The sequence below is a fragment of the Aequorivita sp. Q41 genome (genome assembly GCF_039831855.1).
GTDB lineage: Bacteria > Bacteroidota > Bacteroidia > Flavobacteriales > Flavobacteriaceae > Aequorivita.
On record NZ_JBDPMS010000005.1, the window covers coordinates 1 to 42,459 of the forward strand.

Consider the following 42,459-nt stretch of genomic DNA (forward strand, 5'->3'; position numbering starts at 1 on the left):
GGGAGAGTAGGTCGCCGCCTTCCTTTAAAACCTTCATCATGTAATTGATGAAGGTTTTTTTTTGGTTTTAATTTAAAATGAAAATAAAAATTTTATTCAAATGGAATCCAAAAAGGTATATGGTAAGTAGGAAATAAATGAGAGGTACAGAAATGATATTCAGCTAAGAGGCGAATGGAAGGTCAGAATACAATGCGTATTTAATTGATAAATTAGTAGTTATATGTGAATAGTTTTTTTGATATAATACTTTCTAAAAGATGGATTTCAAAATAGTATTTATTCCTTTAAAACAAAGATAAATAGCACCAGCTGCGGCAATTATTCCGAAGAAAAGAAATACGTAAAACATAAATGTTTCTTTGTTTAGAAATGACAGGGTTAGTAGGTAGGGGGCTAAAAAAAGTAAGGGTAGCGCGAATGCCATGAACTTTATTCCTTTTTTAAGTATTTCAATATCTGTGTGTTCTTTACCCATTTTTAAAATTGTTTATAGCATTTCGTACATTTTTGTATTTCTCAATAAGTGTTTTTGCTTCTGTTTCTGAAATATTCAATTCACTCATAACCATTCGCACGCCACGATCTACTAGTTTGTTGTTGCTAAGCTGCATATCAACCATTTTATTTCCTTTAATTCTACCTAGTTGAATCATTGCTGTGGTAGAAATCATATTTAGCACCAACTTTTGTGCTGTTCCAGCTTTCATTCTAGAGCTACCAGTTACAAATTCCGAACCCACGCTTACAACTACAGGAAATTTTGCCGTGATAGCCAATGGGCTTCCTTCATTACAACTAATACAACCTGTATAGATATTAGAATCGTTGCATTTTTTTAAAGCTTCAATCACATACGGTGTAGTGCCTGAAGCTGCAATGCCTATTACAACATCTTTTTCAGATATATTTTCTTTTTGAAGATCTTCCCAGCCTTGACTTATAGAATCTTCCGCAAATTCTACAGCTTTTCTAATTGCAATATCACCCCCAGCTATCAATCCAATAACCAAATCATGTGGAACTCCAAAAGTGGGAGGACATTCGCTAGCATCTACAATTCCTAAACGGCCACTGGTTCCCGCACCGATATAAAAAAGTCGTCCGCCGTTTTTGAGTTTTTCAACTACTTTTTCAGTTAATATTTCAATCTGAGGCAGTGCTTTTTCAACTGAAAAGGCAACTGTTTTATCTTCGTTATTAATATTTTGAAGCAATTCAGAAACGGTCATTTTCTCCAAATGATTGTATTTTGAATCCGATTCTGTAGTTTTTATAAAAGACATTGATGACGTATTAAATTCTATAAACGAATGCTATTGTACAGTATAATTTAGTGTGGATACTTCTGAAATCCTAAAATAGCCTAATGGATAATTAGAAGGGTTCGTTTTATTTACAATATTACCACGAACTGTGGCAGGTTGTGTTTCAAAAGGTCCACCACCACCTTCTCCTTGTTGTAAAAGGATATACATAAAGTTATAAAATTGTTCGTTAACACCATACAACCTAAATGATACTTCATCGCCAGCAGCTAAATCTTCGGCTAAATATAATCCGAAAATAGCATTGCCATCAAAAAAAACATCGTCATAAATGTCTAAATGGTCACCTCGTGCTGAAAATGCCTCAAAAAAATAGTAATCTCCTTCACCTAATGGATCTGTGAAAAATGCTTTAAGTTCAATATCTTCACCTGTAAAACCTCCGTCATTTCTCTGCTCTATATATTCTAACGGAACCACATTATAAAGTTGCTCTGTTGCGGTATAAATTTCGTCTTTATAGGTAATAGATAATGTATAATCTATATTTTCCTGAGGGATAAAAAAGGCGGAATATATTCCTTCATCTTGATATTCGAAGGTATAAACCATGTTGTTTTCATCAGTTATAGTTACGATTGCATCCGAGACAAAAGATATATTGTTGTTGAAAAAAGGCGCTGTCGTGGTCAATTTTATGTTTGAAGAAGCACTGCCGTCGCTACGTACGTTTATACTTGCTTCAACCACTAAACGCGGAGGAGCTTCGTTGAGTTCAACCTCTATAACATCTTCACAGGAAGTAAATATTCCGAAGAAAATCACTATTAAAAATAATTTCTTCATATTTTCTAAAATTTAAAATTATACGTTATGGAAGGGATTATACCAAAAATTGAAAGTCGAACCGCTTCATTTTGACCAATATCTGTGTTTTCTCTAAATGAAATTGACGCCGCATTTTTTTGGTTATACGCATTATAAATACTAAAAACCCATTCCCCTTTCCAACGTTTTGTACTTTCTGGTTTGGGGGTCCAGGTAGCGGATAAATCCATACGATGAAAAGGGCTGAGCCTGCTACTATTGCGAGCTTCATAAACAGGTATTATAGCACCATTATATTCATATTGTGCTTCAGGATATGTAGTTGGGCGACCCGTTTGAAAAATAAAATTTGCTCCAAACGACCATTTTTTTGAATATTCATATTGCCCTGTAATTGAAAGATCGTGTGTTTTATCCCAAGCTGAATTATACCAATCACCATTATTAATACCACTTTCAGTTGGTGTTCTCCCAGGAGTTCGTTGTTCACTTTTTGAAAGTGTATATGCAATCCAGCCCTGAAATTTCCCTTTATTTTTTCTAAGCAGCACTTCCAAGCCATATGCGCGAGCTTCGCCTTTTAAAAGTATTTGCTCCAACGCATCATTTGCAATTAAATCTGCGTCGTCCACATAATCTAATCTGTTTTTTACTTCTTTATAAAAAGTTTCTACTTCTAATGAATAGTTTTTAAAATTTCTAAAATATCCCATCGCCACTTGATCTGCTAATTGCGGTTCTATGTATTTTCCGCTAGGGGCATAAATATCGAAAGGGGTGGGCGAAGTAGTATTGCTGATTAAGTGAACATACTGCGTCATTCGATTATAACTTGCCTTTATTGAAGAATCATCATTCAATAGATAAGAAATTGCAAGTCTTGGTTCTAAATTGGCAAAAGATTTTATAGTTTCACTTCTATCAAATGAAATAGTATCTATAGGGTTTACTTTTTGGTAAATATCTAATTCTTGATTGTAAAATATTGGGTTGTCGTTTTCATATAAATACAATTCATCTTGTCCCAAACGATTAAAAGTTGAGAGCCTTAAGCCCGCTTGTACTGTAATTTTATCGGAAACTTCAATGTCAGCATCTAAATACGCAGCGTTTTCCCAAGCGTATTTATCAGTTAGTTTGAATGGATTTATACCTGAATCTTCTGAAGTGGGGTTTACATCTCCAGGGTTAAATTTGTAATAAATACTATTAACTCCATAGCGTAAATCTATATTATTTGAAAGAAAATGGGTGAAGTCGTATTTCAAATTTAAGTTTTGTATGCCACTGTCAAAATCGAAACCCACAAAATTAAGCGCTAATCCAAAGTAATAATCGGAATAGATAAGAGATAGATTTGAAAACAATTTATCAGAATAAAGATGATTCCATCGAAGGTTTAAAGTTGTATTTCCGAAGCTATTTGAAAAGCTATCTGAGATTTCAAAAACATCTCTTCCGAAGTAACCAGATAAATACAAACGGTTGTTATCATTAAGGTTATAGCTAAGTTTTGTATTCAAATCATAAAAATAAGCTACGTTATCATTATCAAATAAAGGCAGAAATAAATGGGCATAACTGCTACGACCACCTACCAAAAATGAAGCAGTATCTTTTTTAATTGGCCCTTCAAGTAACAGTCTGCTTGCAACAAGACCAATACCACCCGTGGCATGATATTCACGCTTGTTACCATCTTTCTGGTAAATGTCTAAAACTGAAGAAATACGTCCGCCATAACGCGCGGGTATTCCTCCTTTATATAGGGTTAAATCTTTTATTGCATCTGGGTTAAAAACAGAAAAGAAGCCAAACAAATGAGAGGAGTTATAAAGAGTGGCTTCATCTAGCATGATTAAATTTTGGTCTGCAGCACCGCCACGAACATTAAATCCACTTGCGCCTTCGCCAGCACTTGTTACGCCAGGAAGCATTGTAATTGCCTTTATAACGTCTACTTCACCTAAAACAACAGGAATTTTTTTGATTGTTGAACTTGAAAGTGTGTTGACGCTCATCTGCGCATTTCGAATGTTTAATTTTTCGGCATCAGCTTCAATTACTACTTCGTCAAGACTTTCTGTATCGGTGGTTAATTCTAAGTCATTTTTTACATTTTCTAGAAGTGCGACTTCAATTTTCTGTGTTGCAAAACCAATACTGCTATATATTATTTCGTAATTTCCTTTTGGGAGTGTGATGGAATAGTAGCCGTATTGATTGGTTACAGTGCCCGTTTGCAACGATGGGATAATAACATTTACTCCAAAAAGTGTTTCACCTGAAGAAACTTCTGAAATGGTACCGCTAAGCGTAAATTTTTCTTGTGAAAAAGCAGAAATGCTGCCAATGAAAAATAGAAAAAGGATGATTTTTTTCAAATGAATTTATTTTAATGTAAAAAAAAACCTTCAGTAAATACTGAAGGTTTATATAACGTTTTGAGTTTTATTTTATTTCCGAAAGGATGTTATTAAAAGTTTTGCTTGGTCGCATAGCTTCATCAACCAACTTTTCCGTTGGCTCATAATATCCACCAATATTAATAGCCTTGCCTTGAACTGAAATTAACTCATCATTTATTTTAGCTTCATTTTCTTTCAATTCTTTAGCAATAGGGCTAAATATTTTCTTTAACTCTTCATCTTTATCTTGTTTTGAAAGTGAATCAGCCCAATACGATGCTAGGTAAAAATGGCTGCCACGATTGTCAATTTCATTTACTTTTCTCGATGGTGATTTGCTGTTTTCTAGATATTTTTCAGTTGCTTCATCTAAGGCATCTGCCAAAACAAGAGCTTTTGGATTGTTGTATTTGGTTCCTAAATGTTCTAAAGAAACCGCAAGCGCTAAAAATTCTCCTAAGGAATCCCATCGCAAGTGGTTTTCTTCTAAAAGTTGTTCAACGTGTTTTGGAGCAGAACCTCCAGCCCCAGTTTCAAATAACCCACCGCCATTCATTAAAGGAACAATAGAAAGCATTTTTGCACTTGTACCTAATTCTAAAATAGGGAAGAGGTCTGTTAAATAATCACGTAACACATTTCCGGTTACTGAAATAGTATCTTTTCCAGCTTTTACACGCTCTAAAGTATAATCTGTTGCTTTTTCTGGGGAAAGTATTTTTATGTCTAAGCCATTGGTGTCGTGATTTGGAAGATATGTATTTACCTTTTTAATAAGCTCTGCATCATGCGCACGATTTTCATCTAGCCAAAAAACAGCCGGTAAACTCGTTGCACGCGCGCGTTCTACAGCCAACTTCACCCAATCTTGAATAGGTAAATCTTTAACTTGACACATGCGCCAAATATCGTTTTCTTCAACACTATGTTCAATAATAACTTCGCCAGAACCATTTAAAACCTGAACTTTTCCATTTGCAGGAATTTCAAAAGTTTTATCATGGCTACCGTATTCTTCTGCTTTTTGCGCCATTAAACCTACGTTTGGTACGGTTCCCATTGTAGTTGGGTCAAAGGCGCCGTGTTTTTTACAGAAATTAATAGTAGCTTCATAAACGCCAGCATAGCTGCTATCTGGAATTACTGCTTTTGTATCGTGGGCTTTTCCATCTGCCCCCCACATTTGTCCAGAATTACGAATCATTGCAGGCATAGATGCATCTACGATAACGTCACTTGGCACGTGAAGGTTAGTAATACCTTTGTCGCTGTTTACCATTGCCAAATCTGCTCTTGCTGCCTCTATTTTTTTAATATCCTCAAGAATAGCTTTCTTTTCAGTATCGTTTAATTCAGAAAGTTTATTTTCTAAATCGCCTAAACCATTATTTGCATCTACACCTATTTTTTTGAAAGTATCTGCATATTTTTTAAATAAGTCTTCAAAATAAACTTTCACTACATACCCAAAAATAATAGGATCGCTCACTTTCATCATGGTAGCTTTTAAATGCACAGAAAAAAGTACTTTCTTTTCTTTGGCATCTTCCACTTGATTTTCTAAAAAAGAAACCAATGCTTTTTTGCTCATCACCGTGGCATCTATGATTTCGTCTTTTAAAACTTTTAGGCTTTCTTTTAAAACAGTTTTATTTCCATTATTTTCCACTAAAACAATCCTAAGGGTGTCATCAGCGGTTAATGAAACAGATTTTTCATTGTGAAAGAAATCTCCGTGCTGCATCGTTGCTACATGGGTTTTGCTATCACTACTCCAAGCTCCCATGCTATGCGGATGCTTTTTGGCGTAATTTTTCACTGCTTTTGGTGCACGACGGTCACTGTTTCCTTCGCGAAGTACTGGGTTTACAGCACTTCCTTTAATTTTATCGTACTTCGATTTTATTTTTTTTTCTTCTGCTGTTGTTGCAGTTTCAGGGTAATCTGGGATGTTAAAACCCTTTTTTTGAAGTTCTTCAATGGCTTCCGTTAATTGCGGAATGGATGCGCTGATGTTTGGTAGTTTAATGATATTTGCTTCAGGGGTTTTGGCAAGTTCACCTAATTCTGTCAAATCATCATTTACACGTTGATTTTCTAAAAGAAATTCTGGAAAAACGGCTAAAATCCGAGCAGCAAGTGAGATATCGCGACTTTCAAGTTTAATATTTGCTGGCGCAGTAAAAGCTTGTACTATTGGTAAAAATGAATAGGTTGCCAACGCTGGAGCTTCATCAGTTTTGGTATATATAATTTTTGAAAAGTTTGTCATTGAAGTGTTTTTTGGAATGAAATATTAAAGGACGCAAATATAACGATTTGGCGGAGCTTTTAAAAGGGAAGTGAGGGCTTAATTGTTATTGAAACAACAATAATTTGTAAAAAAAAGAAAAGCCATATCACTGTATAAAATACATTGTGATATGGCTCCTTGTAAAGCAAACCGTTACCAACTATCTTAAACAACGTTAAAATCTAAGCAAGTTTATTATACCCTTGCAGTTGTGGCTTACTTCCACGGGTTCTGTATCTTTTAAAATACAGCCCCAAATGTTTTTTTATTCCTTTTTGTATAAATCCTTGAGATTATAATACCGCAAGTACTAAAAAAACGATAAAGTGTTTTCTTTTTATTTTTTTAAATCTAGAGGCTACGATTTTTTTAAATCCTTAGCTTCATCATAAATTAAAAAAAAACAATGTAAAAGAACGTTACTTTATTTTATCTAGTTTGGCTATTAACCTAAGTTCGATAGTGCTAATATATAAACGAAACTCTAAATAGCACTACTTTTTAGGGTGTTTAAAATCAACAGTTTACCAACAGGGGTTATAAACAATTGTTCATAAAAAAAGCCCTGTGAATACAGGGCTTTTAAGGGTTTTCAACAAAGAAGAACTACATACGTTTTTCTTTGATACGGGCTTTTTTACCAGTAAGACCTCTAAAGTAATAGATACGAGCTCTACGTACGCTACCTCTTTTGTTGATCTCAATTTTTTGTAGTGCTGGCATATTAAGTGGAAATATACGTTCCACACCAACTGTACCACTCATTTTACGGATTGTAAAAGTTTTGGTTATACCTGTTCCTTTAACTTGTATTACTACACCTCTAAAGAACTGGGTTCTAGTTTTTTCACCTTCACGGATTTCATAGAATACAGTAATTGTATCACCAGCTCCGAATTCAGGAAATTCTTTTTTTGTAACAAATTCGTCTTGTACAAACTTTATTAACGCTTCCATTTTGTTAATTTGATAAGGATTAAATTAAAACAACATTCGCGGTTCTCGCCAGAGGTTGAATTAAGTGGGTGCAAAAATAAGCAATTATTTTTAGCAAGCAAGTTTAATCGCTCTTTTGTTCCTTTATAGTATACGTTTGGTCTTTATTGTCTTTTGTACCTACTATTCATTTATAAAATCATATTCTAAATGCAGGATTTTCTTTATAACAAGTTTGTTATGAGCAACAAAAGCAATTAGTGGAGTGTTTTTATAGTGATAATTTAAGTATTTTATGTTGTTATTATTCCTATCTATTGCATCATTGACGCTTAAATTATTTACAATTCGTTGCGTGAAATCTGGATTCTCAGTTAATTTTAGAAGTTTATTTATGTACGTTCTTCTCTTTTCTAAATAAATATTTCCATTATTAGTCAAGCTATCACCTATAAAGAAATAATCGTTAACTTCTTTAATGCTTGAAAAAGCTTTTTGAGACTCTTTGATATTATTAAAATTTTCAATTTGAGAGTTTTTAATTAATTCAAGTTCTAAATTTTTTAATGTTCCAATATACTCTTTGGTAAGGCTATCATATTTATGAATTTTATCAAAACTATCATCCAACTTCAAATTAAGCTCTTGTTCGATTAACTTATTCAGGTGGAATGTAGTGGATTCAAATTCATTTATAAATACAGTATACATGCCAAAATCCCTGGAGAAATCAGTACTAAACTTTTCATCAATATCTGGACTTGAATTACAAGAAATAAAAGTGAAAAAGCCGATTAGAAAATATCCTTTTATCATTTTTTATAGTATCAATCAATTTCAAAAGTAACTACTCCAACAAATCAGGCCTACGCTCTTTGGTGCGCTTGTATGCTTGATCTTCGCGCCATTCTTCAATTTTTCCAGTGTTTCCACTTGTTAGTATTTCAGGAACTGCCCAGCCTTTGTATTCTGCAGGGCGTGTGTATATTGGTGGCGCCAACAGATTATCCTGAAATGAATCTGTAAGGGCGCTGGTTTCGTTTCCTAAAACCCCTGGAATAAGTCTGATTACGGCATCACAAACAATGGCCGCAGCAAGTTCGCCCCCACTTAAAACGAAATCGCCCACCGAAATTTCACGCGTTATAAAATGATCGCGCACCCGTTGGTCCACTCCTTTATAATGCCCACAGAGGATAATGATATTTTTTTTTAACGAAAGCTCGTTTGCAGTTGGCTGGTTAAACGTTTTTCCGTCGGGCGTCATATAGATTATTTCGTCGTAATCTCTTTTAGCTTTTAAGTCGGAAATACATTTGTCTATAGGCTCAATCATCATCACCATGCCTGCGCCACCACCAAATTGATAATCGTCAATCTGTTTGTAAGTGTTTAAGGAATACTCCCGGAGGTTATGCATATGTACTTCAACGAGTCCTTTTTCAATGGCGCGTTTTAGTATTGAAGCTTCAAAAGGGCTTTGAAGCAATTCAGGTAATACGGTAATAATATCAATTCGCATGAAAGAGATTTTTATGGTTTCCTATGGCTTTTAGGAAATTCACCGTAAAAGTAAGGAATTGCAATAGAAAATCAACCTTTACGAGCCTGGCGTTCTTTTTTGCGTTGCTCTCTTTCCTTTTCGCGTTCTTTTTTTCGGAGTTCCCGTTTTTGTTCGCGGGTTAGGTTTTCATCCTGAAAGGCATCTTTAAATTCAATAGCACCATCTACTTCTCCTGTAAAAGCTTTAATCCATGCGTTTTCAAAAATATTAAATACAGTGGGCCAGATTCCAGCTTCCACCTTGTTTAAATCTCCTTCAATCGGCACTTTTGTGGCCACGGTATCTGTGCCTTGGTTTTTTAGTATAAATTTGAATAAACCCACAAATCCTTCCCATAAAACTTCTAGAAAACCATCGCCTTTCCCTATTAATTTTGCATCGGTTAAAAGTGGTTTTAAGTAGCCTATTAAGTGTCCGTCTGCAATTGCAACTTCACTGAAAAGGCTAAAAGTACCTTTGTCAAAATCAAGACCGGAATAATAGTTTGTAAAATCATTTAAGGCAGTTGCATCTGCATCTTGAATGGAAAAGGAGAGGTCCATATCTGGAATTTCCTTAACAAGATTCATATAGCCTTCCAAAGCAACTTTACCATTGCCAATAGAAACACCACTGGCGCGAATAGGTGAGGGGAGAATGCGCTCTTTTTCTACAACATTCCGAAGGTTAGCAGCGGTAAGCTCTAGGTTGTCTATTTGAAGATCGATATTTGGTTCTGCGGAAAGCTGTACAAATGCTACTTTGCCGTCGTGCACTTCAAAGTGGTTTATGGCTATAGGAACAATTTCTGTAAGTGCTTTGGTCCAATCATCCACATTTGCATCGCCCGTTTCCTCTTTTTGGTCTTCAAAAACATAGATTACTTCTGGGCTGGTCATTATTATTTCGCTAACTATTTTTCCTCTGAAAAGAGATTTCCATTCCATAGAAATATCACTTTTTGGAAAGCTTAAAAAAGGAATTTGCGATGCTGCGGTTCCTTTATTTAAGTACATACCCTTTATTACATACGCGCCACGTATTAACGAAATGTCTACATCATCAATTTGCCCATAATAGCCAGGAATGTCTGCCAACACTTTGTTTATGTTGTTTTTTACGAGTGTAGGTAAGTATAAGCGGAACGCAAGTAGAAGCAGTAGTAGTATAAAGGGGATTGTATATCGTTTCTTTTTAAAACCTCTCTTTTGTTTTGATTGCGCCATTGTTTAAATAATTGGTTGTAACAAATTTGCTGGAATTTGAGGAATATTTCGGTTAATGAAGTCATAAAAATAGAAAGGGAGTTGTTGTATTTAAGGAATGCTTTTGAAAAAAGTAGGAAAACAACCACAGTAAAAATGGGGGATTTCCCTCTTGACTGCTATTGTTTTTTTTATAAACCTTGTTAGAAAGTAACCCTTAAAATTTTAACCAATGAGCAACACAAACCAAAACTTACTAAACCAGACCCTTGCAGATCTGGAAGTTACCGAAATCATGAATGCCTTAAACACTGCGGCCGCTGCTTTTCCAGACGCTACGCTTACCGATGAGCAACGCCGTAACCTAAACGCCATAAGTGTAGATAATAAAGTATTTGCTGAGGAGATGCTAGACGAGATGAACACCAACCCCAATCTAGCCGTTAATGCCACCTACAATTTGGAGTTTTTGGCAAACGACCTTCAGCTTTTTGAACAGGTAGAAACCATTATAAGCCGTATGATGGATATGCTACAGCGGCTTGAAGACGTAAAGCGCCTTGCGGGTCACGAAGCCTATGGCATGGCCACGGGAGCCTACGGCCTGCTTGAAGTTATGGCGCGCACAGGCGTACCCGGCGCACAGGCAAGTTTTGATAGGCTTAAGGTGCGTTTTGCGGGGCAAGGAGGTAGAAACCCCGCTCCACCAATGGAGGGATAGGGTTTAGGAAATACAGGTAGCAATACCTGTATTTTTTAGAATGTTAGGCAGCTGTCTAATAAAATAATATAACAGTCAAATTAAACTAACTAGTTGTCTACTAAAATTTAATAGTTGTCTCATATTATAGTGTATAGCTCTAATTTAATACTAAATTAATCTAATAAAATAGGAGCGTAGTCTCATAAAATAGCATCGTAATTAAATTTAATAGTATACCAATCTAATAAAACAGGATAATAGTCTAATTAAATATCATAGCAGTCTAATTAAATTCTATAATGATGAAAACAAAATACCTCCAAAAGAACACCTCGCCCCATTTGGGAAAATTGCTTAAAGCCCATATTATAAAGCATAGCGTTTATAGAAGTTCGCTGTCCCGGTATATGGAGCGCCAACCTTCCACCATTGAGTATTACCTAAAACAGCCCACACTGCAAACAGCCTTACTCTGGGAACTAAGCACCGCCCTAAAACACAACTTTTTTAAAGACCTCGCCGCCCAGCTGCCAGCAGATTTTACCACCAATGCCCCAGACACTACCCTGCCGTTTCAGGAGCGTATTGCTGCGCTGGAGGAGGAAGCAAAGTTAACGAATGCCAAGCTGGAAGAGCTTAGGGCAGTGGTGCGGAAATAGTTGGGTTTTTGTGTTATATTTGGATGGTTAAATAACTGAAAGACAATAATTTGAAATATTTTTTGTTTCTTGATGAAAGTGGAGACCACGGTTTAAAAACTATCGACTAAATTCGAACAATAGACAAATCAAGAATAATAAAGGAATATCCCCGACTATCTAAATCGGAAATCCAAAAATGTAAAGATATTATTCGAGAAACATTCGTGGATTAAAATTTCTAAACAAACTCGGAAAAAGTATTAATGAAAGTACCGTGTTCATACACAACCCCACTACCAATACACAACACAGAATAAAAAAAATCCCGCTATGAAAATAGCGGGATTTTGTATGTATAGGTAGTTACTACTAATAATAAGTATACCTTCTAACCTGTGCAATGTATTTTGCCAAACGAATTACTTGGTGGCTATAGCCATATTCGTTATCATACCATACATAAAGCACTACGTTTTTACCGTCTTCGGTTACAATAGTTGCATTACTGTCGTAAATAGATGGGGCAGAAGAACCAACAATATCGCTAGAAACAAGCTCGTTGCTCATAGAGTATTTAATTTGTTCTACTAAATCGCCTTCCAATGCATATTTTTTCATTGTAGCGTTAATTCCATCTACTGTAGTTGGGGTTGCAAATTCAAGATTTAAAACTACCAAAGACCCGTTTGGAACCGGAACACGAATCGCGTTGCTAGTAAGTTTGCCAGCCAAAACAGGCAATGCTTTTGCAACCGCACTTCCAGCGCCAGTTTCTGTAATTACCATATTTAATGCTGCAGCACGACCACGACGGTATTTGCTGTGCATATTATCTACCAAATTCTGGTCGTTTGTATATGCGTGAATGGTTTCCAAATGTCCACGAACCACACCGAATGAATCTTCAACAGCTTTCAGAATAGGAGTGATGGCGTTTGTAGTACACGAAGCTGCAGAAAAAATATCGACTGTATTTGGGTCGTATTCGTTTTGGTTTACACCGTGCACGATGTTTGGCACTCCTTTTCCAGGAGCAGTAAGCAATACTTTTGAAGCACCTTTGGCTTTTAAGTGTCTGCTCAATTCTTTATCATCACGGAAAGCACCGGTATTATCAATTACCAAAGCATCTTCGATACCGTATTTAGTATAATCAATTTCTTCCGGATTGTTTGCTGAAATAATATGAACCGTAGTTCCATTTATAATTAAAGCACTGTTTTCAAGGTCTGTACGAACAGTTCCTGGGAAATCTCCGTGTACAGAATCATTTTGAAGCAAGGAAGCTCTTTTGTCTAAAACGGTTTGGTCCATCTTTCCACGTACTACAATTGCACGAAGGCGAAGTTGGTTTCCTTGGCCAGTTCTAGTCATAAGTTCACGAGCCAACAAACGGCCAATACGTCCAAAACCATAAAGAACAACATCTTTTGGAACTAAGCTTTTGGCTTCTTTGGCATCTTTTAATTTGTCTGAAACAAATGCTAGTGCGTTTGAATATTTATCGTCTTCTAAGTGAAACTCATAGGTAAGCTTACCTATGTCTAGTTTTGCTGGAGGAAGATCCAGAGTTTTGATAGCCTGAGCAATTTCAACAGAATCGAAGATTGAGATAGGCTTTTGTACGAATTCGCCAGCATATTCGTGAAGGTTTAAAATTTCACTCACATTGCGGTCGATAAGTTGGTTGCGGAAAAGTACCAATTCAATGGACTTGTCGTACCAAAGGTCGCTAATGATTTTAATAAATTCTACTGAGGCTTTCCTGCGGTCAGTTTGAAAGGACAGTTCTTTTTCATAAACGTCATCAAAACTCATAAGGATGGATTTTTAAGGGTTTAAATTTCGTGCAAAAATACTTATTTCTATCGGTGTGGGGAAATAATTATTGAAAATAAAAACACCGCTGAAAGTTTTGATTTTCAGCGGTGCCTTAAACAATACGATTGTTTATTTTACCTAAAAATGAAGGAATTTAGGTTTCCAGCAGTGTCCATGAAAGTCATTTTTATTGGACTTCGCGAATTGCGTTGTGTCATAATTCGCTTTACATCACTGATGTCATTAATAGGTTCGTCATTTATTTTTGTAATGATAATTCCTTCCAGTTTGTATTGTGCCATATCGGGTGTTAATGCACGTGTTACGGTAACTCCATTGCTTAATCCACGTTCTTTTAGCTCTGCAGAAGTAATATTTTTTACTTCCAGCCCTAAATCATCGATTGAAAATGTTTCCAATTTTACAAGTGTTACAGGAATTGTTTTTTCATTGCCGTCTCGAATTAGGGTTACTTCAACCACATCATTCGGTCTTTTAGAACCTAAATACCCCGCTAAATCAGCAAATTTATTTACTGGTACGCCATCAAGCTGTTTTATAATATCACCTTGCTTTATTCCGCCTTTATCTGCTCCGCTTCCTTTTTCAATGCCACCTACATATACTCCTTGGGTTTCATTAACACCTAGTTTTTCTGCTAAATCTGAATTTAAATTTCCTACTTGAATTCCTAGAATTCCACGTTGTACGTTTCCATATTCTAGAATATCTTCAATTACTTTTCGGGCGTTATTTGAAGGTACCGCAAACGAATACCCAACATAACTTCCAGTTTCAGAAGTAATGGCAGTATTAATACCAATAAGTTCTCCACGTGTGTTTACTAATGCCCCGCCACTGTTTCCGCGGTTTACAGCAGCATCTGTTTGAATAAATGATTGTGGATTGCCGTCAAATTGATTCAAATCGCGTGCTTTCGCACTAATTATTCCAGCAGTAACTGTTGAGGTTAGGTTGAAGGGGTTTCCAACAGCCAAAACCCATTCGCCAATTTTCACATTGTTTGAATCGCCAAAAGGGATAAAAGGAAATGCATCATCGCCTTCAATTTTAATGAGCGCAATATCAGTTGCTGGGTCTGTACCAATTAATTTTGCGGTATAGGTTTTGTTATTATTTAGCGTCACACTAAGGTTTGCGGCATTGGCAATTACATGATTGTTGGTAACAATATAACCGTCTGGCGAAATAATCACGCCACTTCCGCTACCAACCGTTGCCCGTGGTTGGCCGCCACCGTGAAAAAATTCCATAATATTTGTGGGCTGTCTACTAACCGTCGTGTTTTTTACGTGAACCACCGCATGAACGCTTTTATCTGCCGCTTCAATAAAATCGGTATTCATTTCGGCTGCATTCGAAGAAAAATTTGTAGGAATAAAGCTTGAAGCTTTTTCTGGAGCAAAGGAAATTTGTTCCTTGTTTTCGAAAAATTTGTAGCCACCAAGTGTTATTGCTCCTGCAAACAGGGCTACCAGAAATAAACGGATTGTTTGTTTCATTGTGTGAAATTTTTAATTAATATTAATTTAAAATTATTCAAAAACTCTTTAGTCAAGTTTTTCATTCTTAAACTGTTTTAAGAATTTAATTCCTATGAAGGAGGGAGGAAGAAAATTCTTTTTGTAGAAACATTCTTTTAATACTTCTACAAATTTAACACTGATAGTCTGAAAAAAGTATGCCAAAAACCTGTATTTAACTTGTATTTAACGTGAAAACTTTCGGCAAACTCCTGCTGGGTTTTTATATCTTTGCGCACGTATGGATTTCACCTTTTATAAATACCAAGGCACAGGCAATGATTTTGTGCTAATCGATAATCGGGAAGCTTTTTTTCCGAAGAAAGACACGGCCCTTGTTGCTAAAATTTGCGACCGACGTTTTGGCGTAGGAGCGGATGGGTTGATTTTATTGGAAAATCATCCTTCGGCAGACTTCAAAATGGTTTATTATAATAGTGATGGCCATCTAAGCACGATGTGTGGAAATGGTGGGAGGTGTATTTCCCATTTTGCGAAATTTCTAAATATTATTTCAGAAAAGGCAACTTTTCAAGCTGTTGATGGGATGCATGAAACCATAGTAAAAGAGGATTGGGTTTCTTTAAAAATGAATGATGTAGCGACAGTAAATGTTTTTGAAAACCATATTTTTTTGAATACAGGCTCACCACATCATGTTGCGCTAGTTTCCAACCTTCAAGAATTTAATGTTTTTGATAATGGAAAAACAATTCGCAATACAACCTACGGAAAAGAAGGTTCTAATATAAATTTTGTGGAGCAGGAAGCTGCTGCTGTGTTTGCTGTAAGAACGTATGAACGTGGTGTGGAAAACGAAACTTTTTCTTGTGGCACGGGGGTAACTGCGGTTGCCATTGCCATGTTTGAAACTGGTAAAACTTCACAAAATAAAGTAACTCTTAAAACGCCAGGGGGAACATTGCAAGTACGTTTTGAAAAAGAAGCTGATTGCTATAAAAATGTCTATTTAGAGGGGCCTGCAATACAAGTTTTTAAAGGAATTTGGAAATGAGGACCTTAAAAGGAGAAAACATATTTCTACGTGCTTTGGAACCGACAGATTTGGAGTTTTTATACCAATTAGAAAACGACGAATCCCTTTGGGAAGTCAGTAATACCACAACTCCATATTCCAAATATATCTTAACACAGTATTTAGAAAATAGCCACCGCGATATTTATGATGTTAAACAGCTACGTTTGGTAATTTGCATGAGTGGGAGTGAAACTGTTGTGGGTTTGATAGATCTTTTTGATTTTGACCCAAAACACAATAGAGTAGGCGTTGGTATTGTGGTTTTTTTAGGAGCAGCTAAACGCAAAGGCTTTGCTTCGGAAGCACTAGAAATTACTTGTAATTATGCCTTTTCGCATTTAAATGTGCATAGTGTTTACGCAGCTATTTCGGAAGATAATACCCCTAGTTTAAAGCTTTTTGAAAAAGCGGGTTTTGAGCGCAGTGGTTTAAAAAAAGATTGGATTTTTTCCGAAGGAAAGTATAAAAGTGAATATTTGTATCAATTGATACGTTAGTTTTTAATTCAGAACCTAGTATTTAAAAAATGTATATAAAAAAGATATTTTTAATTGTTGTTTTGCTTGGCGCAGTTGGGATGGGTGGTTTTGCGTGGTATGTGTATAATACTGCATTTTCAGATAACACCGCTTTTAATAATAAGGAAGCACATGTTTTTATCCCAACAAATGCGACAATAAATGATGTTGTTGCTGAATTAGAACCACTTTTAAAGGATACCGAGTCATTTTACGCAATTGCAACTCAAAAAAAGTATACTTCAAATGTAAAACCAGGTCATTTTATTATTACCAAAGGAATGACGAATAACGATATTGTAAATGCATTGCGAAGCAAAAACATTCCAATTGATATAAAATTTAACAACCAAGAGCGTTTAGAAAATTTAGCGGGTCATATAGCGCAGCAAATAGAGGCTGATAGCTTATCGCTTTTAGAGGCTATGCGCGATCCCCAATTTTTGGAAACAGTAGGCTTGAATGCGGAGACAGCACTTTCGCTTTATATACCAAATACCTATGAGTTTTATTGGAATAGCTCTGCGGAAACTTTCTGTGACCGCATGAAAATTGAATACGAACGCTTTTGGAGTGAATCTAGACTACAAAAAGCAAAAAAACTTAAGCTTACTAAAGAGCAAGTAATGGCGTTGGCTGCAATTGTTCAAAAAGAGACTGCTAAAGTAGATGAACGTCCTCGAGTGGCTGGCGTTTATATAAATAGATTAAAAGTGGGGATGTTATTGCAAGCAGACCCAACAGTTATTTATGCGTTAAAACGTGAAAGCGGTGATTTCGATCAGCTAATTAAAAGGGTGCTTTATAAAGATTTGGAGTTAGACTCGCCTTATAATACCTATAAATATGCGGGTGTTCCTCCGGGGCCGATAGCAATGCCAGATATTTCATCAATTGATGCTGTTTTAAATCCGGAACAGCACGATTACTACTATTTTGTCGCCGATGTCACCAATTTTGGATATCATAAATTCGCCAAATCACTTTCTCAGCATAATGCTAATAAGGTGGAATATGTACGCTGGGTAAATAGTCAAGGCTTAAATAGATAATATTATATTTTTTTTAAAACAGCTGTAAGCACCCTGAATATAAGGGCTGCTTTTTCTTTCACAATAATTTAACACCCTGTAAATCAATTTATTAAAAAAATATGTATCTTTGCGCGCTGAAAAGAAGTTGTAGGAATACAACTAAATTTTAATACTGAATGAAAAAAAGAATATCTTTAATTGCAGTTTTACTTGTTGTTACCATAGTGGTAGGGACGGGTTTTAATACAAAAGAAGGTTATGACTTTTCTGCGTATAGCACAGAAGGGTTAGAGTTGGATTATAATGTGCCAACAGAAGCTGAGCATCTAGCTACATTTACGGCTCCTATTACGCCAAAATTTTATTTGTTTTTAGGAAAATCGTATGTAGGGTTTAAAGAAGCATTAGGTTTTAAAGAATCAAGAGGGGATTATACTATTGTGAATGATTACGGATATATGGGAAAATATCAGTTTTCAAGAGCAACCCTTAGAATGATGGGGCTTAAAAATACAGATGAATTTCTAGACAATACACTGCAACAGGAGGCAGCTTTTTTAGCATATACTTCGCTTAACAAGTGGGTTCTGAGAAAAGATATTAAGCGTTATTCTGGTAAAACAATTGCAGGTATTAAAGTTACTGAATCTGGAATTTTAGCAGCTGCACATTTGGCTGGACCAGGAAATGTGAAGAAATTTCTTAGAAGTGCTGGCGAAAATAGATTTGAAGATGCAAATGGGACTTCCATACGTTACTACTTAAGAAAATTTTCAGGCTATGATACTTCGCATATTGTGCCAAACAGAAAACCAAGGTTAATGTAATTATTACCCTTGAATGATAAATAAGGTGGGTCTTTTATGGAGGTCCACCTTTATTTTTTTCCATAATTCTACAGATGCAGTTTTTATATATTCAGAAGGCAATGTGATATCGCAGGCAACACATATTCTCGTGTTTGCGCTTAAGTTCTCGGTAAGGCTTTGTAGCATTTGATTGTTGCGGTACGGCGTTTCAATAAAAAGTTGCGATTGATCAATATCTTTTGAAATTTTTTCTAAACGCTTAAGCTCTGCTTTGCGTTGCCCTTTATCGATTGGTAAATAGCCATTAAAAGCAAAATTCTGCCCATTAAATCCACTCGCCATCATTGCAAGTAAAATAGAGGAAGGGCCAACCAATGGAACTACTTTTATCCCTTTTTCATGGGCATAATGCACTGCTCTAGCGCCAGGATCAGCAATGCCTGGGCACCCCGCATCGCTTAGAACCCCCACATCAAAACCCTCCAAACATGGGTTTAGCATTGGCGCAATTTCTTCAGGATTTGTGAATTTATTTATTTCTTGAATCTGTAAAATAGACTGCTGCTTTTCAGGAACAATGCTTTTTATAAAACGTCTCGCATTTTTTTCATGCTCTACAATATAATGATCAATGGTTTCTACTGCATTTTTTACATTTTGCGGAAGTACTGCCATTGGGTTTGTATCTCCCAATGTACAGGGAATTAGGTATAAGTTGCCTTTTTTTGTATTCATCAAATAACTATTGGATCATTACTTTTTTTACTGCAGAAAGTCCTTTTGCTGAGGTAATCTTCACAAAATATATTTCTGAATTTAAACTTGAAATTATTTTTAATTACAACTTTTTTAGGTGAACAACTAAGGTAGTCAATATGCCTGAATATCAACCTTAAAGTGATTTTATAATTTCGTCACAAGCTTCATCTAGCATTTTAAAAACCTGCTCAAAACCTAAATCTCCTCCATAATAAGGATCGGGAACATCCACATTTTCGCCAGGAAAAATTTCATCAAGAATCAGTTTTACTTTTCCCTTTTGAGCATCATTTTCAGCGAGCGCAAGAACATCTTTTTTGTTGCTAGTATCCATTGCGTATATTAAGTCGAACTCCTCAAAATCTTGTTTGCTAAACTGTCTTCCACGTTGGTTGGTAATATCAATACCGTGTTTTTTCGCAACTACAATACTGCGTTCATCGGGTTGGTTTCCTACGTGCCAATGTCCGGTTCCTGCAGAATCTACATATACTTCTGAAGTGTTTATTTTAGATTTTAATATTCCTTCGGCTAAAGGAGAGCGACAAATATTGCCAAGGCAGACCATTAAAATTTTGTGTTTTTTCAAAACAACGAGTTTAAGGGGTTTAAAAGTTTAGCAAAATCATGAAGAGATTATGTAGTGCAAGCTACTACTAAGCACTAAATTATAGCGTTAGTTTTTTATTAAGATCTTCCACGTATTTACGAAACTGTTTGTCGGTAGTTGACAGGTTGTCAACAGTTTTACAAGCGTGAAGTACCGTTGCATGATCGCGTTGTCCAATTTGCGAGCCGATAGATGCAAGGGAAGCTTTTGTGAATTTTTTCGCAAAAAACATCGCTAGCTGGCGCGCTTGAACAATATGCCTTTTTCTAGTTTTAGATTGTAAGGTGTCTACATCCATTTGGAAGTAATCGCTCACCACTTTTTGAATGTAATCTATAGAAACCTCACGCTTGGTGTGTTTCACATAATTATCCACAATCTTACGGGCAAGATCAATGGTAATTTCTTTTCTGTTGAAAGAGGAGTGTGCAATCAATGATATAATAGCACCTTCCAGTTCCCGAATGTTTGTTTTGATGTTGTTTGCTAAAAACTCAACAATATCATCAGGCATTTCTACACCATCGCGGTATAGTTTGTTTTTTATTATTGCAACACGTGTGTCATAATCTGGATGGTTCAGTTCTGCTGAAAGTCCCCATTTAAAGCGTGAAAGTAAGCGTTGCTCAATATCAATCATATCTACCGGGGCTTTATCGCTGGTAAGGATAACCTGCTTGCCGTTTTGGTGTAAATGATTAAAAATATGGAAGAAAACATCCTGAGTTCCCGCTTTACCAGAAAGTAGTTGAATATCATCGACAATTAGGACATCTATTATTTGATAAAAATGGATGAAATCGTTTCGATTGTTCTTTTTTACAGACTCGATATATTGTTGTGTGAATTTTTCAGCAGAAATATAAAGAACTGTTTTTTCTGGATATTTATCTTTTATATCAACTCCAATTGCGTGGCCTAAATGTGTTTTTCCTAGCCCCACACCACCAAAAATAAGCAGTGGGTTGAATGATGTTCCTCCGGGTTTATTAGCAACCGCTAACCCTGCCGACCGTGCTAAACGGTTAGATTCACCTTCAAGGAAATTTTCAAAATTATAATTAGGGTTGAGTTGTGATTCGATTTTAACATTGCGAATACCAGGGATTACGAACGGATTTTTAAGTTCCGGGCTTTTGTTTTTTAATGGAACGTCTACCTCTTGCGATTGTAGGTTACTTCTATTTGAGCTTGGTATTTTTTCTGTAAATGGTTGCTTATTGCCGTAGGTGTTTTCCATCTTAATGATGTAAACTAATTTGGCGGTGGTGCCTAATTCTTTTGTGAGGGCAACTTTTAGAATTTTAACATAATGCTCTTCAAGCCATTCATAGAAGAATTTGCTTGGTACCTGAATGCTAAGCGCATTGTCAGTTAGCTTAACTGCCTTAATCGGCTCGAACCAAGTTTTGTACGCTTGCGAAGTAATATTATCTTCGATGAAGGACAAACAATTGTTCCAAACTGTTTCTGCAGTTTTACCCATAGTTAAAAATTCTGTTTTTATAATTTAAAAAGTGTGGTTAAAAAATATGGGGATGGAGTGTTTCCGAGTTATTTCTTAACAGTGCAAATATGTGAACAAAAAAGTTATAAAAAAAACCACATTAGGGTTGAATTTTTAGTTTTTTTTCGCCATACTTCTCTTTCGATAAAACTACAAAAAAACTTTCTTTAATTTGAAAAAAACTTTGAAGAATACTTATACAAATATTAGAGTGCGTTATGGTGAAACAGACCAAATGGGTATTGTTTACTATGGTAACTACGCACAATTCCTTGAACAAGGAAGGACGGAATGGTTGCGAGAACTTGGTTTTTCATATAAATGGATGGAGGCCAACAACGTGCATTTGCCGGTGGTGCACTTTAGTATAGATTACAAACAACCAGCGTATTACGATGATTTACTGACAATAAAGACCAGCTTAAAAAAAATACCGTCAGTGAAAATTGAGTTTTATTATGAAATTTATAATGAAGCCAATCAACTTTTAATAACAGCAACTACCATTTTGGTATTTGTAAACAGTACAACCAAAAAATTAATGAAGGCACCAGATTATTTACTTGAAAAATTAAAAGACGAATAACTGTTATTCCGGGTTTTTTATTGAAACTTTATAGGTGTTTTTAAACAGTTCAAAGACCCGTTTTGCTTCTTTTTTTCGTACAGAAATTTCGAACTCACAAGCGAGCTCCATTTTTTGATTTATAACAGTAATAGCTTCATCTTTAATGATGCGCATTACGGTATTCATTTCTGGGTATTCAAATTTTATATGAAAGCTTTCATCAATAGTTTTTTTAACTATCCTACAACTTTCCAGGGCCATTTGTGCGCTGGTTTTGTAGGCTTGGATTAAACCGCCAACACCTAATTTTGTGCCACCAAAATAACGTACAACCACAACTAAAACATTGGTAACATCAAATGATTGTAGCTGTCCATAGATAGGCATTCCTGCACTGTTTGAAGGTTCGCCATCATCATTTGCGCGGTAGTTTTCATAGCTTTTACCCAATTGCCATGCATAGCACCAATGCCGAGCACTATGATGTTGTTTTTTTAGGGTCTCAATATGTTCTTTTATTTCTTCTTCAGAAATAACAGGAAACGCATATCCAAAAAACTTACTTCCTTTTTCTTTAAAAAGAGTTTCTTCTGAAGGTCTTAAAATAGTTTTATAGGTGTCTTTTTCCATTACCATTTTTCCATTACCATTTTTCCAAGGCTATTAGTAAAATCCCAAATACAGCCAATGCAATTCCAATCCAGTTTTTAGTTAGAATTTTTTCTTTGAAAAGTAAAATACCTAAAATTGTTGAAAACATTACAATAGCAACATTGTTTAATGTGAATATGCCAGAACTCTCTAAAATATCACTGCGTAATGCTTGGACTAAAAAATACACCGAAAAATAATTCGGTATTCCTAAAGCAATTCCGCCCAAAATATTTTTAAATTGAAACGTGAATTTCCCTTTTATCGCTTGTGCGCAAAGAATAATAACACCTAAACTAGCGGCTGTTGCGAATATAGTAGCTGAAAATATAGGGGTGTCGTTTTTAGCTACATATTCACCTTCCAAATATTTAATAGTGGTATCGATAATTCCACTTCCTAAAAATACTAAAAACGGAAGTATAAAGTTTGAAATTTTTATTTTTAACCCTTCTTTTGTTTTAATGGAGGCAAGGTAAACCGCGGTTAATGCAAATAAAATTCCTAAAAATTTTAAAATACCCAAGCTCTCCTTATAATAAACCAAGCCAAAAACAATCGGAATCACCACACTCATTTTTGTCGCAACAGAAACGACCGAAAGTCCACTGCGCTGAGTTGTTAGTGCTATTAAAATAAATACAGTAATAAACAATGCACCAAGAACCAATGCAAATGGAAACCAGCTGTATTGCGGGATTTCGGAGAGGTTTATTTCGTTATTTTGAAGGCTAACCCCACAAAAACTAGCGACCATATAATTCACTACAATTGCGTGTAGCGTATTGATTTTAAACTTTGAGTATAGTTTAAAAACCACAAAAATTAATGTGGAAGAAAGAATGCTAAGTGCAAGAGCTATCAAAATTGTTGGTTTTTAAATAGGTATAAGCAGTCATCTTTTATTTTCTTTTCAGAAACTAAAAATTTCTGAAGTATGGGGGCTTTTATACCATCACCAAAATTTTGTTTTCCACTAAAAACATAGGCTTCATCCCAAAGATTTGCATCTATAAAAGTTTGAAGTGTTTTAGCGCCGCCTTCAATAAGTATGGATTGAACTTCTTGTTTGTATAACAGCTTTGTAATCTGCAAGGCCACATTTTTGGAAAAATCAATTTTTAGATGTTGCACCTTATTAGATTTAGTTTCATTTTCGGTTAAAATAAAAGTTTTTTCAGCGCCATCAAATACGGCAAAATCCAGGGGAGTTTTTAAGTTTTTATCAATAATAAAACGGATTGGGTTTTTGCCAATCCATTCGCGGGCAGTTAACGACGGGTTGTCTTGCAAAACGGTGTTAGTTCCAACAAGAATGGCTTGCTCTTCACAACGCATCCTATGTACAAGTTGCCGTGAATATATATTAGTAATCCAAACAGGTTTTGTTTTTTTTCGAGTACTGTCTTTAGGGGCTATAAAGCCATCTGCGGTTTGTGCCCATTTCAAAAATATATAAGGTCTTTTTTTACTGTGAAACGTAAAAAATCGCTTATTGAGTTCATTACATTCGTTTTCCAAAACACCGATTATTACTTCACAGCCAGCTTCTAGTAGCTTTTTCACCCCCCGACCTGCTACTTTTGGGTTTGGGTCTGTACTGCCAATCACTACTTTTTTTATTCCGTTTTCAATAATTAAATTGGCGCAGGGTGGTGTTTTTCCAAAATGACTACAAGGCTCTAGACTTACATAAATAGTAGCATCCTTTAACAGTGATTTATCTTTTACACTCGTAATTGCATTTACTTCGGCATGTGGTAACCCCGCTTTATAATGCCAACCTTCGCCTATAATTTTATTAGCAGACACAATCACACTGCCTACCAAAGGATTTGGGTAGGTAGTTCCCAGTCCGTTTTTGGCTAGTTGAATGCAGCGCAACATATATTTTTCGTGTATCTTCACAGCGTAAAAATACAAGGATTTAATTAGATGAACACCCCAATAATTCGTCTTATTGAAAAGAAAGACAACCCCCAAATAGCCAAAGTGATACGAAGCGTTTTGGAGGATTTCAATGTTCCTAAAATTGGAACCGCTTATGCAGATGCGGCCTTAGATTGTATGTTTGAAACCTATAATAAGTCTTCTTCGGCCTATTTTATAGTCGAAGAAAACGATAGGATTATCGGTGGCGCTGGAGTGGCAAAGCTTGATAATTATAACGGTAATGTTTGCGAGCTTCAAAAAATGTATTTTCTTGCAGAAGCCCGTGGTAAAGGGATTGGTGCTCAAATGATAGGGCATTGTTTGGCAAAAGCACGCGAATTTGGTTTCGAAAAAATCTATTTAGAAACCATGGAGTATATGACGCATGCACAAAAATTATACAAACAATCGGGTTTTGAATATATTGAATGCGCCCTAGGCGATACCGGTCATTATTCCTGCCCAGTACACATGTTGAAAACCTTATAATTTTGACTTTAAAAGAATTAAAAGCACATTTTACGAATTCGTTGTCGGATTTATATCCTTCTGAAGAAATTCAATCTTTCTTTACAATACTTTCTGAAAACTACCTTCAGCTTTCCCGAATAGAAATTGCCTTGAATCCAGCTAAAGAAATTTCTTTGGAAACGAAAACGATATTTCAAAAGGCATTACTTCAATTACTAAACAATGAGCCTATTCAATACATCCTAGGTGAAACAGAATTTTATGGGTTGCCTTTTAAAGTGAATAAACATACGTTAATTCCGCGTCCAGAAACGGAGGAATTGGTAGAATGGATTCTTAGTGAAGTAAAAAATATTCAAGGTATAGAAGGGGAGTTCAACATACTGGATATTGGTACTGGTAGTGGTTGTATTGCTATTTCACTTGCAAAAAACCTTCCAACTTCAATTGTTTCAGCTATAGATTTTTCTAAAGAAGCGCTAAAAGTTGCGTGTCAAAATGCAAACGACAATCAAGTTGAGGTGCATTTTTTTCAAGCAGATATTTTGAAAACTGCGCAACTTCCGAAACAATACGACCTTATTGTATCCAACCCTCCATACGTACGTGAAATGGAAAAAAAGATGATGCAGCAAAATGTTTTAAAATACGAACCAGATTCAGCATTGTTTGTTTCTGATGCAGATCCATTGCTTTTTTATCGCGTAATTTCTCAATTAGCTAAAAAACACTTGAAACCCAATGGAAATCTATTTTTCGAGATTAATGAGTACCTTAGTGAGGAACTAAGAGTATTTCTAAAAGAAGAAGGTTTCCAGAATATTGAAGTAAAAAAAGACATTTTTAGAAAAAATAGAATGATTAAATGCAACTTACATGAACGACCTTAATAAAATATGTATTTTCTGTGGCAGCAGTGATGGTAATGATCTTGCAATTACGGATGCCGCAAAAAAGCTAGGAGAAATCTTCGCAGAACGGAATATAACCTTGGTGTATGGTGCCGCCAAAATTGGAGTAATGGGAACCATAGCCAAAAGTGTTTTGGATAATAAAGGAAAGGTGATTGGGATTATTCCGAATTTTCTTAAGAAAAAAGAAGTTGTACATCTTGGTCTTACGCAGCTTATTACCACAGAAAACATGCACGAGCGTAAAATGAAAATGCAGGAAGAAAGTGATGGTTTTATAGCCTTGCCTGGCGGAATGGGGACTTTCGAGGAGCTTTTTGAGATTTGCACTTGGTTGCAACTAGGGCTTCATCAAAAACCAATTGGGTTATTAAATGTAAATGGGTTTTATAACGATCTGATTAATATGCTTGAAACCATGGTTCGTAAAGGTTTTCTTTCGATGGAAAATTACAACCTTCTTTTAGTAGATTCAAATCCAATCATTCTTTTGAAAAAAATGGAAGAATTTAAGAAACCGAACCTGCCAAAGTGGCTAGATTCTGACAAAACATAATGAATTATTAACATTTTAGCCTTCGTTTTTAACAAATTGATTTTTTAAGTGTTCCGTTTTCATAACTTTAAAACGTCTAACCCTTTAAAAAATTTGATTATGAATTCTTCAAAAAAGTATTTTGCTGAAGCTCTCGGCACCTTTGCACTTGTTCTATTTGGCTGTGGTGCAGCTACCATTGCGAGCGTAACCGAGTCTGGTCCTGTAGGGATTGGTATCTTAGGAATTGCTTTAGCCTTTGGTTTTGCAGTAGTCGTAATGGCCTACACTATAGGTCCGATTTCTGGATGCCATATTAATCCGGCAATTTCAATCGCTATGCTTGCTGCAGGAAAGCTTTCTGCTAAAGACACTGTAGGCTATGTAATTTCGCAATGTATTGGCGCAATTGTAGCGGCAGCGCTCTTGTATATGCTTGCCACCGGCAGCGCTGGTTTTTCAATGCCTGAATGGGGGCTAGGCTCCAATGGTTGGGGTGCTGGCTATGGTGGGGAATATAATATGACCTCCGCACTTATTGCAGAATTTGTATTTACATTTCTGTTTTTAATGGTAATTTTTGGAACTACTTCCTCAAAAAATACCTCTCCAATGATGGCGGGACTTGCAATCGGTGTTTCCTTGGTGTTAATCCATATGGTTGCAATTCCAATTACAGGAACCTCTGTTAATCCTGCACGTAGTTTAGGGCCAGCACTTTTTTCTGGCGGGATGGCTTTACAGCAACTATGGCTTTTTATTGTAGCGCCAATTGCAGGTGGACTTTGCGCAGCATTGGTTCGTAATATCTTCGTTGAAGATTGATTAAAACGCCTTAAAAAGTAATTTTTTACCACGAAAACATGAATATTGCTCTAAATATTTGTGTTTTCGTGGTTCTTTTTTTCTAAAATCCATCAACGCAAAAACTGCTTTATTTCTATATTTGTTTTATGAATATTGAACAGCAAATTACAAGCCTTCGCAACGCGCTTCGCGAACATAATTATAATTATTACGTACTAGACAATCCTACTATATCTGACTTTGATTTTGATCAAAAATTAAAGCAACTGCAAGAGTTAGAAGCATTGCATCCGGAGTTTTATGATGCCAATTCACCTACAATTCGTGTTGGTGGTGAAGTAACAAAAAACTTCGAAACCGTTCCACACACCTATAGAATGTATTCGTTAGACAATTCCTATTCAAAAGAAGATTTGGAAGATTGGGAAAAACGAATAGAAAAAATGGTAGACGGTAAGGTAGAATTTACCTGTGAACTTAAATACGATGGCGCCTCAATAAGTTTAACCTATGAAGATGGAAAACTAAAAAAAGCGGTAACACGTGGTGATGGTTTTCAAGGAGATGATGTAACCGCCAATATAAAAACCATCCGTTCTGTGCCTCTGCAGTTGAAAGGAGATTATCCGCCGCTATTTGAGATTCGCGGCGAAATTGTTTTGCCTTTTGAAGGTTTCGCAAAAATGAATGCCGAAAGAGTAGAGCTTGGGGAAGAACCCTACCGAAATCCGAGAAATACAGCCTCCGGAAGCTTAAAGCTTCAAGACAGTGCAGAAGTGGCGAAACGTCCGTTAGAATGTCTTTTATATAGCATAAAAGGAGAGCGATTGCCTATAAAAACACAATATGAAAATCTTGAAAAAGCAAGAGCCTGGGGGTTTAAGGTGCCTGAGGTAGCAAAGCTTGCCAAAAATCTTGATGAGGTTTTAGAGTTTGTCAATTATTGGGATATACATCGCCACGAACTTCCCTATGAAACAGATGGGGTTGTGGTGAAAGTAAATAATTTACAGCAACAAGAGGAGCTTGGTTATACTGCCAAATCTCCGCGTTGGGCGATGGCGTACAAGTTTAAAGCCGAACAGGTTTCTACGATTTTAAAGCAGATTACCTATCAAGTAGGGAGGACCGGCGCAATAACTCCAGTTGCAAATTTGGAAGCTGTAGAACTTGCGGGGACTATAGTAAAACGAGCTTCCTTGCACAATGCAGATCAAATTGAAAAACTCGATATTCGTGAGGGTGATGCTGTATTTGTTGAAAAAGGAGGTGAAATTATTCCTAAGATAATTGGTGTAGATTTTACAAAACGAGCCCCTAATTCGCTAGCAACAAAATATATTACAGCATGTCCTGAATGCAAAACGCCTTTAGTGCGCACGGAAGGTGAAGCACAACATTATTGTCCAAATGCAGCAGGTTGCCCGCCACAGATTATTGGACGTATTCAGCATTTTATTTCCCGTAAAGCAATGGATATTGAAGGTTTGGGGGGTGAAACAGTCGCTTTACTGGTTAATAATGGTTTGATAAATAATTATGCAGATTTGTATCTTTTAAGAGCGGAACAAATTATTCCGTTGGAGCGTATGGCGCAGAAAAGTGCTGAAAACATGATAAAAGGCATTGAAGCTTCCAAACAAATTCCATTTGAAAGAGTGCTTTTTGCTTTGGGAATACGCTATGTTGGTGAAACGGTCGCAAAAAAACTAGCGAAACATTACAAAACGATTGACGCAATAAAAAATGCTTCTGAAGAAGCGCTGATTACTGTCGATGAAATTGGGGAACGGATTGCTCAAAGTGTGGTTTCATTTTTTGCTTCTAAAGAAAATATTCTTACTATAGAACGTTTAAAAGCTTATGGGGTTCAACTGGAAGTTTCTGCAGAAAAACTTGCAAATCAAACAGATACTTTAAAGGGGCAAGCCTTTGTGGTTTCAGGTGTTTTCACAAAAGTATCTCGCGATGAACTTAAAAAAATGATTGAAGATAACGGAGGAAAAGTTTCAAGCGCTATCTCGTCTAAAACTAGTTTTGTGGTTGCGGGAGACAATATGGGGCCTAGTAAAAAAACAAAGGCAGAAAATTTGGGAGTTGCTATTATTTCTGAAGATGATTTTTTACAAATGATTTTATAATTTAAGAAAAATAAAAGGCAAAAAAACTATTTTTACAAGCGAAGAGTAGCTGTTAAGATGTTGCGAAAAGTAAAACAATATTCATTAAAAAAAACTACCGAAAAAAATCTGGTAGCGCGTGATATTTCTGGTAGAAATACTTCGTTAAAAACCTTAGGATTTTTAATTGACGAAACTTTTTTTGATGATTTTGAAATGTTTTATGAGTTTGGAAACGAACTCGGGTTGCAAGGAAAAGATATAAAGGTATTCACTTTTGTAAAAACAAAAAAAAAGATACCAAGCGTACGCCATAATCAAATTACAAATAAGGAATTTAATTGGCGAGGAGAAATTACCAACCAAAATGCGCAGGATTTTCTTGAGTTTCCATTTGATGTTCTAATAGGGTTTTACAAAGGGCGGCAAGAGTATATGGCGGCAATGGTCTCTAGAAGCAGGGCTAAATTTAAAATTGGATTTAATGGTGCTGATGCACGTCTTTTTGATCTTTTGCTAGCTTCAGATATGCAAAAACCAGCGTTTTTTAAAAATGAAGTAAAAAAATATTTGAAGGCTTTTAATAAAATTTGATGCTAAAAGATAGAATTAATAAAAATTGAGACTAAAAAGATGAAAGAACTGATAGGGACAGGTGTAGCTTTAATCACTCCTTTTAAAAATGATTTTTCTGTGGATGTGGAAGGATTAAAGAAAGTAGTGAATTTTAATATTGAAAATGGAATTGATTACCTAGTTGTTTTGGGTACAACTGCGGAAAGTGCGACGCTTTCAAAAGAAGAAAAACAGCTAGTTATAGACACAATTGTTTTAGCAAATAATAAACGATTGCCATTGGTTTTGGGTATTGGAGGGAACAATACACAGGAGGTTATTAATGAAATGAAAACGCGTGATCTTTCAGCGTTTACAGCCATACTTTCTGTTTCTCCATTTTACAACAAGCCTACACAGGAAGGCATTTATCAACATTTTGCTGCAATTGCAAAAGCAAGTCCGCTACCAGTTATTCTGTATAATGTACCAGGTAGAACCGCTTCAAATATGCTTCCTGAAACAGTGATTAGATTAGCAAACGATTTTGAAAAAATTGTAGCTATAAAAGAAGCTGCAGGCGATATTGTACAAGCCATGAAATTAATAGACGGATGCCCGAAAGAGTTCTTAGTGATTTCTGGTGACGATATGATTACATTGCCGATGATTCTTGCTGGTGGAGCAGGAGTAATTTCTGTAATTGGTGAAGGTTTTCCAAAAGAATTTTCAAAAATGGTACGATTAGGCTTAGATAGAAAAGTGAATGAAGCATATCAAATTCATTATAAAATTGCGCCTGTAATCGAGTATATTTTTGCTGAAGGAAACCCAGCTGGGATAAAAACTGTTTTTAAGACTCTAGGTATTTGTGATGCTAGTGTAAGACTTCCGTTAGTAGGTGTTAGCGATGGCTTGAGAGCAAAAATAGATTCGTTTGTAAAAGAATTTTAAAACCATTTTGATTTCCTAGAACGTTAAATATTTCAAAAGGCTTGCAAATAATGGTCTTGAGCGCAATATTTTAGCCGAATAATAAGTTTGTTCAATCATGTTTAATTTCCTATTTTTGCACGATGTTTTTTAAGCCCATGCGATTACCTATTTTTACATTACTTTGCCTTACTATTTTTCTTTCATCTTGTAGTCAGTACCAAAAGGTGCTTCGGAAGGATGATATGGGTAAAAAATATGCCTTTGCTGATTCTCTTTACAAAAAGGGTAAGTATCGAAAAAGTTTGAAGTTGATGGAACAAATAGTTCCTTCGTACCGCGGAAAACCACAGGGCGAAAAACTTATGTTTATATACGCTAATACGTATTATAATTTAGAAGATTTTTACCTTTCTGGGTATCAATTTGAACGTTTTACACAAGCATATCCACAAAGTGATAGTGCTGAAGTTGCTTCCTTTAAAGCAGCGAAAAGTTTTTACCAACTTTCGCCACGATATTCACTAGACCAAAAAGATACGGGTAAAGGGCTGGAAAAGCTACAAGAGTTTATAAATAGCTATCCAAATTCAGCAAAAAGAGTGGAGGCAAATACCCTTGTGGCCGAACTGACCGCAAAATTAGAAAAGAAAGAATTTGAAACCGCAAAACAATATTTGCGTGTGGAAGATTATAAGGCTGCAATTGATGCTTTTGATAATTTTATAACAGATAATCCAGGCTCGAAGCTTAGAAAAGATGCCTTTTACGGAAGGTTTATGGCTGCATACAAATTGGCTGTAAATAGTATTCCTTCGCTTGTTCAAGAACGATTGGTTACTGCAAAAGGATATTATAACAACTTTATGAAATATTATAAGGATACAGATTTAGCACCCGAAGCGATAGAGATTTTTCAGGATATTGAAGCTAGAACTGTAACCACAGAAAAAGAACCCACAAGTTAATAAATTATATTATGGACATTAAAAATTCAGAAGCACCCATCAATACTGTTACTTTAGACAAGAACTTGATTGATGCACCAACCAACAATATTTACGAAGCTATTTCAATTATTTCGAAGAGAGCTTCACAGATAAATGGGGATATTAAAAAAGAACTTCTTGAGAAACTAGATGAGTTTGCAACTTATAACGATAGTTTAGAGGAGATTTTTGAAAACAAAGAACAAATAGAAGTTTCAAAATTCTACGAAAAGCTTCCAAAACCACACGCTTTAGCAGTACAAGAATGGTTAGAAAATAAAATCTACCATAGAAATACTGCAGACGAAGTAGTAGAGTAAGCGCATAATTTCTAAAAGGAAATATACGTAAAGTAAGTCTGAACTCTACGTGCTAGCTGTTAAATACGTAACACTGAATACCGAACCATGGCTGTTTTAAACGGGAAAAATATCTTGCTTGGCGTTACCGGCGGGATTGCCGCGTACAAAGCAGCTTTTTTAGTTAGGCTTCTAACTAAAAAAGGGGGCAACGTAAAAGTTGTGATGACCGCTGCTGCAAAAGAGTTTGTTACCCCTTTAACCCTTTCAACACTCTCTAAAAATGAGGTGTATTCATCTTTCACAAATGAAGAAACTGATTCCGACAGTTTTAAGGAACCAACATGGAATAACCATGTGGAACTTGCACTTTGGGCTGATTTAATTTTAATAGCTCCAGCCACAGCAAATACGATGTCCAAGATGGCACATGGTAGCTGCGACAATCTTTTATTGGCGATTTATCTTTCTGCAAAATGTCCTGTTTATTATGCTCCAGCAATGGATTTGGATATGTACAAGCATCCAACTACCAATGCGGTTTTTGAAAAATTAAATAGCTTCGGAAATATTCAAATTCCAGCAGCATTTGGAGAACTTGCAAGCGGATTAGTAGGGCAGGGAAGAATGACAGAACCTGAAGAAATTATTTCATTTCTTGAGAATGATATTTTGAAAAAACTTCCGCTTTATGGAAAGAAAATATTAATAACAGCTGGACCAACTTATGAAGCTATTGATCCCGTTCGTTTTATAGGTAATCATTCCAGTGGAAAAATGGGGTATGCAATTGCAGAAGCAGCTGCCAATCTAGGTGCTGAGGTTGTTTTAGTTTCGGGTCCTGTAAACCTAAAACTCGAAAATGATTTTGTGAAAATTATACGTATTACTTCAGCCGAAGAGATGTATAAAGCTGCACACGAATATTTTGAGTGTAGTGATATTGCCGTTTTAAGCGCTGCCGTAGCAGATTATCGCCCGTTAGAAATTGCTTCAGAAAAAATTAAAAAGAAAACAACAGCTCTTTCGCTTCAACTTACAAAAACCAAAGACATTCTTGCTTCCTTAGGGGAAATAAAGAAAAATCAATTCCTAGTTGGGTTTGCACTGGAAACAGAAAATGAAGAAGAAAATGCAAAATTGAAACTCAAAAAAAAGAATTTAGATTTAATTGTGTTAAATTCGCTTCGAGACAAAGGTGCTGGTTTTAAAACAGACACTAACAAAATTACTTTAATAGCGAAAGACAATAAAGTGCTTCCTTTTCCTGTTAAACCTAAAAAAGAAGTAGCAATAGATATTTTAGAATATATTATAGAACAGACAAATGCGTAAAATTTTACTTTTCATACTATGTACTGCAGCTGTGTTTTCTGCGCAAGCTCAAGAACTTAATTGTACCGTTACTATCGATGCTGAACAAACTGGACAACCAAATTTGCAGATTTTCCGAACTTTGGAAACTCAACTGCGTGAATTTATTGCCAATACAAAATGGACCAACCAGGAGTACAAAAATCAAGAGCGTATTGATTGTAATTTTTCTTTGATAATAAGTCAGTTTGATGGGGATTCATTTAGTGGTACGTTGCAAATACAATCATCACGTCCAGCATTTAACTCTACCTACGACAGTCCTGTTTATAATTATATTGACAAGCAGGTGAGTTTTAATTATAAAGAATTTGAACCCTTAAACTTTAATTTGAATTCCTTTAGCTCAAACCTTGTTTCTGTTATTGCATTTCATGTGTATACGGTAATTGGTTTAGATGCGGATACCTATACAATGAATGGCGGTGAGTCGTATTTTGAAATTGCTAAGCAAATAACAAATACTGCGGCTTCAAGTAATTTTACAGGTTGGAAAGCTACAGACGGTAATCAGTCAAGATACAGGTATAACGATGCGTTGGTTTCTTCCGTTTATAAAGAATTTCATACAGTAATGTACGAATACCACCGTGATGGAATTGATAAAATGGCGGAGGACCAGAAATTAGCAAAACAGAAATTAGCTGATGCAATTAATAAGCTAAAAGGTATAAATGACAGACGCCCAAACTCATACTTATTGCGTACTTTCTTTGATGCTAAAAGCGACGAAATTCAAGCTGTTTTTAGTGGAGGGCCACAGGTAGATATCACTAAATTAGTTGAAAATCTTAACAGAATGGCACCGACTAAACGAAGCAATTGGGCCGAAATTAAATTTTAGTTTGCTCTAAGATAACATAAGCTAATAAATAACTTTCCTCTAAATTTATAACTGCTACCCCAAGACTTGAGTTTAACTCAATTTTTGGAATTAATACTTGCGAAGCTTAAAAAATAAAGTTTAACTTTTTAATAGCCAGTACCTACACGTGATAACCACATTAGCTATAAAAAACTATGCGCTCATCGAAGATATTCGTGTGGAACTTACGGAAGGGCTAACTATTATTACAGGTGAAACAGGAGCTGGTAAGTCGATACTTTTGGGGGCTTTGGCGCTTTTGTTAGGAAAAAGAGCAGATTTAGGAAGTGTAAAAAATGCTTCTAAAAAATGTGTGGTTGAAGGCTATTTTCAAATAAAAGATTACGAATTAGAGCGTGTTTTTGAAGAAAACGATTTGGATTATGAACCTCAAACCATCATTCGTCGTGAAATTTTACCAAGCGGAAAATCCCGTGCTTTTGTAAACGATACACCTGTTACTTTGGGGCAGCTGCAAGCGCTTTCACCCTACTTAATTGATGTTCATAGCCAGCATGAAACTTTAGAAATTGTTTCAGAAAACTTCCAGATGGAGGTGATTGATGCTTTGGCTGGAAATACTTCGCTATTAAAATCGTATAAAACTCAGTTTGAAAATTTCAAAGAAATTTCAGAAAAGCTTTTGACTTTGCAACAGCAAAAAACAAGCGCCTCCAAAGAACTGGACTTTAATACTTTTTTATACAACGAACTTAAGCAAGCTGGGTTAAAAAAACTAAATCAGCAGGAACTTGAAGATACCTACGAAACGCTAAATAATGCTGAAGCCATACAAGAAGCACTTTCGGGTGTACATAAATTTTTTGATGAAGAACAGATTGGGGCTATAGAAACAGCAAAACAAGCTAGAATTCTTTTAGGAAAAATTAAAGGCTTCTCAATGAGTTTTGAAGGTCTCTGGGAGCGTTTAAACAGTGTGATACTTGAGTTGGAGGATATTTCAAGTGAAGTTAGTGATGCTTCAGAAAAAATTGCCGCAGATCCTGAAATGTTATTTCAGGTGAATGAAAAATTGCAAACACTCTATAAATTACAGCAAAAACATGCAGTCTCAACAGTTTCAGAATTAGTAGCGATAGAAGAAAAGCTAGAAGAAACGGTAACAACAACCTTAGGGCTTGATGAGCAGATTGCATATTTGGAAAAAGATAAGAATAGGTTACGGGAAGTTGCATTGCAAACTGCTATGCAACTTCACAAAAAAAGAGCAGAAGCCATTCCGTTGTTAAAAAAGAAACTTGAAGAAACACTTTATCCTTTAGGCTTGCCAAATGCTCAATTTAAATTTGATCTGTCACCTTCTGATGAATTTAAACAGAATGGGGTCGATGTACTACAGCTATTGTTTACAGCAAACAAAGGCTTGCCGTTTGGTTCGTTAAAAAAGGTTGCTTCTGGTGGCGAAATGAGTAGAATTATGCTTGCAATAAAAGCAGTTTTGGCAGAATATAAAAGACTGCCAACAATTGTTTTTGATGAAATTGATACTGGTGTTTCAGGTGAGGTTGCTAATAAAATGGCTGCTATAATGCACAAAATGAGTAAAACGATGCAGTTGTTAAGCATCACTCACTTACCACAGATTGCTGCCAAAGGCGACCACCATTTAAAAGTATATAAAGAAGATATAAACGAGGTTACTACTACGCACATAGCTGTTTTAAAGAATGAGGAACGTGTTGTAGAAATAGCACAAATGATAGGTGGAAAAAATGTTTCGGAAGCGGCAATGGCAAATGCAAAAGAATTATTGAATTAAAATGTATCTTTACTTTTTTAAATGCAACAAATAAAATAGTAAAAAAATCGAATTATCGAAACCATACTTTAGGGTTTGGTTTCCTATTTTTAAAGGGAAAAGTAATATTTCATATAAAAAATCATTCAACCATATAATACTTTAAAACATGTCTTATAATTTACTAAAAGGAAAACGTGGAATTATTTTTGGGGCGCTGGACGAAAACTCCATTGCTTGGAAAACAGCAGAACGCATACACGAAGAAGGCGGGAAGTTTGTGCTAACTAATGCTCCAATTGCTTTAAGAATGGGGCAAATAAAAGAACTTGCCGACAAAACAAATTCTGAAGTTATCCCAGCAGATGCTACGAGTTTGGAAGACTTGGGGAACCTTGTGGATAAAGCTACAGAAATATTAGGAGGCAAGTTAGACTTTGTTTTGCATTCTATCGGGATGTCTGTAAACGTTCGTAAAGGCAATCATTACACCAACCAGAATTATGATTTTACACATAAAGGCTGGGATATTTCTGCGGGATCTTTTCATAAAACCATGCAGGTGCTTTATCAAAAAGACGCTATGAACGAGTGGGGGAGCATCGTTGCGCTTACTTATATGGCGGCACAAAGAGTTTTTCCAGATTATAATGATATGGCGGATAACAAAGCGTATTTGGAGAGTATAGCGCGTAGTTTTGGCTATTTCTTCGGAAAAGATAAAAAAGTTCGTGTAAATACTATTTCTCAATCACCAACACCAACTACTGCCGGTCAAGGTGTAAAAGGATTTGATGGTTTTATTAGCTATGCGGATAAAATGTCTCCTTTGGGGAATGCAACGGCTATAGATTGTGCTAATTATACCGTGGCAATGTTTAGTGATCTTACTAAACGTGTTACCTTGCAGAATCTGTATAATGATGGTGGTTTTTCTAATATGGGCGTGAGTGATGCAGTTATGCAGGCGTTTGTAGAAGGGAACTAAAAAATTTATTTTTTAATATTTGAATCCTGTCCAATTTTTTTGGATGGGATTTTTTATTGGATAGAGGTAAAGTAGTTGTGATAAATATTTGATATTAACATTTTTTTAAATACTTTTAATGACTATTAACCCAAATCTAAATAAATTATGAAAAAAAGTACCATTATTGGGTGCTTTGTCGGCGTGCTCGCACTCACGATGAATGCCCAAGTAACTCAACCTTCTTCTTCGCGTTCCGATTCTGGCACAACGCAAGTAGAAAGTCAAAACAAACCTACAACGTCCTTACTGGATAGAGGGGATGTTATAAAAATAAAAAATAATGCTGGTTTAGTTTCCAATAAACAAAACACGGGATCCACAACGACCAACCAACGACCAGAAAGAGCTACAACAGCTATTGAAATGAACGGAGGGGTTGCAAAGCAACCCCAGCATATTCCTCTTTTTGTTCCGCGTGCTGAAAACAATAGCCTAGAAAATGGAGGCTTGTCAGCACCAAAAACTATTCAATATATTTATGAGAACCCTTATATTTATGGTTCTAGAAATGCAGGGCAAGAAAAACCAGCACCAAGAATTTCATTAGAAGAATTGTTATTAAGACTGCAATCTTACGGAAATCAAATTGGAATAGATACAGAACAACAATTTACTCCAGCTGAAAAGCAAGTTTTGTATTCCTACCTAAAGTCACAAAATTCTAACAACAAAGGACCAAATGCGACACTTCTTGATGAGGGTTTTGATGATATAACTACTTTGCCAGGCGCTGGATTTACATTTGTAAATGCAAGCGACGCTGTAGGGCTTACAGAATGGTTTCAAGGGAATGACTTAGTTTTTTCTTCGCAATCAGGAGCTGCAACATCATATATAGGTGCTAACTATAACAACACAGCTGGTAGCGTAATTAATAATTTTATGATTACTCCAATTCTTAACTTAGAAAATGGAGATGAAATTAAATTTTGGACTAGAACGACTACAGGAAGTACTTTCCCTGATAGATTAGAAGTTCGTATAGACCCAACTGGGGCTAATACAGATCCAGCAGGACCAACAGGTGTAGGTTCGTATACTGAATTGTTACTTGAAGTGAATCCTACATTGGTTGTAGGTGGGTATCCAGAGGTATGGACAGAATATACTGTTACTGTTGCTGGACTTGGAGGGGCAACAGATACAAGAGTTGCTTTTAGATACACGGTAACTGATGCTGGACCATTAGGAAACAACTCAGACTATATTGGTATTGATTCCTTGACTATCGAAGAAGGAGCCGGCGGTGGCGGTGGCGGTGCTGCATCTACTGTTTATGCTAAAGATGGTGGTTTCTGTACGAGTGGTGATTTTGGTTCTTTCCCCGTAGATGGACCGTATACCATTGCTCCGGGTAACAATATACCTTCAGCTGTATTTGCTGGAGATTTTGATGGTTCAGGAACTTTATACGGCTTACATAACGACGATCTTAATTTGTTGATAATAGATAAAACAACAGGTGCGGAAACTGTAGTAGGACCGCTTACAAATTTGGTTGCGGGTCATACGGCATCTGGATTGTCTTGGAATGAAGCAGACGGAACTATGTATATGTGTAGTACTGATACATTAACGACAACTATATATACTGTAGATTTAGCTACGGGTACACTAACTGTTATTGGTAATGCTTCAAACGCTTTTGGTGGATGGATAGCTATAGATACTGCCGGTAATGCTTTTATGGCAGATATAGGTGATGATAACTTATATTCAGTTAACTTATCTACGGGAGCTAGTACTTTGGTAGGTCCACTTGGAATCAATATTAACTTTGCTCAAGATGCAGATTTTGATCCTGCTACAGATACGTTATATATGGGAGCATATATAGGAGGTGGTGTAAACCAATTTTGTTCTGTAGATACAACTACAGGAGCTGTTACTCAACTAGGTACTGTAAACGCAGACTGTGCCGAATTAACTATTGTTGCTATTGAAGGTGATAATAGCGGTGGTGGTACTGCTTGTAGCCAAGATAACCCTTCAAATGGTTTTGAAAATGGCTTTACATCATCTAGTTCAACCCCGCAAGTTATTGCAGCAGATATAACTATTCCTGCAGATACTAATATGAATTTAGATTCTATTGTAGCAAATTGGTTAGTTGTTGATGGAGATGAAATTGATACAGTAGAAATAACTATTTATGAAAACCTTGGAGGTTTTCCAGACCCTGCAAATATAGTTGCTACAATTTCAGGATTAGCACCTACATCTCAGCCTGTTATCGGAGATTTCCCGGCTGCACCAATATTGGATGTAATAGAAGCTAGTTTTGATTTTCCTGCAGTGATGCTTAATGGTCAAGCTGGGGCGACAACAACCTATTGGATAAGTATTTACGCGACTAACGTTGCTCCTGCTAATAATTCTTATTGGGAAATGAGTACAGCAACAGTAGCAGGATTTGATGGTGCTTTTTCAGGCGATAATGGAGCTACTTGGGGAGTTGCAGCACCTGGAGCTGATCAAGTATATGTGTTTTCAGGAGAATGTGAGCCTATGGGCGGCGGTACGGGTACTGCTTGTGAAGAAGATAATTTAACTGGAATCGTTGTTGAAAACGGTTTTGGAGCTTCAAACCCAGCGCTTTATTACGCAGCTGACCTTAGGGTTGGAGACACACAAAACTTTACATTGAATCAAATTTCTGCAAGCTTTTTAACAGCTACAGGACGGGTTATAGATGAAGTAAGTGTTTCTTATTTTGAAGATGACGGAACTGGTCTTCCTGGATTAGAAATTGGACAACAAACGGCTGTAGTACCTACTTCTGACACTAATGTAGGGCCTTGGCCTGTAGCACCAACCTTTGATATGCATGAGGTTGTTGTTGATCTTGATCCATTTGTATTTAATGGTCAAATAGGTAGCGAAACTACGTATTGGATATTAGTAAGACCAAGTAATGATCTAGATACTGATGTGTATTGGTCTGTTACTTCTTCAAGCATTGTAGGTAACTATGGTGCTGGGCGTGCTGCACTTCCATGGACGCAAACAACAATAGCTAATGGATTTCCTGATGATTATGAGTTTATTTATAAATGGTCGGGTGAATGTGAAGATATCGTTGCTTCAAATGACGACTGTTCTGGTGCAATTGCTGTTGCATGTGGTGATAGTCTAGTTGGTGAAACAATAACAGCTTCTGATTCTGGAGGAAATGCTGCGCCAGATGTATTCTATAAGTATACAGGTTCAGGTTCCGCTGAGATTATTACGGTATCTCTATGTGCTGCTACTGATTTTGATACAGTGCTTCGTGTTTTTGATGATTGCGATCTTGCAAATGAACTTGCTGTTAATGATGATTCTTGTGGAGTTCAGTCAGAACTTAGTTTCCTTTCAGATGGTACTTCTACATATTATATTATGGTAGAAGGGTTTGGTTCAAATTCAGGTAATTTTAGTATAGATATTACTTGTGATATTCCATTGGCAAATGATGATTGTGATGGGGCTATTGCAGTAAGCTGTGGCGATTCTATTACAGGTACTACAATAAATGCGACAGTAGACTCTTCTGCTCCAGCTTGTGGTCCAGTTATTAATTCTCCTGGTGTATGGTATACTTTAGATGACACTAGTGGTTTGCCTGGTGATATTACATTATCACTTTGTGCTGCTACTGATTTTGATTCTAAAATTTCAGTTTTCACTGGAACATGTTCAGCATTAGTTTGTGTTGATGGAAATGATGATGCTTGTGGTCTTCAGTCTGAAATTACTTTTTCAACTGATGGAAATACAAAATTCTATATCCTTATCCATAGCTTCAATGGTGCCACAGGAAACTTCTCATTAGATGTTACTTGTACGCCAACGCCTCCACCAAACGATTTGATTGTTAATTCAATTGATGTTGATGAAATAGGATTCCCTTATACAGATCCTGCGGTAGCAATGCCAGCAGCAACAACTGAAGGTGGTAACCCTTCAGGTTGTGACCTTACAGGAGCAAATGGGGTTTGGTATAACTTTGTGCCTTTTGCAGATGGAACTGCAAATGCAACAATCGTTACTCCTGGTGGAGCTAGCTCAGTTACTTTTTATACTGCGCCAAATGAAAGTGCAGTAGAAACGGATCTTACTTTAGTTCCGTTGAATACAAACCAATGTGCTCCTGGTACTAATGCTTCTATTAATACTGTAGGAGGTCAAGCATATTATGTGTTTGTATTAAATTCTGGAGCTATTACAGACATTCAGATAGATGGAACCAACCTTGGTGTTTCTGACAATACGATAGCAGGATTTAGTTATTACCCGAATCCTACTACAGGAATGCTTAACTTGAATAGTGTTGATAACATTGAAAATGTAACTTTGTTTAATGTATTAGGTCAAAAAGTATTAGACACCAAAATTGGAGCTACTACTTCTGAACTTAATATTTCAAGCTTAAAAACGGGTACTTACCTAATGCAGGTTACTGTAAATGGTCAGACTGGTACATTTAAAGTATTGAAAAATTAATTAGTTTAAGTTTTTAATATTGAAAAGCCATCTACGAAAGTAGATGGCTTTTTTTATTCTTAAGATTTAAAATAGAATAATTAATAAATTTTTTTCGCAAAATATATCAAAAAAAATAGGGTTTAGTTTATTGAAATACTGCTTGTTATAGGGTTTTCTAAACGGAGTATTTGTTAAAATTCAGGGCTTTTCTTACAGTAGATATGTATTTTATCTGCTTTTTTGTATATTTACCTGATATTTATAACCAAATCTATTAATTTATTAAATCACAACTGATTATGAAAAAAATTACAATGTTATTTTTTCTAGGTGTTGGTGCTCTTGGTTTTAGCCAAAGTAAAAACATCCAAGCGCCGGCAAAGTCTGTGCAACTTCCAGCTGCTTATTACAACACAACTTCACCTTCAATTGGTGAAACTACTGGTCAAGTTTCTTCTACTGAAATAGATCTTAATGTACAGGTTCCGTTTACGGGTACTTATTATTCTAAATCTCCTAATGCTGTTATTTATGATAACGGGCCTTTCTTTAGTGTAGCTGGACCACCAGATATTAGTTTTCTAGAGGATACCTCATTAGGTATGGGAACTTTCGGTTCTGGTGCTCAATTTACTGCAGGAAATAGTATCGCTGAAGATTTAGTGCTTACTGCAGATTACGACATTACATCTATCGATGTATTTGCTTACCAAACGGGTTCTGTAGC

General features: G+C 36.0%; 38 protein-coding genes and 1 pseudogene. 22 read left to right on the forward strand and 17 right to left on the reverse strand.

Annotated features, from left to right (window positions below; all coding sequences use genetic code 11):
- Nucleotides 1–253: 253 nt before the first annotated feature.
- The 9 genes from ABJ955_RS13115 to ABJ955_RS13155 all read right to left on the reverse strand — a co-directional run bounded on the left by ABJ955_RS13115 (nucleotide 254) and on the right by ABJ955_RS13155 (nucleotide 10,502).
- Nucleotides 254–478 carry a DUF6095 family protein gene (locus ABJ955_RS13115; RefSeq protein WP_347375089.1) on the reverse strand — a complete coding sequence of 75 codons (225 nt, stop codon included), beginning with the start codon at nucleotides 476–478 and terminating at the stop codon, nucleotides 254–256.
- Entirely contained in the window at nucleotides 471–1,286 is an 816-nt protein-coding gene (murQ, locus tag ABJ955_RS13120; protein WP_347375090.1) for an N-acetylmuramic acid 6-phosphate etherase, read from the reverse strand. Before murQ ends, ABJ955_RS13115 begins: the two co-directional genes overlap by 8 nt.
- Before the next feature lie 30 nt (nucleotides 1,287–1,316).
- Nucleotides 1,317–2,114, reverse strand: a complete 798-nt coding sequence (locus tag ABJ955_RS13125; RefSeq protein WP_347375091.1) for a DUF4249 domain-containing protein — start codon at nucleotides 2,112–2,114, stop codon at nucleotides 1,317–1,319.
- A gap of 5 nt (nucleotides 2,115–2,119) precedes the next feature.
- Nucleotides 2,120–4,480, reverse strand: a complete 2,361-nt coding sequence (locus tag ABJ955_RS13130; RefSeq protein ID WP_347375092.1) for a TonB-dependent receptor — start codon at nucleotides 4,478–4,480, stop codon at nucleotides 2,120–2,122.
- A 67-nt stretch (nucleotides 4,481–4,547) separates the two neighbouring features.
- Nucleotides 4,548–6,776 carry an NADP-dependent isocitrate dehydrogenase gene (locus tag ABJ955_RS13135; protein ID WP_347375093.1) on the reverse strand — a complete coding sequence of 743 codons (2,229 nt, stop codon included), beginning with the start codon at nucleotides 6,774–6,776 and terminating at the stop codon, nucleotides 4,548–4,550.
- Between the two features lie 627 nt (nucleotides 6,777–7,403).
- Nucleotides 7,404–7,754: a 50S ribosomal protein L19 gene (gene rplS / locus ABJ955_RS13140; RefSeq protein WP_347375094.1), complete on the reverse strand. Its 351-nt coding sequence runs from the start codon at nucleotides 7,752–7,754 to the stop codon at nucleotides 7,404–7,406.
- A 162-nt stretch (nucleotides 7,755–7,916) separates the two neighbouring features.
- On the reverse strand, nucleotides 7,917–8,549 hold the full coding sequence (locus tag ABJ955_RS13145; protein WP_347375095.1) for a hypothetical protein: 633 nt from the start codon (nucleotides 8,547–8,549) through the stop codon (nucleotides 7,917–7,919).
- 31 nt (nucleotides 8,550–8,580) lie between these two features.
- The gene (gene trmD / locus ABJ955_RS13150) at nucleotides 8,581–9,255 is read right to left on the reverse strand and encodes a tRNA (guanosine(37)-N1)-methyltransferase TrmD (RefSeq protein WP_347375096.1); all 675 of its coding nucleotides are present in this window, start codon (nucleotides 9,253–9,255) and stop codon (nucleotides 8,581–8,583) included.
- 71 nt (nucleotides 9,256–9,326) lie between these two features.
- Entirely contained in the window at nucleotides 9,327–10,502 is a 1,176-nt protein-coding gene (locus ABJ955_RS13155) for a DUF748 domain-containing protein (RefSeq protein WP_347375097.1), read from the reverse strand.
- 211 nt (nucleotides 10,503–10,713) lie between these two features.
- Here ABJ955_RS13155 and ABJ955_RS13160 point away from each other — a divergent pair, with 211 nt between their 5' ends.
- Nucleotides 10,714–11,202, forward strand: coding sequence for a hypothetical protein (locus ABJ955_RS13160; protein WP_347375098.1), 489 nt, complete (start codon nucleotides 10,714–10,716; stop codon nucleotides 11,200–11,202).
- Nucleotides 11,203–11,483: 281 nt separating this feature from the next.
- Nucleotides 11,484–11,843 carry a hypothetical protein gene (locus ABJ955_RS13165; protein WP_347375099.1) on the forward strand — a complete coding sequence of 120 codons (360 nt, stop codon included), beginning with the start codon at nucleotides 11,484–11,486 and terminating at the stop codon, nucleotides 11,841–11,843.
- 351 nt (nucleotides 11,844–12,194) lie between these two features.
- On the opposite strand, the gene ABJ955_RS13170 is transcribed toward ABJ955_RS13165, so the two are convergent.
- Complete coding sequence (locus tag ABJ955_RS13170; RefSeq protein ID WP_347375100.1) at nucleotides 12,195–13,643, reverse strand: glyceraldehyde-3-phosphate dehydrogenase; 1,449 nt, start codon at nucleotides 13,641–13,643, stop codon at nucleotides 12,195–12,197.
- A gap of 137 nt (nucleotides 13,644–13,780) precedes the next feature.
- Nucleotides 13,781–15,169 carry a trypsin-like peptidase domain-containing protein gene (locus tag ABJ955_RS13175; RefSeq protein WP_347375101.1) on the reverse strand — a complete coding sequence of 463 codons (1,389 nt, stop codon included), beginning with the start codon at nucleotides 15,167–15,169 and terminating at the stop codon, nucleotides 13,781–13,783.
- Nucleotides 15,170–15,431: 262 nt separating this feature from the next.
- Between ABJ955_RS13175 and dapF the strand changes: the two genes are divergently transcribed.
- From dapF to ABJ955_RS13195, 4 genes are all read left to right on the forward strand, one after another.
- On the forward strand, nucleotides 15,432–16,205 hold the full coding sequence (dapF, locus tag ABJ955_RS13180) for a diaminopimelate epimerase (protein WP_347375102.1): 774 nt from the start codon (nucleotides 15,432–15,434) through the stop codon (nucleotides 16,203–16,205).
- Nucleotides 16,202–16,726 carry a GNAT family protein gene (locus ABJ955_RS13185; RefSeq protein ID WP_347375103.1) on the forward strand — a complete coding sequence of 175 codons (525 nt, stop codon included), beginning with the start codon at nucleotides 16,202–16,204 and terminating at the stop codon, nucleotides 16,724–16,726. The genes dapF and ABJ955_RS13185 overlap by 4 nt, the downstream gene beginning before the upstream one ends.
- Before the next feature lie 29 nt (nucleotides 16,727–16,755).
- On the forward strand, nucleotides 16,756–17,799 hold the full coding sequence (gene mltG, locus ABJ955_RS13190) for an endolytic transglycosylase MltG (protein WP_347375104.1): 1,044 nt from the start codon (nucleotides 16,756–16,758) through the stop codon (nucleotides 17,797–17,799).
- A 158-nt stretch (nucleotides 17,800–17,957) separates the two neighbouring features.
- Nucleotides 17,958–18,608, forward strand: a complete 651-nt coding sequence (locus ABJ955_RS13195) for a peptidoglycan-binding protein LysM (protein WP_347375105.1) — start codon at nucleotides 17,958–17,960, stop codon at nucleotides 18,606–18,608.
- Between the two features lie 3 nt (nucleotides 18,609–18,611).
- On the opposite strand, the gene ABJ955_RS13200 is transcribed toward ABJ955_RS13195, so the two are convergent.
- The 3 genes from ABJ955_RS13200 to dnaA all read right to left on the reverse strand — a co-directional run bounded on the left by ABJ955_RS13200 (nucleotide 18,612) and on the right by dnaA (nucleotide 21,445).
- Nucleotides 18,612–19,325: an SAM-dependent methyltransferase gene (locus tag ABJ955_RS13200; protein WP_347375106.1), complete on the reverse strand. Its 714-nt coding sequence runs from the start codon at nucleotides 19,323–19,325 to the stop codon at nucleotides 18,612–18,614.
- 157 nt (nucleotides 19,326–19,482) lie between these two features.
- Nucleotides 19,483–19,917, reverse strand: coding sequence for a low molecular weight protein-tyrosine-phosphatase (locus ABJ955_RS13205; RefSeq protein ID WP_347375126.1), 435 nt, complete (start codon nucleotides 19,915–19,917; stop codon nucleotides 19,483–19,485).
- 100 nt (nucleotides 19,918–20,017) lie between these two features.
- Nucleotides 20,018–21,445, reverse strand: a complete 1,428-nt coding sequence (gene dnaA, locus ABJ955_RS13210) for a chromosomal replication initiator protein DnaA (protein ID WP_347375107.1) — start codon at nucleotides 21,443–21,445, stop codon at nucleotides 20,018–20,020.
- 205 nt (nucleotides 21,446–21,650) lie between these two features.
- On the opposite strand from dnaA, the gene ABJ955_RS13215 reads away from it, so the two are divergent.
- Nucleotides 21,651–22,052 carry a thioesterase family protein gene (locus ABJ955_RS13215; RefSeq protein WP_347375108.1) on the forward strand — a complete coding sequence of 134 codons (402 nt, stop codon included), beginning with the start codon at nucleotides 21,651–21,653 and terminating at the stop codon, nucleotides 22,050–22,052.
- A 3-nt stretch (nucleotides 22,053–22,055) separates the two neighbouring features.
- On the opposite strand, the gene ABJ955_RS13220 is transcribed toward ABJ955_RS13215, so the two are convergent.
- Genes ABJ955_RS13220 through ribD form a run of 3 tightly spaced genes read right to left on the reverse strand, consistent with a single transcriptional unit; the run spans nucleotide 22,056 to nucleotide 24,593 of the window.
- Nucleotides 22,056–22,670: a YigZ family protein gene (locus ABJ955_RS13220; RefSeq protein WP_347375109.1), complete on the reverse strand. Its 615-nt coding sequence runs from the start codon at nucleotides 22,668–22,670 to the stop codon at nucleotides 22,056–22,058.
- 7 nt (nucleotides 22,671–22,677) lie between these two features.
- Nucleotides 22,678–23,550, reverse strand: a complete 873-nt coding sequence (locus ABJ955_RS13225; protein WP_347375110.1) for a DMT family transporter — start codon at nucleotides 23,548–23,550, stop codon at nucleotides 22,678–22,680.
- Nucleotides 23,547–24,593, reverse strand: coding sequence for a bifunctional diaminohydroxyphosphoribosylaminopyrimidine deaminase/5-amino-6-(5-phosphoribosylamino)uracil reductase RibD (ribD, locus tag ABJ955_RS13230; RefSeq protein ID WP_347375111.1), 1,047 nt, complete (start codon nucleotides 24,591–24,593; stop codon nucleotides 23,547–23,549). The genes ABJ955_RS13225 and ribD overlap by 4 nt, the downstream gene beginning before the upstream one ends.
- Nucleotides 24,594–24,620: 27 nt before the next feature.
- Here ribD and ABJ955_RS13235 point away from each other — a divergent pair, with 27 nt between their 5' ends.
- From ABJ955_RS13235 to ABJ955_RS13305, 15 genes and pseudogenes are all read left to right on the forward strand, one after another.
- Entirely contained in the window at nucleotides 24,621–25,106 is a 486-nt protein-coding gene (locus ABJ955_RS13235) for a GNAT family N-acetyltransferase (protein ID WP_347375112.1), read from the forward strand.
- Between the two features lie 2 nt (nucleotides 25,107–25,108).
- Nucleotides 25,109–25,978: a peptide chain release factor N(5)-glutamine methyltransferase gene (gene prmC, locus ABJ955_RS13240; RefSeq protein WP_347375113.1), complete on the forward strand. Its 870-nt coding sequence runs from the start codon at nucleotides 25,109–25,111 to the stop codon at nucleotides 25,976–25,978.
- Nucleotides 25,965–26,555 (forward strand): TIGR00730 family Rossman fold protein, encoded by a 591-nt coding sequence (locus ABJ955_RS13245; protein WP_347375114.1) that lies wholly within the window; start codon nucleotides 25,965–25,967, stop codon nucleotides 26,553–26,555. The genes prmC and ABJ955_RS13245 overlap by 14 nt, the downstream gene beginning before the upstream one ends.
- 99 nt (nucleotides 26,556–26,654) lie before the next feature.
- The gene (gene aqpZ / locus ABJ955_RS13250; protein ID WP_347375115.1) at nucleotides 26,655–27,359 is read left to right on the forward strand and encodes an aquaporin Z; all 705 of its coding nucleotides are present in this window, start codon (nucleotides 26,655–26,657) and stop codon (nucleotides 27,357–27,359) included.
- A 128-nt stretch (nucleotides 27,360–27,487) separates the two neighbouring features.
- The gene (ligA, locus tag ABJ955_RS13255) at nucleotides 27,488–29,482 is read left to right on the forward strand and encodes an NAD-dependent DNA ligase LigA (RefSeq protein ID WP_347375116.1); all 1,995 of its coding nucleotides are present in this window, start codon (nucleotides 27,488–27,490) and stop codon (nucleotides 29,480–29,482) included.
- Between the two features lie 57 nt (nucleotides 29,483–29,539).
- Nucleotides 29,540–30,055 carry a hypothetical protein gene (locus tag ABJ955_RS13260; protein WP_347375117.1) on the forward strand — a complete coding sequence of 172 codons (516 nt, stop codon included), beginning with the start codon at nucleotides 29,540–29,542 and terminating at the stop codon, nucleotides 30,053–30,055.
- A 39-nt stretch (nucleotides 30,056–30,094) separates the two neighbouring features.
- Complete coding sequence (gene dapA, locus ABJ955_RS13265) at nucleotides 30,095–30,970, forward strand: 4-hydroxy-tetrahydrodipicolinate synthase (protein ID WP_347375118.1); 876 nt, start codon at nucleotides 30,095–30,097, stop codon at nucleotides 30,968–30,970.
- A gap of 137 nt (nucleotides 30,971–31,107) precedes the next feature.
- Complete coding sequence (bamD, locus tag ABJ955_RS13270) at nucleotides 31,108–31,917, forward strand: outer membrane protein assembly factor BamD (protein WP_347375119.1); 810 nt, start codon at nucleotides 31,108–31,110, stop codon at nucleotides 31,915–31,917.
- A gap of 11 nt (nucleotides 31,918–31,928) precedes the next feature.
- Entirely contained in the window at nucleotides 31,929–32,258 is a 330-nt protein-coding gene (locus ABJ955_RS13275; RefSeq protein WP_347375120.1) for a DNA-directed RNA polymerase subunit omega, read from the forward strand.
- A gap of 87 nt (nucleotides 32,259–32,345) precedes the next feature.
- On the forward strand, nucleotides 32,346–33,572 hold the full coding sequence (coaBC, locus tag ABJ955_RS13280) for a bifunctional phosphopantothenoylcysteine decarboxylase/phosphopantothenate--cysteine ligase CoaBC (RefSeq protein ID WP_347375121.1): 1,227 nt from the start codon (nucleotides 32,346–32,348) through the stop codon (nucleotides 33,570–33,572).
- Nucleotides 33,565–34,455: a DUF4835 family protein gene (locus tag ABJ955_RS13285; protein ID WP_347375122.1), complete on the forward strand. Its 891-nt coding sequence runs from the start codon at nucleotides 33,565–33,567 to the stop codon at nucleotides 34,453–34,455. The genes coaBC and ABJ955_RS13285 overlap by 8 nt, the downstream gene beginning before the upstream one ends.
- 148 nt (nucleotides 34,456–34,603) lie before the next feature.
- Complete coding sequence (recN, locus tag ABJ955_RS13290) at nucleotides 34,604–36,256, forward strand: DNA repair protein RecN (protein ID WP_347375123.1); 1,653 nt, start codon at nucleotides 34,604–34,606, stop codon at nucleotides 36,254–36,256.
- Between the two features lie 148 nt (nucleotides 36,257–36,404).
- The gene (locus tag ABJ955_RS13295) at nucleotides 36,405–37,223 is read left to right on the forward strand and encodes an SDR family oxidoreductase (RefSeq protein ID WP_347375124.1); all 819 of its coding nucleotides are present in this window, start codon (nucleotides 36,405–36,407) and stop codon (nucleotides 37,221–37,223) included.
- Nucleotides 37,224–37,370: 147 nt separating this feature from the next.
- Nucleotides 37,371–41,750 (forward strand): choice-of-anchor J domain-containing protein, encoded by a 4,380-nt coding sequence (locus ABJ955_RS13300; protein ID WP_347375125.1) that lies wholly within the window; start codon nucleotides 37,371–37,373, stop codon nucleotides 41,748–41,750.
- Nucleotides 41,751–42,031: 281 nt separating this feature from the next.
- Nucleotides 42,032–42,459 (forward strand): annotated as a pseudogene (locus ABJ955_RS13305) (hypothetical protein); the annotation flags it as partial.

What these genes read in the sequence shown, in the direction of transcription:
- ABJ955_RS13115 (WP_347375089.1), bottom strand. Translation starts at nt 478, where the DNA reads ATGGGTAAAGAACACACAGATATTGAAATACTTAAAAAAGGAATAAAG.
- murQ (WP_347375090.1), bottom strand. Translation starts at nt 1,286, where the DNA reads ATGTCTTTTATAAAAACTACAGAATCGGATTCAAAATACAATCATTTG.
- ABJ955_RS13125 (WP_347375091.1), bottom strand. Translation starts at nt 2,114, where the DNA reads ATGAAGAAATTATTTTTAATAGTGATTTTCTTCGGAATATTTACTTCC.
- ABJ955_RS13135 (WP_347375093.1), bottom strand. Translation starts at nt 6,776, where the DNA reads ATGACAAACTTTTCAAAAATTATATATACCAAAACTGATGAAGCTCCA.
- rplS (WP_347375094.1), bottom strand. Translation starts at nt 7,754, where the DNA reads ATGGAAGCGTTAATAAAGTTTGTACAAGACGAATTTGTTACAAAAAAA.
- ABJ955_RS13145 (WP_347375095.1), bottom strand. Translation starts at nt 8,549, where the DNA reads ATGATAAAAGGATATTTTCTAATCGGCTTTTTCACTTTTATTTCTTGT.
- trmD (WP_347375096.1), bottom strand. Translation starts at nt 9,255, where the DNA reads ATGCGAATTGATATTATTACCGTATTACCTGAATTGCTTCAAAGCCCT.
- ABJ955_RS13155 (WP_347375097.1), bottom strand. Translation starts at nt 10,502, where the DNA reads ATGGCGCAATCAAAACAAAAGAGAGGTTTTAAAAAGAAACGATATACA.
- ABJ955_RS13160 (WP_347375098.1), top strand. Translation starts at nt 10,714, where the DNA reads ATGAGCAACACAAACCAAAACTTACTAAACCAGACCCTTGCAGATCTG.
- ABJ955_RS13165 (WP_347375099.1), top strand. Translation starts at nt 11,484, where the DNA reads ATGATGAAAACAAAATACCTCCAAAAGAACACCTCGCCCCATTTGGGA.
- ABJ955_RS13170 (WP_347375100.1), bottom strand. Translation starts at nt 13,643, where the DNA reads ATGAGTTTTGATGACGTTTATGAAAAAGAACTGTCCTTTCAAACTGAC.
- ABJ955_RS13175 (WP_347375101.1), bottom strand. Translation starts at nt 15,169, where the DNA reads ATGAAACAAACAATCCGTTTATTTCTGGTAGCCCTGTTTGCAGGAGCA.
- dapF (WP_347375102.1), top strand. Translation starts at nt 15,432, where the DNA reads ATGGATTTCACCTTTTATAAATACCAAGGCACAGGCAATGATTTTGTG.
- ABJ955_RS13185 (WP_347375103.1), top strand. Translation starts at nt 16,202, where the DNA reads ATGAGGACCTTAAAAGGAGAAAACATATTTCTACGTGCTTTGGAACCG.
- mltG (WP_347375104.1), top strand. Translation starts at nt 16,756, where the DNA reads ATGTATATAAAAAAGATATTTTTAATTGTTGTTTTGCTTGGCGCAGTT.
- ABJ955_RS13195 (WP_347375105.1), top strand. Translation starts at nt 17,958, where the DNA reads ATGAAAAAAAGAATATCTTTAATTGCAGTTTTACTTGTTGTTACCATA.
- ABJ955_RS13200 (WP_347375106.1), bottom strand. Translation starts at nt 19,325, where the DNA reads ATGAATACAAAAAAAGGCAACTTATACCTAATTCCCTGTACATTGGGA.
- ABJ955_RS13205 (WP_347375126.1), bottom strand. Translation starts at nt 19,917, where the DNA reads ATGGTCTGCCTTGGCAATATTTGTCGCTCTCCTTTAGCCGAAGGAATA.
- dnaA (WP_347375107.1), bottom strand. Translation starts at nt 21,445, where the DNA reads ATGGGTAAAACTGCAGAAACAGTTTGGAACAATTGTTTGTCCTTCATC.
- ABJ955_RS13220 (WP_347375109.1), bottom strand. Translation starts at nt 22,670, where the DNA reads ATGGTAATGGAAAAAGACACCTATAAAACTATTTTAAGACCTTCAGAA.
- ABJ955_RS13235 (WP_347375112.1), top strand. Translation starts at nt 24,621, where the DNA reads ATGAACACCCCAATAATTCGTCTTATTGAAAAGAAAGACAACCCCCAA.
- ABJ955_RS13245 (WP_347375114.1), top strand. Translation starts at nt 25,965, where the DNA reads ATGAACGACCTTAATAAAATATGTATTTTCTGTGGCAGCAGTGATGGT.
- aqpZ (WP_347375115.1), top strand. Translation starts at nt 26,655, where the DNA reads ATGAATTCTTCAAAAAAGTATTTTGCTGAAGCTCTCGGCACCTTTGCA.
- ligA (WP_347375116.1), top strand. Translation starts at nt 27,488, where the DNA reads ATGAATATTGAACAGCAAATTACAAGCCTTCGCAACGCGCTTCGCGAA.
- ABJ955_RS13260 (WP_347375117.1), top strand. Translation starts at nt 29,540, where the DNA reads ATGTTGCGAAAAGTAAAACAATATTCATTAAAAAAAACTACCGAAAAA.
- dapA (WP_347375118.1), top strand. Translation starts at nt 30,095, where the DNA reads ATGAAAGAACTGATAGGGACAGGTGTAGCTTTAATCACTCCTTTTAAA.
- bamD (WP_347375119.1), top strand. Translation starts at nt 31,108, where the DNA reads ATGCGATTACCTATTTTTACATTACTTTGCCTTACTATTTTTCTTTCA.
- ABJ955_RS13275 (WP_347375120.1), top strand. Translation starts at nt 31,929, where the DNA reads ATGGACATTAAAAATTCAGAAGCACCCATCAATACTGTTACTTTAGAC.
- coaBC (WP_347375121.1), top strand. Translation starts at nt 32,346, where the DNA reads ATGGCTGTTTTAAACGGGAAAAATATCTTGCTTGGCGTTACCGGCGGG.
- ABJ955_RS13285 (WP_347375122.1), top strand. Translation starts at nt 33,565, where the DNA reads ATGCGTAAAATTTTACTTTTCATACTATGTACTGCAGCTGTGTTTTCT.
- ABJ955_RS13295 (WP_347375124.1), top strand. Translation starts at nt 36,405, where the DNA reads ATGTCTTATAATTTACTAAAAGGAAAACGTGGAATTATTTTTGGGGCG.
- ABJ955_RS13300 (WP_347375125.1), top strand. Translation starts at nt 37,371, where the DNA reads ATGAAAAAAAGTACCATTATTGGGTGCTTTGTCGGCGTGCTCGCACTC.